Below are 53,880 nucleotides of genomic sequence, written 5' to 3' on the forward strand. Positions count from 1 at the left end.
GGCAGCACTCCTGGCAGTTTCCGCAGGGGGGTTGATGATGGTGAAACGCCAGAGCAGGCCATGTATCGAGAGCTGTATGAGGAGATAGGCCTCAAGCCCGAAGATGTGACCATCATGGCCACCAGTCGTAACTGGCTAAAGTACCGTTTACCCAAACGTCTTGTCCGCTGGGACAGTTCACCGGTCTGTATTGGCCAAAAGCAAAAATGGTTCCTGTTACAACTTGGTCCGGGCAGGGAATCGCGGATCCAGTTTGGCTGTCATGGCCATCCCGAATTTGACGATTGGCGTTGGGTCAGCTTCTGGTATCCGGTCCGTCAGGTTGTCTCGTTCAAGCGGGAGGTTTACCGCCGGGTCATGAAGGAGTTTGCCCCGCTGGCGATGCCGGCGCCGGTACCGGCAGTTCAGGTCAACAAGAAGGATGGGCGGCGCAACCGCGCCCGTTAAGGAGCACAGATTAGTTGTTAACGGAACTCAGACGTATCGTCGAGAGCATGGCCGAGGCCAATACCCTCGAGCAGGCCTTGCAGGCATTGGTCAGTCAGACCCGGTTGGCCATGATGGTGGACTGCTGTTCCGTTTATGTCTCAGAACCCGAGATGCGCCGCTACCGGCTGGCTGCGACCGATGGTCTGGCCGAGTCGGCGGTGGGCAAGGCTACCTTACCGTTCGAGCAAGGCATCGTCGGTCTGGTGGGTCAGCGGGAAGAGCTGATCAACTTGGCTGATGCCCCCGCGCACCCCAGTTTCAAATTCCTGCCCGATGTGGCCGAAGAGGCGTTTCGCTCTTTCCTCGGCGCCCCCATCATGCACCAGCGTCAGGTGGTCGGTATTCTGGTGGTGCAGCAGAAAGAGAGCCGCCGCTTCGATGAGGGGAGGAGTCCTTCATGGTCACCCTGGCGGCCCAGCTGGCGGCCCGGATCGCCCAGGCGCAGGCCAAGGGGTGGTTGCAGAAGACCGACTGGAGCAAGCCGCTGCGCGGTATTGCCGGGGCCAGCGGTATCGCCATGGCCAAAGCCTGGGTGTGGCGGCCGCGCAAGGCGCTCTCGTCCATTACCCCGCGCAAGGATGAAGACCATGCCAGCCAGTTGGAACGGCTGGAGCTGGCGGTGGAGGAGGTTCGTCACGATCTGGAGAGCTTGGCGCTGCGTTTTCGCGAGAGCTACAGCCAGGATTCGGTGGCGATCTTCGACATTTACCTCCATCTGCTGAACGATCCCGGCTACATCAAGCCCATTCGCAACAAGGTGAGCAAGGAGCACTGGACGGCGGTCTCGGCGGTCAAGCTCATCAGCGATCGCTTGATCGAGCAGTTCAAGGGGATGAAGGATCCCTATCTGCAGGAGCGCTCCACCGATGTGAAGGACATCGCCCAGCGGCTGATCAGCCGCTTGGTGCAGAACGAACCGGAACATATCGCCATCGGCGAGCCGGTGGTGCTGGTGGCCGATGAGGTGACCGCCACCATTTTGGCAGAAGTGCCCCGCGAATATCTGACCGGAGTGGTCTCGCTCAAGGGGGGGACCAACTCCCACGCCGCCATTCTAGCGCGCGCCATGGGGGTGGCCGCCATCATGGGGGTCGATCTGCCCCTTGGCGACATCGGTGGTCGCATGCTGGTGGTCGATGGCTACAGCGGCGATCTCTTCATCGAACCCAATCAGGTGATCCTGACCGAGTATCGTCAGCTGCTTAGCGAAGAGCGGGTGCTCGATACCCTGGTACGCAGCGTCGACAACCTGCCATCCGAGACGGCCGACGGCACCAAGGTCTCCCTGCTGCTCAACGCCGGGCTAAGTGCCGATACCGAGATTTCCCTCAATCAATTGGCGGACGGGGTGGGCCTCTATCGCACCGAGATCCCCTTTATGCTGCAGGAGAGCTTCCCCTCCGAGTGGGAGCAGACTGCTCGCTATCGCGGTATTCTGGAGACCTACCGCAACCGGCCGGTCTGTATGCGGACGCTGGATGTGGGCGGCGACAAACCGTTACCTTATTTCCCCATCGTCGAGGAAAACCCCTTTCTTGGCTGGCGGGGGATCCGGATCACCCTGGATCACCCCGAACTGTTTCTGGTGCAGCTCAAGGCGATGCTGCGGGCCAGTGAAGGGCTGGACAATCTGGCCATCATGCTGCCGATGATCAGCAGCGTCAGCGAAATCAAAGCCTCCCGTCGTCTGCTGGATCAGGCGTGGCGGGAAGTATCGGAAGAGGCGGCCAGCCGCGATGCGGTGATCCGCTACCCCAGCCTCGGGGTGATGATCGAGGTGCCCTCCGCCCTCTTTATCTTGCCGGAGATGGCGCCGCTCATCGACTTCTGGTCGGTGGGCAGCAATGACCTGACCCAGTACCTGCTGGCAGTGGATCGCAACAACTCCCGGGTTGCCAACATCTACGATGCCTTCCATCCTGCGGTGATCCGCGCCCTGCAACAGCTGGTTGACGCCTCCCACCGTTACCAGAAGCCGGTGTCGGTCTGTGGCGAGCTGGCCGGTGATCCGGTCGGTGTGCTGCTGCTGCTGGCCATGGGCTATCGCCGCTTCAGTATGAACACCCACAACATCGCCCGGATCAAGTACGTGCTGCGCCAATCGACCCTGAGTGAGCTGACCGAGCTGCTTGCCGACGGTCTCAAGCATGACAATCCCCATGTGCTGCGCGGCCTGTTTGCCCGCTATCTGGAGGAGCACGGTTTGGGCGGCTTGCTGCGCGCCGGCCACAAACCGAAAATCGGTTGATTGATAAACATGCCTTGTCCCTGCTGGCGAATGATCGGAAAATGCGGCTTTTCTTATGACTGGGGCCGCTTATGCAGCACGATGGATATTGGGTTTTCTCGCAGATTGATCCCGTAGCATTCAGTTTGGGACCACTATCGGTACGCTGGTATGGTCTCATGTACCTGTTTGGTTTCGCTTTTGCCATGTGGCTTGCCGGTCGTCGCGCCGATGCACCGAACAGTGGCTGGACCCGCAACGAGGTGTCGGATCTGCTGTTCTACGGTTTCCTCGGGGTGATCCTCGGTGGCCGTGTCGGTTACGTGCTGTTCTACAACTTCGATATGTTCCTCGCGGATCCCACCTACCTGTTCAAGATCTGGACCGGCGGTATGTCGTTCCACGGCGGTCTGATCGGGGTGATCACCGCGATGATCTGGTTTGCCCACAAGACCAAGCGCCACTTCTTCACCGTGGCCGACTTTGTGGCACCGCTCATTCCGTTCGGTCTCGGCGTCGGCCGCATCGGCAACTTCCTCAACGGCGAGTTGTGGGGGCGGATCACCGATGTGCCTTGGGCCATCATCTTCCCTGAGGCGGGCCCCGAGCCGCGTCACCCTTCCCAGCTCTACCAGTTCGCACTGGAAGGGGTGGTGCTGTTCATCATCCTCAACCTGTTCTGGCGCAAGAATCCGCCTCGTGGTGCCATCTCCGGCATGTTCCTGCTGTTCTACGGCCTGTTCCGCTTCCTGGTGGAGTTTGTGCGCCAGCCGGACAGCCAGCTCGGCCTCTATTTCCAGGAGATCAGCATGGGCCAGATCCTCTCCACCCCGATGATTATCGCCGGTGCGCTGATGATCTGGGCTGCTTACCAGCGCCCGCAGCTGTTCGGTAACAGCGTCAAGGAGGCAAAGTAATGCGAGCCTATCTCGACCTGATGCAGAAGATCCTCGATGAGGGCACCGTCAAGTCAGACCGTACCGGCACCGGCACCGTCTCCCTGTTCGGCCATCAGATGCGCTTCAATCTGGCAGAAGGTTTCCCGTTGGTGACCACCAAGAAGTGCCACCTGCGATCGATCATTCATGAGCTGCTCTGGTTCCTCAATGGCGATACCAATACCGCCTATCTGAAGGAAAATGGCGTCAGTATCTGGGATGAGTGGGCAGACGAGAACGGCGATCTGGGGCCGGTTTATGGCGCTCAGTGGCGCTCCTGGCCTGCGGCCGACGGGTCTGTCATCGACCAGATCCAGAAAGCGGTGGATGACATCAAGCACAACCCGGATTCGCGCCGCATCATTGTGTCTGCCTGGAACGTGGGTGAGCTGGACAAGATGGCGCTGGCTCCTTGCCACGCCTTCTTCCAGTTCTATGTGGCGGACGGCAAGCTCTCCTGCCAGCTTTACCAGCGCAGCTGTGATGTGTTCCTCGGCCTGCCGTTCAACATCGCCAGCTACGCCCTGCTGACCCATATGATGGCTCAGCAGTGCGATCTGGAAGTGGGTGACTTCGTCTGGACCGGTGGTGACGTGCACCTCTACTCCAACCACATGGAGCAGACCGCGCTGCAGCTCTCCCGCGAGCCCCGTCCGCTGCCGACCCTGGTGATCAAGCGCAAACCCGACTCCATCTTCGACTACCAGTTCGAGGATTTCGAGATCGAGGGTTATGACCCCCATCCCGGGATCAAGGCGCCCGTCGCCATCTGATCGAAAGGCGCCTCAGGGCGCCTTTTTTATGCATCTTAATAATTGAATAATCACTTTATTGACTAATTAGATGATAGTTTGAGGCGAGGTGGAAACCTGCTGACAGCAGATATGTTCTATTTTGCATTCGGTTTTTCCGTTGTGTTGAGCAGTAAGAAACGATTTTTCATTGGTTGTTGCAGGGGATAGACTCAAAATAAAGCAATTCGGTGGAAAATTTAACCATGAGTGATGTAATCAAAAAGTTTCTGAAGCTGGAGGCTGCCTCCGGAATTATTCTGATCATGGCTGCCATGCTGGCCATGATTTTAGCCAATACCGCGCTGGCTGGCGGGTATCAGGCGTTTCTCGATACGCCGGTGCAGGTGCGCATCGCAGCCCTCGACATCAACAAGCCGCTGCTGCTCTGGATCAACGATGGCTTCATGGCGATCTTCTTCCTGCTGGTTGGCCTGGAAGTAAAGCGTGAAATGCTGGAAGGGGCGCTCTCCACCCGGGTGCAGGCGACCTTCCCGGCCATCGCGGCGGTGGGTGGCATGATGGCGCCGGCCTTGATCTACGCCTTTTTCAACTATTCGGACGACGTGGCGCGCGCTGGTTGGGCGATCCCGGCTGCAACCGATATCGCCTTTGCCCTCGGGGTGATGGCGCTGCTTGGCAAGCGGGTGCCGGTGAGCCTCAAGGTATTCTTGCTGGCGCTCGCCATCATGGATGACCTGGGCGTCATCATCATCATCGCGTTGTTCTACACCCAGCAGCTGTCGCTGGCTGCGTTGACGGTTGGTATTCTGGCGACCCTGACGCTGTTCTGGATGAACCGCCGAGGTGAGGACAGGATCAGCCTCTACATGCTGGTCGGTCTGGTGCTCTGGGTTGCGGTGCTCAAGTCTGGCGTACATGCGACCCTGGCGGGAGTGGTGGTGGGCTTTATGGTTCCGCTGAATGGCAAGCGTTACGCCTCGCCGCTCAAGTATCTGGAGCATGCCCTGCACCCCTGGAGTGCCTATCTGATCCTGCCGCTGTTTGCCTTTGCCAACGCAGGGGTATCCCTTCAGGGGATTGGTCTCTCCTCCCTGCTGAGCCCGGTACCGATGGGGATCATGCTGGGGCTGTTTATCGGCAAGCCGCTCGGGGTGTTCACCATCAGCTGGCTGTCGGTCAAGCTGGGCATCGCCCAGTTGCCGCCCGGGGTCAACTTCAAGCAGATCTTTGCGGTCAGCATCCTCTGTGGCATCGGGTTTACCATGTCGATGTTTATCGCGTCGCTCGCCTTCGAGCACGGTGGGCTGGATTACGGCAGCTACTCTCGCCTCGGGATCCTGGCGGGTTCTACCATGGCGGCGGTGGTCGGTTATCTGGCCTTGCGCATGGCCCTTCCCAAGGGTGAAGGGGAACAGAGTACGGAGGGACTATGAAGCTACATACAGGGTTGTTGATGCTGTTGCTGAGCCCCGCGGCATGGGCCGGCGGGTTGGAGGATTGCAAGCAGGACGCCACCTCGGCGAACTGCTCTGCCTATCTGAATGGAGTGGTAGACAGCGCCCTGCTGCTGGGGGACAAGCAGGCCAAGGCGCGCTTTGGCGAGACCTTCTCCGAGCGGGCGCTGAGCAGCCGGGCTGGCGAGCGGGTTAAACACTCCAACAAGCGTTATTGCGCTGACCGGATGCCGGACAAGGCACGCCTCAAGGCCAGCCTGATGGAGCAGTTTGGCGCGAACAAGGTTGACTCGGTCAGCGACATGTATGACATTCTGGCGGTTGAACTCAGCTGCTACCGGAGTCCGCGCACCGCGGGAACCCCATCGGATGTCACACCTTAACTACAACCATCTCATGTACTGCTGGCAAATATAGTCGTTTAAATTCAGTCACTTTGGTGTGTTGTGCTGATTGGTGGCGGCAAAGTGGCGGCAGGGGGATCTGATGATCGGGAAAGGCGGCAGCGCGTTGGCTCTGCCGCCTTTTTGTTTTTGCCTTGGTTACTCCTCGACTTCCGGCAGGTCGGCGATGGCGACTTCCAGGCTGACGCTGTTGGTGTAGCCGCTGTTGGTCAGGCTGTGGCTGACTTTGGTCAGCACCCAGTCGGCCTCGTCGATCTGCTGTTTGAACCCCTGACGGCGGTGGGCTGTTCCGGGTAGAGCTCGGGGCGGCCGGTGGCGAGGGTGATCTCGAACTCGGCAACCCCGCGTTGCAGCCGATCCCACTCGGCGCGGGCGGCGCGCAGGGCGTTGGTTTTGTTGGCGTAGATGTGGCGCAGCACTTTGACGTTTTCACTGTCGCCAACCAGCAGTTCGCGGCCCTCCTTGTCGATGGTGGTATCACTTGGCAGCGCCGGTTCCTGCTTTGGCTTGGTCTTGCGCTTGGTGGTCGAGCCTTCGGTGGTGGCCGTCTTCGGGTCGTGCCAGTTGGCTGACACGCCGGTGTAGGCGTCGCGGTCAGCGACGGCGAAGCGGTGCTGATCGCCATCCTGGCGGGTGATGATGACAGAGGGGAGCGGTTTGCCGCTGGCGGTGAGCCCCTTGCCCTGGCCGATAAAGAGCAGCCGCCCCGATTTGATGGAGGTCAGGGCGCCGCATTGACCGGCCAAGCGGGTAATGAAGGCGGGGTCGCTCTCGTTCTGCTGGTCGATGTGGTCGATCTGCATGCCCTTGAAGCGTTCGGCGCAGGCGGGGATCAGGCTGTGGCGCTGGGCGATGGCATCGACAATGCTGCCGACTGTCTGCTGGTGATAGCTGGTCTGGCGTAGCTTGTTGAGGTTGCCGCGCAGATCGGCCGATTTGCCCCTGATGGTGAGCCTGTCCGGGGCGCCGGTGTGCTCCACCTCATCGATGGTGTAATCCCCCTTATCAACCAGCGGTTGGCCCTGCCAGCCGATCATGACGCGCATTCTGGCGCCCCGGCGCGGCATCGCCAGCCTGCCGTCGCTGTCGTCGAGTTCGATGTCGATGGTGTCGGCTTCAAACCCGCGATTGTCGGTGATGTTGAGGCTCATCAGGCGGGGGCGGATAGTGGCTGACACATCCGTGCCGTCGATCAGCAGCTGGTAAGCCGGGGCGGGGTGATCGGCACTGCTCAGCCCCGCGCCGGTACCGAGCTGGCCGATCTGGCTGGTCAGGTTGGTGGCGATGCGCCCGAGGTTCATCGGATCAGCCCTCCGATCTTGTTACCGACCGAGCCGATCAGCTTTTGCAGGCCGAGGCGGTTGGCGATGTTGCCGATCACCCGGCCCTTGATCTTGGCTTCCAGGCTGCTGCTCTCTTCATCGATGCGCTTGAGCTTCATCGAAAACTCGATTTTGCGGGCGGCACCATCGGCGAAAAACTCGGATCGGCCAACGCTGGTCGACTCGATGACGAAATAGCCGCGCACCCGGCCGGTGCCCTCGATGAGGGGGAAGGCTTGCCCGGTGTCGGCCATGGTATGCAGCAGCTCGAGCGAGACCTCGCCGCCGGTGAGCTCCGGGTAGAGGGTGCCGCTCAGGCTGATGGTCTCCTCGTCTTTGCCGGTGAACTGGTAGGCCGGTGTGGTGCCCACGCGCGGATTGCCTGGGTGGCGCCAGCTGCGCTCGTCCTGCGCCGCTTGCGGGGCGAAGGTTGAGCGCATAAACACGAAGAATCCCAGTGTCATCATCATGATGCGGCTCCTTAGTTGGTGTCACGCAGGGTCGAGCGTTGGCGGGCGGCGGCCGAGCGCTCGCGCTGTTGCAGGCGCTTATCGATTTCAGCGGCCAGATCTTGCGGCGATTGCCCCGGCTGCTGGGTGATGTTGATAGGAGCATTGACCACGGTGCTTCCTCCCCTGCCGCCCTTGCCAGTGGCTTGGGTTGGTAGAATGCGGCGCCATAACCGCTGGCGCCCGGTGCGGCCAGTCCACCGCCGCCAGCATAGGCGGGCGTTGCCGTGGTGATCTTGACGTCGCTGCCGCCTTTCATCCAATCCGGGAGATAGTCGGTGACCGCCTTTATTTTCTCCATCAGCGATGCCCATTTCGCGCTAATGCCATCAATGAGCCCCTGAATAATGGCCTTCCCTTTGGCCATTGCCCCGGCTGGCAAGGTGTCGAAGAACGCCCAGATATCATTCCAATGCGTAATCAGCATGCCTATTGGCGTCCATGAGAACAGCTCCTTAAGCAGATCCCAGAACGCACCGAGCGGGGCTTTACACTGTTCCCAGACGGCGGCCAATGCTGGGCCGATCTTGTCCCAGTTTGAGTAGACCGCATAGGCGGCTGCGGCGATGGCTGCAATAGCCATGATGATCCATCCCACCGGGGTGGTCAGCATGGCGATGCCGAGGCGCACAAACCCACCGGCCAGCATTTTTAGCACGGTGCCGAGCGGCCCGGCGGCGATCGTCATGTAGGAGATCCCCATCCGCAGCATGGCGAACGGGCCGATTAGGCCAGCAATCACCACCATCAGCGATCCCCCGACAAAGGCCGCGGCGGCGATAGCGGCTGATACTCGTACCAGCGTTGATGACAGCTCCGGGTTAGCGCGCATCCAGTCACCCACGCCCTGCACCATGCTGGTCAGGCTCTGAATTAACTGGCGCAGCGGGCCGCGCTCGGTTTGCAGCATCTGGATGCCGACGTCATCCCACGCGCTGGATAGGTTGTCGATATCCCCCAGCGCGTTGTTGGCCATGGTTCCCGCCACATTGGCGGCCTCGCCCTGGGCACCGCGCAGGGTCTGGATCAACTCCTGCAGCTTGCCGGTTCCGGCCTGTTCTGACAGCACCGCCAGCGCCGAGAAGGCCTCTTCCCCTGCGATGGCCTTGAGCAATCCGGCGCGCTTGGCGTCCCCCATCTTTGAGGTCTTTTTATAAATCTCTTCGAGGATTGCCGGCAGCTGGCGCAGGTTCCCCTTGGCGTCTGCGGTCTTGATGTTGAGCTCTTCAAGCGCATCAGCGGCCTGTTTTGGTGGTGCGGCCATGCGGCTTAAGATGGCGCGCATGGCGGTGCCGCCCATGCTGCCCTGAATACCTGCATCACCGAGCTTGCCAGCCATAGCTGAGGCGGTTTCCAGATCGACGCCGAGGCCCGCAGCAACAGGCGCCACATATTTCATGGTGTCGCCGAGCATGGCCAGATCGACGTTGGCGCGGGTGAAGGTGCCCACCATCACATCGCCCAGCTTGCCCATCTGGTCAGCTGGCAGCTTGAAGCCGGTCAGGATATTGGATCCGATATCTGAGGCTTGGGCAATCTCAACACCGCCCGCCTTGGCCAAGTCGAGTACGCCCGGCATGGCATCGCGTATCGCCTTAGGGCTGAAACCGGCCATCGCCAGAAATCCCTGGCCCTGCGCCGCTTCTCCGGCGGTAAAGGCGGTCTTTGCGCCCAGCTCACGGGCCTGCGCGGTGAGGGCGGCCAGATCGGCACTCCCTCCCTGCAGGCGAGTCAGCGCCTGTACCTTTGACATCTCCTGCTCAAAGCCCATGGCTTTACCTGCCACACCCCATCCCTTGTAAAGCGCCGCGCCGCCCATGGCAGCACCGGCGGCACCATAGCCAGCCAGCGCGCCACGGGCATTCATGGTTTTGTCATAGGTGCTGCGAGCAGCGGCATATTTTTGCTGCTGCACGGCGGCTTTGGCGAGCTGGTCACGCTGGGCCTTTAGCGCGTCATTTGCGCCAGCCAGATCGCGCTTGAGTTGGCGCTGGGTGGCGCTGAGTTGTTTGGTGCTGATGCCCGCCTGTTGCAGGGCGTTTTTGGTTTCGCCATAGCGGGCGACCAGTTGCCGTTCGGTGGTGGTGAGGTCGCGCACTTTCTGGCGCGCGGCTTCCAACTCGCGGGTCATGGCTTTGGTCGGATTGGCGGTATTGGCCAGCGCCTGCGCCATGCGCTGGGCGTTGGCCTGCGCTTGGCCGAGCTCGGTGCGGGTGGCGCCGATCTGTTTGCCGAGGGTGCGATAGCCGTCAATCTGGCCGCTCTGCTTTTCCAGCTCGCGGATGCGCGCTTTGGTATCGGCCAGATCTTTGGCAGTGGTGCGGCTTTGGCCTGATACGGCCTTGAGGGGGCGGTTAGTTTGTCCACCGCCCCGAGCAGGATTTGTAACTTGAGGTTGCTCATTGTTCGTCGGCCCCGTTGATCTGGTTGTGTCGCTCAACGAGGCGTTGGTGCCAGCCCATCAGCTCGTCGAGCTCCATGGCCGCCATTTCAGAGAGCGGCCAGTGGGCGATGATGGCGATATCTGCCATCAGGTCGTCTATGCAGTGAGGTAGGCCTCCTGCTGCGAGCCCATCAAAAAACCGACCACCACGACCCCGGCCTTGAGCAGATCAGCCGGGTCCATGTCTCCCACTTCCTTTTCGGTCAGGTCGGTGATGCGGGGCAGCAGTTTGATAAGGGTATCGACGTTCATCTGGACGATGTCCATGGTGTTGAGGCCGCGCAGGCTGGCGGCCTTTTTGGGGCTGCGAATGGTCAGGCTGGTGATGGTGGTTTCGCCGCGCTTGATGGGGGTGTCTAAGGTGATCTCTTTGTGTTCCATGGTGTTGCCCTTGTTCGGTATGCAGTAACGGGCGGCAGTGCCGCCCGAATGGGGTGGGGTGGATTAGAGGCCGATGTTTTTGCGGTGCTCGGCCATGCGGTCGACGCCATCAGGGCCGATCTCGATCAGGTTGACGGTGTCAATCTCGTGGATGACCTGGCCGTTGATGGTCTCTTTGTAGTAGGTGCAGGTCATGCTGACCTTGGTCTGGGTGTTGTCACCGTCTTTGTAGGTGCCCCGGTCGATCTCTTTGGCGCGGCCACGGCAGACGATTTCGACGGCGGTGGTTTCGCCGGTGTCATCACGCTGGATGGAGCCTGAGAAGCGGAGCAGGGTGCCGTCTACTTTCGGCTCGCCGAGCAGGCCGATCACCTCTTCGCCGTAGCCGCCCATGGTGAACTCGACATCGAGGGCGCCATCATCGAGGCCCATGTCGATGTTGGCGGCACCCGGCATGCCGCCGCCGCGATAGGCTTCAAACTTGCGGCTCAGCTTGGGCGGGGTGAACTCTTCGGCGATGCCGATCCAGTTTTCGCCGTTGCCGAACAGGTTGAACTTCTTGAGTTTGCGAGGGAGTGCCATTTTTTAGGCTCCTTATGCGGCTGCGACTTTGGCAGCGAAGTCGATTAGGTACTCGTCGGTGATCTCTTGCATCAGACCGAGGTCTTCGAGTGGCGGCACCGGGGTGTAGTTGTAACGGATGCGCAACTTACCGGCTTTGAGCGTGTCTTTGTCGTTCAGGGTGTCGTCATACCAGCAGTTCGCGCCGATGAGGTAGCCGAGGTTGACCAGTTCGCGCAGCTTGGCGTTGATGCCCTCGATGATGTCTTTGACCAGGGTGGGGGTCATGGGTTTGTCAACGGCCCACATGTGCGCCTCGGCGATGGTGTCGGCGAGGATCTGGGCGGTGCGGGTGTAGTTTTCAAACTGGAACAGCTTGTCATCGGAGCAGGTGCGGTTGCCCCAGAAGCGCATCCCTTCGCGGCGGATCAGGCAGGTGATGTCGTTTTCGTTGAGCAGGCCCGCGTCGGTGTCGGGGTTTTGCAGCTCCCAATAGACGGCTTTGGTGAGGCCTTCCACGCCCGGCACACCGACGTTGGAGAGGGTTTTATGCCAGCCGATCTCTTTGTCGATTTTGGCGCGCAGGGCCATGGCCACGGCGACGGCATCGCACGGCATCTGGGCATCGGCTGTGGTGTCCCATTTGGTGAAGTCACCGTAAATCAGCATCAGTTCGCGGTCGCTAAATCCCTCGCGATAGAGTTTGACGTCGCTGATGGTGTCGCCCACGGCGTGGGCATAGCAGAAGGCGCGCAGGGATTGCGCCACGGCGGTCAGCGCGGCGGTAACTGCCAGGCTGTCATGGCCCGGCACCCCGAGGATGCGCGGGCGCACACCGACCACGGATTCGGCGCGCTTGAGTGCTTCCAGCCCGGTTGGCACTCCATCGAGGCCAATGGTGCCGATAATGTTGGAGGTGGTGGCGGCGGTATCTACGCCTTCGTCCACGCGCACCACTACGACCGGGGTTTTCGCGATCATGTCGATGATTTGCAGGGTGCGTTTTAAGTTGCCGGTGGTGCCAGCCTTGCCGATGGCGTCGGTGAGGTTGGTAAACAGCACGGGTTTGTTGAGGGGGAACACCTCGTCGTCAGCGTCTGTACTGACCAGCACGGCACCGATGATGGCCGTGGCGATGGTGCGGATGGTGCGGGTACCGTCATTGATTTCGATGACGCGCACCCCGTGGTGGTATTGGTCGAGTGCCATGCGGCGATCTCCTGTGTCTGGGCGGAGTAAATTCGGGCATGGTCATGATGCAGGCAGGCGGGGCTGGGCTGTTAACGGTCGGTGTTGTCGGGCCGGTGCTCACAACAAGCGGCGGTGGCTGGGCAAAGAACACCCCGCACGGGGCGGGGTGGTGTCTGGCTCATAGGGTTATACGGTGGAGGGATCCCCCGGGCGCGGAGGCCACGCTGGGTTCTCAGGCCATCCAGGCTGGCTGCGAACATCCGGCAGCTCGTAGCGATAGCGCTGCCATTGCGCCAACAGCTCGACATCGGCCTCCTTGGCATATCCGCCATCCACGGCAGGGCGTAGGCGTTCAATCTCGCCTGCGGCGGCGTGATCGAGCTGGGTCAGCATCAGCTCTGCCATCTGTTGCGCTGACGGTTCCGGGCGGCCCTGCAAAACAGGATATCCATCGACTATGGCGATCTCTTGCTGGCCACTCTGGCCGTTGACCAGCCGTTCATAGTCCCCCGGCCTGAGCTCGACCGCGGTGTGTGGAATATTGTCGCCATGAATCGCCGTCAGGTAGAACCCTTTGGACTCAGGATCGTATTTGTACATGATGGTCTCCTAATATCCGATGGCGATATATCGCATGATGTAGTTGCTTCCTGATGCTGCCTTGACCCCGATTTGATAGGTCGATAACGACGGGAAACCCATGGCGGCAGTGGGATAAATGGCGCCTGCAGGGTTGTCAAAGGAACATACCCCTTGAAATGCCGCAGTTGGGAATGCGATGGGCAATGAACCGGTGGCAGTTGAGTTTGTAGTCACAGAAATACTGCCCCACTGAATGATCAGCCCCCCATCCATGTAGGAAACGCAAGATACCCAGCGTAAGAGAAGGATGCAGCAAAGCCTGCGCGCAACTTCTTTGGGGTTATTGCAACATCATCTGCTGCACCCGCATTCGTCTGCGCCTGAGTTGCTACTTTCATCAATCCAAGCACGGCTTCACTGGCTTGCTTTACCCATCCCCATAGGGTTTTCACTGTAACAACGGCATCGGCCTTTTGATTGGCTGTGACCGTTTCATTCACCTCTGCCTGGGTGGCATAGCGGGCAAATCCCTTGGCCGTTTCGCTGGCATCCGGGTGCTCTCGGCTTTGCTTGTGCGCCGCCATCACGTCATCGACATATTTGCGGGTGGCCAGCACTACTGATGGGTCAATCTTGAGTTCGACGGCGGCGGTGTTGCTGACGATAAACACCATGCGGATCACCTGGGTGCGGCCAGCGCCTGAGGTGAGCAGCGGTTTGTAGGTGTCCGGGCAGTTGGCGACGGCCATCAGGGTTCCGGCATCGTCAAACAGGCCGATTTCTCGAATCCACCAATCGCCCACGTCCTCGGGGATCACTTGTTCGGCCACCATCTGCGAGGCGCTGAGCGGGTCAACGAACAGGGTGTTGATGGCGGCGCGGCGGCGTTCCTTGACCAACGCGGTCATGGCCGGATTGGGGGTGACGGCGGCGCCATTGCCATCGCCCACGGCCATGTGGGTGAATTTTACGGTGGTGCCCAGTGCTAGCGCATTGGCCAGCTTGGCGGCACCGGCTGTGGTTAGCGTCGCAAAGTAGGTGCTCATGCTGTTGCTGTCCCCGGTCTGATGGTGAGTGTGTCGATGGTGTGGGTGATGCCGCCATGCCAGTCGCTCACCTGCGCGGTGACCGGCCCCGGCTCGTAGGGATAGATGGTGATCTCATCGCCCAGGTAGCAGGCGGCTCCGAGATAGAGCGGGCCGCGCGATTCCAGGCTGATAGCCAGCCCGGTCATGTGGCGGGTGAGCGGCTTGGCGTCATCAATCAGGCGCTCGAGCTCGGTATACATGGTGCTGGTGATTCCGGTGTCGAGTACGCCGATATCCAGCGCGAAGGTGCCGCGCACGCCCACTGGTGAGCTTTGCCACCACTCGCGCACCCGGATGAGGTAACCGAGCGGCTCGACGGCGCGGCGCAGGGCGCCGATGGTGCCCTTGTGTTGATGGACGAACGGCGAGGCTTTGATCACTTTGCGCTTGACCGATTCTGACCAGCGCTCATCCCAGCGGTCGACGCTGCGTTCGGCGGCCAGCGAGGGCAGGCGCCACGGCGGGCAGGCGTCGGCATTGTGCAGGGTGCGCAGCAGGGCCACCGGCTGATCGAGCGCCTGTTCGCAGACGTCGGCAACGCGCCGCTCGGTGGCGGTGGCGCTGGGTGGCAGCAGCTCGGCCGCGTGGCTCATGGTGCCTGCTCCACGGTGATGCCGGTGCACCATGCGGCCTGCTCATCAGTCGGGGCGATATCGGTCCAGCCGGTCAGCTCGACTTTGATCACCCCTTCCACATGCAGGGCAGCCTCGATCATGGAGCGGGCGATCAATACGCCGATGCGCTTGCGTGGATTGAGTTTGCTTTGCAGGTTGGCCTTGGCGGCGGTCAGGATCAGTTCGGCCTCGGCGCCGGTCTGGCCGATGGTCAGCGCGGCGTGCACGGCGTAGTCGATGACGGTGGCTGATTTGACGGTCAGGCGGTCAGCGACCGGGCGGCGATCTTCGTCGTTGCAGGCGGCCATGGCGGCGGCGATCAGCTCGCTGCTGGCGGCGCCGGTGCCTTCGCTGCTCAGAATAGACACCACGGCCTCGGCAGGCTGCGGGCTGATGGCTTTGGCATCGATGATGCGGCCATCGGCCGAGCGTGCCCAGTATTCATACGCGCCTTTCGGCCCGGCGGTGCTGAGGGCATCCCATGCCAGCAGGTAGCGTTCACGCAATGCCTCGTCGGTCTCGGCCACTTCCGGCACTGGCGGGTTGGCGGTCAGATCTTCGGGCTGGATGATCAGGCGCTTGACGTTGAGGTCGGCCACCAGATTGTCGAGATCGGCATCTTCTGCCCAGGCAATCATTCCGGCCACGGCGGCGCGATTGATGCGGGCGGCCAGCATGATCTGCAGATAGACGTTTTCTTGCAGCAACATGGCGACCGGGTCGGATTCCAGCGCCAGCGCGGCGGCCACCGCCGGTTGTTCGGCGGCGGGGTAGAGGGCAATCAGCGCGGCCTTGCGCGCCGCCAGGGTGGCCTCGAAGTCGATGTCCTCGACCACGGCCGGTTTGGGCAGGTTGGCAAGGTTGATGGTGCTCATACAGCATTCCCCAACGGCAGGGTGGCGGTTTGGTCGGTGCCGCTATCGATGCGGCGCCATGACAGTGTGAGTTGACGGCGGCCGTCATAGGTGGGGTCGCCCAGCTCAACCCGGGTCAATCTGACGCGCGGCTCCCACAGGGTGATGGCGTGCACGGTGGCGGCCATCAGGCGCAGGCGAGTGGCATCGTGCTGCGGCTGGTCGATGAGGTCGGCCAGTTCGCTGCCAAATTCGCGGCGCATCACGCGCGACCCGACCGGGGTGGTCAGGATGGTGTGAATGCTCTGCACGATGTGATCGGTGTCGCCCAGCTGGCGGCCGGTCTGTGCGTTCATGCCCTGCCAGTTCATTGCGGGCCTCCGGTCTGGCCGCTGCCGGTGCTGACCCCGCCGTGTTTATGGGTCGTGACCTCGATGCCGCCGATGGTGGCAGAGGGGGCGGTGACCTTGCCCCCTGCGGTGATGGTGCTGCCCGCTTCGATGGTGGTGCCCACCTTCAGCGCACGGGTGCACTCAACCAGCGGGGTGGTCAGCGTGACGCTGGTGCTGGCCGTGATGTTTGCGGTTTTGATGCCGCTGACCGTGAGGGCGCTGGTTTTTGGGTTGTATTCCAGCACGGCGCCATCGGGGTATTCGATGCGGTCGAGATCCGGGTTGTCATCGCTGGCGGCGGGTTCTGGGTGCGCGTCTTGATGGACGGCGGGCAGTACGTAGGCGGTGGCGAGATCGCCGGACATGCAGAGCAGTAACACCTGCTCGCCCAGGGTTGGACGGGCACGGCGACGGGTCGCCCCCGAGCGCGGCACCAGATAGGGGCGCCAGTCGGTTTCGATTTCGCCGGTTTTGACTCTGCAGGCCCCTGATCGCACGGCGCTGACGGTGCCGATGCGGATCATATTGGCGATGAGGCGGTGCAGATCTGCGAGTGCTGGGTTCATGGGGCCAGTGTGTTTGCCACTGCTGGCCCTGTCGATGCGCGGCTGTTGTGGAGGAGTCAGCGACAACATGCGCCGATAGTCTATGGGTGGGGTTTGGGGGCGACTCCCTGATGATGCCCGCCGATCTGCGCTTTATTCTGCGGCGCTGTCTGATGGGGTTTGCTGTGCCAGCCACTCACGCAGCAGGCCATGCCGGTGCAGGAACGCCAGCATGCTGACCGCGTTGATGGATCCCGAGGTCGGCTTGCTGGTTCCCTGCTCCCATTTGGCGTAGGTCATGACGCTGGTCAGCCCCAGCGCGCGGCACATCTCTGTTTGGCTAAGGCCAAGCGCTAACCTGGCCTGTTTAATGTCAGCTGGCGTCATCACGCCTCCATTACATGGAAGAGATACCCGCAGCTGTTCACCTGTGGTTGGTTTTTCGCCATGTTGTAATATGCCTGATACATCCCGCTGCCATTGACTGCGCCGCTATTTCGCTTTCCAAATACACTGTCACCAAACATCTTTTTTGCTGCCTTGGTTGCCGCTTCATCGTGATCTTCCGCATCAACATAAAATGGCTCAAACGCAATCCCTGACTTGTTGTTTTTAAGTGGGTCAATCATAAATGTGGCCATCGTAGTATCTCCATTTGCTTAGGTTGGCCCGATTCCGACAGGCCTTATTATCATTTACATTGCCTCGTAACGAGCCTTAACCGAGCTTCTTTTTGGGACATGTCACTCACCAGAGTTGTGAAATTTGAATGCCCGGCGGCGCGTGCTACTCTTGATATTTTCAGTGAAAAACCAAACCCACCATTCATCTTGATAACCTCCTCAGCGGTGAGCTGACTAACCACTTCCCTGATAATCATCGGCTCACGGATGTAGTTTTGATAAACATCATCGCACTCCAACTCGCCAGCATCGAACCCATCGAATACATCAGCAAGGATGGCGTTGAACCACTTGATGTGGTCTGCAACGATAGTAGCAGCCTTAGCTTGGTTCTCTTCATTTTGATAGGACTTGAATTTCATTTCTGTCATCTCCGTTTGGCTTGGCACCCTTGCCTTACCTCTTGAGATAACTATAACCTGCGCGGTTATAACCTGCAAGGTTATATTTGTGATTTATTGCACAAAATAACAACGCCCGATTTCGGGCGTTTTATTTGGTCAGGTGGTCGAGCATGGCTTGCTCGATGCGGTCGAGGTCGCCCTTGGCGAGGCCGAGCAGTTCGCGGGCGGGGTATTGGATGGTCTGGCCCTTGATGCGCTCGCGCAGGCCGAAGTGGTGGGTGGTGGCCAGCCTGTTGGCGCTGCCGACAAAGGCTAGGCTAACCTCGTTGGGGCTGGCGGTGGCCTTGAGCCAGCGGGCGCTGATGAGTTTGCCGAACATCTTGCGGCGCAACGCGCCCCGGCGGCCCTTGATGGCTTGGCGCGGTTTGCGCGGGGCCATGGGGGTGCCGTCTGGCTGGAGGTTGGCGCGGATGCGCTCGGCCTGCGTCGCGCGCAGGGTGCGGGCCAGCTCGGCGGCCAGCTTGCGGCGACCGGCCGCGCTGAGGCTGGCGGCCAGTGCCTGGGCTTCGAGGCCGAGTTGCGTCAGCTGATCTTCGGCCATGTGTCCCCCGGCGCGGGCGGCCATGGCTGAGGCTGGTCATTGATAAACAGCTCCCAGGTCATGCCGTCGTAGGGATCTTCTGGCGGCTCTTGCAGGTGCTCCCAGCGCATGCCGGTTTCGTCTTTCGTGACGCGCACCCGCTCGGTGAGCGGCACGGTGATCAGCATATCGACCAGATCCCGCGCCAGATATTCGACCTCGATGGTCACGGCGTTGTCGCGGCGATCCGGATTGGTGAACAGCTCAGGCTGGTATTGGCGCAGCCAGAGCAGCAGCGGCACCATCACGGCATCAGGATGGCCGGCGAAGTCGATGACGCCGATCTGCAATTCGTATTGCCATTCAAACGACATGCTGGCGGCGCCGGTGGCGACGGCGTTGCCCTTGTTGATGACCAGGGTCAGGCGCTCGCGGTTTTTGTTGAGCTCTGGCAGGCATTGATAGAGCACGTCGCGGATCTGCTGCGGTTTATTCATGGTTGGTTCCTGACGGCATCATAGGCGCGCTGGCAGGCGATGCCTGCGGCGATGGCTCGATCAGCCAGTGCTGCCAGTTCACCCGCTCGACGGTCAGCGCGGCCGAGCACGTCGGCGAGCAGAACGGCGGCTGGCTGGGTTGTCTGGCCGCTGGCGGCAGTGGTGGCAGTTGGGCATTGGCGACCGGCGCGGCGGGCCAGTTCGCGGGCGGTGCGCTGCAGGCGGTCAGACTCATCAGCAGCAGCAGCGGCATCAGCCAGCGCGGCATCGAGGCGTAGTTGTCCATCATGTTGGATGCTCTCCAGTTGTTCCTGATAGCGGTGTTCGATCTGGCGCTGGCGCTCGCTGGCGTCAGCCAGTGCCTGGGCGTGGCTGGCGAGTTGGCGATCCCATTTGCTTTGCCATGCGGCTTCGGTGGCGGCTGCGCCTTTTCGATAGCCATCGGCGTGCAGGCTCTTGATCATCAGCGACAGCGCCAAAGCGGCCAGCATGATGGCGAGCCACTTGCCCCAGCGGCCGGTCAGCAGGCTAATCCACATGGCTCACCTCGTCGGGATAGATGACTGCAAAGTGGCGATGGGCGGCGGCGAGGCGCTGGTCATAGCGGTTGTCGGCATAGGCCGGGCCGTTGTAGCGGCGGGCCACTTCTTTCCAATTGCCTGCCTGCAGGGCGGCCAGCAGTTTGGCATCGCGGCCGATAAACCCGACGACCGCGGCGAGTTGATCCGCCTCGCTCTGGCACATGGCGGCCCGCCATGCTTCGGCATCGGCCATGCCATTGGCCTGCCAGTGATAGCCCATCACTTGAAACATGCCCCAGCTTGCCGATTCGATGGCGGCGGCGCGGTGCAGCCCCATGGCCATGGTCAGGCGTTGCCATTCGCCAGCCCCACCGACGTAGCCACCGCGCTGCGGGTTGCACAGCTGCGGATAAGCGGCGGCCAGCGCATCGGCCTTGGCTTGGCCGAGGTGCGCGGCGATCTGGCGATGGAACACGTGGCGTTCGAACAGCACGACGGGGCGACCGGCTGAGTCAAAGCCCTCACCGGCGCTTTCAACATCGGCAAAGGCGGCCAACTTGGCAACCGATACCCCCAGCTGGGCGGCGGCCGCGCGCAGGTGGGTGATGGTGAGCTGTTTATCCGAGGCGGCGCCGAGCAGGCTGGCGAGGGTGCGCTGGCCTGCGGTGCCGGTCATGGTGATGAGGTGATCGCGCTGATAGTCGAGCAGGGCGGCGCGGGTTTTATCGCCAAACCAGCCGTCCGGGTTGGCGGGGTAGCCGGCGGCGGTGAGGCGCTGTTGCAGCAGGGTTACGTCACTGCCGACAGCGCCGAGGGTCAGGGTGCGGGTCATGGTAAATCCCTCCGGTATACATCCCAGGCGGTAGTGGTGCGCGCGCGGCCTTTGCGCTTGGGCAGCAGGCGAGCGGTACTGCCGCCTGCATCGCACAGGGCGACCAGCACCACGGCGGCGAGCAGCACGGACGAGGCATCTGGCGGCGGCAGGCTGCCCAGCAGGGCGCGCAGCGGCACCGACCCGGCGGCGACGGCCATCAGGTAGGCGAGCAGGGTGGGCAGCAGGCGGTAGCGGTCACCGCCGCGGCGGTAGGTCATCAGGCGCAGGCTGATGAGGGCCATCAGCAGGGCGTAGGCAATGAGCATGATCACCCCCTCCGGCGCAGCAGGTTGAGCAGATCATCCGGCGATTTGCGCAGGACAAACTGCAGCAGCCGGACGGTGATGGCCGAGGCAACCAGCGCCCCCACGGCGCGCGGCACGGCGAGCGATTCCGGGGTGATGGTGCCGAGCAGGGCGGCGCAGAACCCGGCGCCATGCAGCCCGACCATGAACGCCGCGACGAACAGGGCGAGACGGCGCAGGATGCCAAGCTCCTCGGTGGTGCAGATCCAGATCAGGGCGCCCGCGAAGGCGCCCATGACGACATCGGCATCGAGGCCGGGGAGCAGCGACAAGACGGCCAGCCCGGTGACGGTGCTGGCGGCGGTGCCGCTCGAGATGGGTTCAGGCAATTGATCCTCCGGTGCGTTGGCGTTGTATCAGGTCAGATTCGGTTTGGCATTCGATGCAGCGTTCGCAGCCGCGCACGGCCTCGCGGCGGGCCTGCGGGATGACGTTGTCACAGTCGATGCAGCGCAAGGGGCCGGTGCCGCTGATGCGGGCGGCGTGCACCTTGGCGGCGATGCGCAGGTCGTTGATGGCGTCTATGCGTTCGAGTTCGTCGTCAAGGCGGCTCATATCAGTCCCACAGGTTGATCTGCGTGACGGCTGCCTGGGTGGGCGCGTCTGGCAGGGTGACAAGGGTGCCGATGGGCAGCACTGGCCCCAGCTCGGCAAGGCGCGGATTCAGCGCCAGCACCTGTTCGGTGATGCCGGCGGTGTAGCCGTAATAGCGATGGAGCAACAGGTCGAGGGTGTCGCCCTGGATGGCGCGCAGCTGCATCAGATCAGCTCCACTGTCGTGTGGCTGACGCCGAGGATGTCGCGGATCGCGAAACGGGCATCGCGGTAGAGATCATCGGCCGTCAAATCTTTGGCGCTGGCATCTTTGACCGCCTCGGCGGTGGCCGCGCTGTCGAGATAGCGCTCGTACAGGCTGGCGCGGGCGTAGCTGTAGACGGCGCGCCGATACCAGAGCGCCAGAATGGACTCTTCGTCAATCAGGGTGGCTGGCACGGCATCGAGGCTGAGATAGCCGGCGGCCTGTTTGCTGGCGGCCCAGACGGCCAGATCGGCCTGTACCTGGCTGATGGCGTTGATCACGGCATGGCGCAGGCGCTCGGTGGTGACGGTGCCATCGGTGCGCATGGTGGCGCGCATGTCAGGCAGCGAGATGGGCGGCCAGAATAGCCCGGCTGTGATGACGCCCTCGTCCTGTTCTGGCGTGGGGGTGGGGATAAAACCGCTGGTCATGCTCCCTCCTGTGGTGGGCGGTGATCGGGCCGTCAGCGCTGGCGTTTTGCCTGCATCAGGCCCGAGCCGCCCGGCTGCGGGGTACGCTCGGTTAGCTGGCCTCGCCGGTGGCGGGGGCTGGCTGTTCGGTGGTTTGCTCTTGCTCTTGCTCTTGCTCTGGTTTGGGGCTGGCCTCGGCGATAGCCGGTGCCGTAACAGAGGCTGCGCTCACGTCGCTGGCGACTGGCAGTTCTGCGGCTTTCTGCTTTTTAATTTCCCGCTCCAGCACCTCCAGATCTTTTTTCAGGCCCACTTTGTCGTGGAGCTCGATGGCGCGGCGGTAGTGCTCGGCCGCTTCATCCTTGAGCCCCTCGGCATAGCAGGCGCGGCCCACCGCCTTGTGCAGCTTGGCGCGCACCTGGTCGAACATGTCCGAGTCTTTCAGCAGATTGAGGTAAGCAGAGAGCAGGCCGAGACTGGGGCCATCGCCCACGTCTTGCAGTTTGATGGCGTTCTCGGCCACCTCTTCGGCGATCAGGGTGGCGGCGCTGCGCTCGTACTGGTCCGGGGTGTTCAGACCGTGGCGGATCACGTAGTCGGCCATATTAAACGCGTCCGCCAGATCGCCGGTGTCGAGCGTCCAGAGCATGACAGTGACCAGCACGTCATCTTGACCCCCGGCATCGCCCTGCAGCACGCCCTGTATCCAGGGGTGAAGTCGTCCAGCATGGCGCGCTTGGCATCGATTTTCCGCTCGATGCTCTGGATCCCCTTGAGCGTGCGGCTGTGCTCCAGCAGCTGGATGAGCTGCATTTCGTAGGCGTTGGCGTGCTGACGGTCGAGTTGAGGTGAGGCCGCCCCGGCGAGGGCGGCCTTGATCATTTGCGTATGGCGGCGGGCTGGTGTCATCTCGCCCCCTTACGCCTTGGCTTCAAACGTGATGTTTTCGGCGATGGCGATGCAGTCGTAATCCTCGACCACATAGGCGTCGTTGCTGGACTCCCAGTTCACGATGCGGTTTTTCTTCGGCACCTCTTCGACCATGCGGCGGCGGCCTTCCAGCTGGTAGTAGATCGACAGGTTGGAGAGTTTGGTCACGATGAGGGTGCCGTCCGGCACGAACGGGACGCGGATGGCCTTGAGGCCGCCGATCTGCTTCTGGCTGACCAGCACCTGACCGGCGAGCGCGTTCTGATTGTCTGCGGCATCGCTGATGATGGGGAAGTATTTGTCGGAGAGCAGCTTGCGGCCAACCAGCACCACCAGATCGGTGTCGTCGGCGTACCAGGGCGCGATCTTCTCGCTGACCAGGTCGTAAACCAGCGCGTCGAGGTTTTTATAGTCCCCTTTGGTGGCGTTGACGTGGATCTTGCCGCTGGCGGCGGTGACTTCGCTGATCACTTGGGCCGGGGCGTCGGTCTTGGTGAGCTTAACCCAACCGATGTTGACATCCTGCAGCAGCGGGTTGGTGGTGCGGTTGGTGGTGGCGGCGGCGCTGACGCCGTTGAAGCCGATCATGATGCGGTCGAGGCCCTGACGGGTCAGGATGGCATCACGTACCCGGATCTGGAAGTCGGGGAATTTGGCCCAGGCGTCCAGCGTGCCGTAGGTGATGTAGGTGTCAAAATTTGTCTGGTGACACTCGTATTTGTGATTTTGCAGCGCGGTCGGGTTGGACGGGTCGCGCTCTTTGTCTGCGCTGGTGTCGGTGCGCCCGGCGATGGTGCCGCTGATGCCGATGCCGACTTTTTCGCCCTTGAGCTCATCGACCGGGATCAGGTTGATCATGCCGAGGAACGCGACAGAGTCTTGCATCTTGGTTTCCAGCGTTTGCTGGACGGATGGCTCGACGGTGAACATCTGCACGGCCGAGGCCACGGCGGAGAGTTGGGCCACCTGGGCGGTGTAGGCATTGAATTTTTCGCGGGTTTGAGTACGCATTTTGAGTCCTTAGCAGTCGGTCAGGGCGGTGACGGCACCGCCGGCGGCGGGCGGGAGCTGTTCGTGGGTCAGGTTTTCAGTGGATTCGAGCTCGGCGCGCAGGTCGCTGAGTTTTTGCGCCTGCTGGGCCAGCGCGGCTTTTTGCTCATCGAGCAGGCCTTCGAGCTTGGCAACGCTGGCGGCGAACTGCTCGCCCTGGCTGGCGACTTCACCGGCGATGTGTTCAACGGCTTGGTGTACTTCGGTGAAGCTGGCGCCGGTGGCGGCTTTGTCTTTTTTGAACATGGCTTTGACGCGCTCGAGCAGGCCTGGCTGGTCTGCTTCGGTCAGTTCGATCTCGGTTTCGATGGCCGAGCTGAACAGGTTTTCCGGGCGCTGCTTGCGGCTGGCCAGCGGGTTGGCGTCACCTTGACCGGCGGCGAACTTGAGCATTTCGGTGCCAAGACTGGCTGGGCTATCGGTGACGGCGAGGCCGACCAGGTACGCCTGACCGCTGCCGGCGAAGTCCAGATCCAGCTCGATGGAGGTGTAGACCTTTTGCCCGGCCTTATTGAGGGCGAGCAGGTCAGCGTTGGGGGCGATATCGGCCAGCAACACCACCTTCTCTTGCCCATCCATGGTGATGGTTTCGGTGGAGAGGGCCAGCACGTCGCCGTAGGCGCGGAACGGGCCATCGGGGACGATGCCGCGATAGTGTTCGAGATTGACGCGGGCGCCATATTTCTCGGGGTTGTAGTTGGCGGCGGCCTGCAGCAGCCAGTCCGCGCTGATGTTGCGCCCGTCCGTGGTTTGCCCGGACATGGCGACTCGTTTCATTTTTGCCTTCGCTGCCATCATGAGCCCTCTGGGTGTTGGCGGTTTTTTCGGCCTCCATGGTCTGGTTTGTTGGTTAGATCCTTCAACTTGTCTGTGTTGTCGGTGTGTTGCTCACAACAAGCGGGGCGCGCGGGGGATTGCGCGGGTGCCGCAAAATGCGGGCATGACGACACCATTACTGTTTCCCCACCTCGATCCCCGCCGACAGGCCATGCACCTGTATTTTCAGGGGTACAAAATCCGCGCAATTGCGGAGCTTATCGACACCCCAGAAGGCACGGTTGGCGCGTGGAAGGCGCGCGACGGCTGGGACGATATCAAGCCGATCGACCGGGTCGATATGGCGCTCGAGTCGCGGCTGTGCCAGCTGCTTGGCAAGGAGCTCAAGTCAGGCGCGGATTACAAGGAGATCGATCTGTTGTTTCGGCAGCAGGAGCGCATGGCGCGGATCGGTCGCTATACCGCTGGCGGCAATGAGACCGACCTCAACCCGAGGGTGGCGAACCGCAACTCCGGCCCCAAAAAATCTGCGGTGCGCAATGCGTTTGATGATGAGCAGCAGGCCAAGCTGATCACGCTGCTCAATGAGTCGATGTTTGACTATCAGCGGGTGTGGTATGAGGCCGGGCTGCAGCATCGCACCCGGGATATCCTCAAGTCGCGCCAGATCGGGGCGACCTTCTTTTTGCGCGCGAGGCGCTGGTCGATGCGCTGGTGACCGGGCGCAACCAGATCTTTCTGTCGGCCAGCAAGGCGCAGGCCCATGTGTTCAAGCAGTACATCACCGCGTTTGCGCTGGAGGTGGGGGTCGAGCTTAAAGGCGACCCGATGACGCTGAGCAACGGGGCGATCCTCTATTTCCTCGGTACGAACTCGCGCACCGCGCAGTCGTACCACGGCAATCTGTACCTCGATGAGTATTTTTGGATCCCGAAGTTTCAGGAGCTGCGCAAGGTCGCCAGCGGCATGGCGATGCATAAGAAGTGGCGGCTTACCTATTTTTCTACGCCGTCCAGCCTGTCGCACGATGCCTATCCGTTCTGGAGCGGGGCGCTGTTTAACCGCGGCCGCGCCAAAGTCGATCATATCAAGTTGGATGTGAGCCCCGAGGCGCTGCGAGCGGGGCGGCTGTGTGAGGATGGGCAGTGGCGGCAGGTGGTGACAGTCGAGGATGCCATCGAGGGCGGCTGCAATCTTTTTGACCTTAATCAGCTGCGGCTGGATTACTCGGCCGATGAGTATGCGCAGCTGCTGATGTGCCAGTTTGCCGATGATACGTCGAGCGTGTTTCCGCTGGCGACGCTGCAGCGCTGTATGGTCGACAGCTGGGAGCAGTGGACGGATTACAAGCCGTTTGCCGATCGCCCGCTGGGTCAGCGCCCGGTGTGGATCGGGTATGACCCGGCCAAGGGCGGGGATGGCGACAGCGCCGGATGCGTGGTGCTGGCGCCCCCGGCGGTGGCGGGCGGCAAGTTTCGGGTGCTGGAGCGCCATCGCTGGAAGGGGATGGACTTTGCGGCGCAGGCCGAGGCGGTGCGCCAGATGACGCTGCGTTACAACGTGACCTACATCGGGGTCGATTCGACCGGTATCGGTGAGGGGTGCTGCAGCTGGTGCGGCAGTTTTACCCGGCGGTGACGGACATCCCCTATAACCCGAGCATCAAGATCCGCATGGTGATGAAGGCACAGGATGTGATGGGCAAGGGGCGGCTGGAGTTTGACGCGGGCTGGACCGATCTGGCGCAGGCGTTTATGTCCATCCGCCGCGGGGTGACAGCCGGGGGAAAATGCCGACTTTCGAGGCGGGGCGGTCGGTCGAGACCAGCCACGCCGATATCGCCTGGGCGCTGATGCAGGCTCTGCTGCATGAGCCGCTGGAAGGCACGACGACAACTAATCAATCCATGATGGAGATCTGCTGATGAGCCGCAAGCGCCGCTATCGTTCTAACCCTCCGGCCGCTGTGCCGGCTGCTGCGCCTGCGCCAATGCAGGCGTTTACCTTCGGGGATCCGCTGCCGGTGCTCAGCCAGCGCGAGGTGTTTGATTATCTGGAGGCGATGCACAACGGCAAATGGTATGAGCCGCCGCTGTCGCTCAGTGGGCTGGCGCGGGTGTATCGCGGGGCGGTGCATCATGCGGCGGCCATCCAGCTCAAGCGCAACATCCTGCGCTCTGGGTTTATCCCGCATCCCAAGCTGAGCCTGGCGGATTTCACCGGGCTGGCGCTGGATTATCTGGTGTTTGGCAATGGCTATCTGCGGCGGGTGAATAACCGGCTGGGTCAGGCGATGCGCTATGAGCGGATGCATGCCAAGTACACCCGGCGCGGGTATGACGACCTGAGCCGCTATTGGTGGATCGCCGAGCCAGCGCGGGAGGTTGAGCTGGCGCGCGGCGAGGTGCTGCATGTGTATGAGGACGATATCAATCAGGGGGTGTATGGCATCCCGGATTATGTGGCGGTGCTCAATTCGGCGCTGCTCAATGAGTCGGCGACGTTGTTCCGGCGCAAATACTATGAGAACGGCAGCCATGCCGGGTTCATCCTCTACATGACCGACTCGCTGCATAATGAGAGCGATATCAGCAATCTTCGGCAGGCGATGCGCGACAGCAAAGGGCCGGGCAACTTCCGAAATTTGTTTATGTACGCGCCGAACGGGAAGAAGGATGGCTTGCAGCTGATCCCGGTCAGCGAAGTGGCCGCCAAGGATGACTTTTTCAACATCAAATCGGCGACCCGGGATGACCAGCTTGCGGCGCATCGGGTGCCGCCCACGCTGCTGGGGGTGGTGCCGCAAAACGCGGGCGGGTTTGGTGATGCCATCAAGGCCGCCCAGGTGCTGGACGCCAACGAACTGGACAGCCTGCGGCGGTCGCTCGAATCGCTCAATCAGCTGGCCGGGGAGGAGATCATCCGGTTTGACCCGTACAAGCTGGCCCTGGAGGCGATGGCCAGCTGATCGCAATGAGATTGCCACGCCGCCGCCGATGACTTAACATCCGCTCAACACACCCGCCATGCCTCTCAACGATGCACACTCTGGCGGGTTTTTTTCGCCCCTCGCATAAGCGCCTGTGTGCGCGTCTCTGATGCCTCGCTTCACGCCCGAACCCCTCCACTAAATCCCGCCGAAACGCTGGGAGGCGTCCTGCTGCGCCCACAGGATCGCACGGACGTCAGCACCAACGGCGCGCCGTCGAACCCCCGCCCCGCCTGCGCGCTTTTTGTAGCGCTTTTGTTGCAGGTGCAGGGCTCCCGCCGCCTTGGGTCGCTGCGCGCCAGCACTGGCCGCGCCCGTTGTTACAGATCCTTTGCGCGATCCTACAAAATCAAACAGATCCTTGCGGTTTCACCCTGTTCGACCTTCCCCAGCCGCAACCATTCCGCATCCATTGATCGCAGCCTGCATCCGCTGATAGATGGCGCTGACGTAGCGGGCTTGGTGCTTGGCATCGTCCAGCGCGCGATGGGCCACGCCCTCGAATGGCATGTCTCTTTTCGGGTCAAATCCCAGCAGGGTGCGCCCGAGATCAACGATGGTGCGCACGTCACGGTCGTTCCAATACCCCCAGCCGCAGGGGGCTTTCGCGGCATTGCAGGCGTGACGCAGGATCACGTTGTCAAAGCTGGCCCCGTTGCCCCAAACCTGCAACCCCGGCTTGCTTCCTTGATCTCCGCCATGCATCCATTCGAACAGATCCAGCAGCGACTCTCTCAACGAGCTGTGCTTCGTAGATGGCATGATGGCCGCGCGGGCTTCATCACTCTGCCCCAGCCACCACAGCACGGTGTCTGGCTCCATCACGCCATATTTGGCGCTGTCGGTCAGAGCGATATGCGCCTCGAACTCGGCGCCCAGTTCACCGGTCAGCGGGTCAAAGAACACGGCCCCGATGGTGACGATGGCCGCGTCTGGCCCGCTGCCCATGGTTTCCAGATCCAGCATTACGTTATTCATGGCTACTCTCCTGCTTCAATTTGACGGTGATCGGCCACAACCTGGTGCAGGGCGGGCTGATAGGTTTGGTTGAGTCGGTCGGCGGCGCCCGGGTTGGCGCGGTCGATTGGGCTGCCGGGGGCGATAAACAGCGTCCGTCCGGTAGCGGCACAGCGAATGGTGCCGTTCTGGTCGATGGCCACGGGGGTGAGCCCCGGCACGACATGGCGGCGGCCAACGGTGCGGCCATCGGCCGAGCGCAGCGGCACGGTTTGGCGGCTGGGGCTGGTCTGATACGGGTTCGGAGCTGGGGGCGCGATGTCCGGCAGGCCCAGCGATGCGGGGCGCGGATGGCGGCGGCGCAGGATGGCGCAGGCTACCGCCTGCTGTTTGCCCTGCAGCATCCCCACCCATTGGCTGATCTCGCTGGCGGGCCAGCGCTGCTGCAGGATGCAGGTCACCCGATTATCCAGGCGGCGGTACGCTTCGCGGCTGACCGCCTGCGGGTTGTTTATGCCCATGCCCATTCCTCCTCCTCTTGGTAGTCGTTCTGTTCTTGCAGCCACTCCGGGGTGTCCAGCTGCTCCAGTTCGGCCCACATGTGTGACTGATAGGGCTCCGGCAGCATCTCGATCCAGCTGTGCGTACCGGCGTGGCCCTGTGCCCGGTAAACCTTGCCGCACAGCTCGACCAGCATTGGCCAGTCTTCGTCCCCCTGCGGCAGGGCGTATTCGTCCGGCTGGCCCTGTTCGGCTGGCCGCTGGCCCGCTGGCTGCCAGTCCGGCTCGCTCGGCACAGCGCGTGCCGCCTGCAACTGGCCGTTTTCCAGCCAGAGGGTGAAACCGTCCACGCTGACGTTCGAGCCAGAGCGTAATCGGTCGATAGAGAGGGGGGATAAACCCCATTGCTCTACCATTAACTGATCCGCGTAGGCCTCTGGATCCGGCCGCGTACAGTTATTGTCAGAGCTCCAAGGGGCCGGGCTGTCGCCCGTCTCAACCCCAACACCCCCAACCGCACCACCGGCGGCCTTGGTGGCCTCATAGGTGCCCGCTGGCACCACTTCCCACCCCTGCAGTCTGGTCTTGATACCCAAGCGAGCGGAGTGCAACCCCATCAGGCGCTTGATGTCCTCGCCGTAGCAGTTGGCCTGCTCCTCGATGAGGTGGGCCAGCTTGATGGGGTGCTCGGCACGGGTCGCCAGTGCGCCGCCCATGGCCTCCAGATAGCAGCGGAAAATAGCGTTATCCGCGGCAAAGCGGGCCGCCTCAAAGCAGGGGTCTTGCAATATCGGCTTGGGTGGCCCCACCAGATCGCCATGCTTCTTGGCGTTGCTGATGCGGCGCAGCTCGCGCCAGACCCCGACCGGGGCGCCGCCGATCTGCTGAAAAGTGCGGATCCCCCACCAACTGGCCCACGCGCACGAATGCAACGCGCCCTGAGCTGCGGGGGTGTTGGCCTCCTCATCGTCACCGACATAGGCGCCATCGATATTTTTTGCGATGTATTTGGCCAGATAGCCGGTGGCATCGCCCTTGGTCGGGTCGATCAGCTTCCAATCGAAGCGGGGCGTGATATCGGTAAAGGTGGGCGCGGCGATGGGGTTGCGCACCAGCTCGGCGCGGTCATCGGTCAGGGCGTAGCGCTGCAGGGTGCTGATCACCTTGTTGCGATCGCTCGGGCGCATAAACAGCAGCATGTGCCAGTGCGGCGTCCCGTCGTGATGCGGTTCGCAGACCCGAAAGCCATACACCGGGGTGTTGTTGCGCTTGAGCGCGGCGCGGGTCAGGCTCCACAGCTTGGCAAGGTATGAGCACGTTTCGCGCGGTGTCGCGCCCTGGTACTTGTCATTTTCGATGGTCTTGCCGTTGCTGGCGGTCTTCCAGGCGTGGAACTGGCTCGGGGCCGTCCAGGTGAAAAATACCCCCACATGGCCCTGCTGCTCGGCGTAATCCTCAAAGCCGCGCATGCGGGTCATCATCTCGTTGCGGCGGTTGACCGGGTTGGCAATGCTGGCCTCCCAGCAATCCTTCATCGAGATCACCAGATCATGCTGGGCGTTCATCACCTCTGACTCAGCCAGCCAGCGCAGCATGGCCCGCTTGCGCTCGCGCACCACCTTCATTGAGGCGTTTGAGACGTAGGCAGAGACCCCCTTGCGCACATAGCCGAGCAGGATGGCAATGTGCTCCTGCAGCCGATCCCAGCAGCGGTTCACCCGCCGTTCCCACCACTTGGCAGAGAGCAGGCGCACCATCACGCTCAGGATCCAGTTATCCCGCGCCTCAATGGTCTGAAAATCCGGCATCTTGCCGACAAACCCCCACTGATCGGCGGGCTGGCGGATGGCCTCCCAAGCCGTCATCAGATCCAGCTCGGCGGCGGGGGTGCTCTGCTCGATGTTTTTCCAAATCGCGGCGGTCTGATTGGCGAACTGGTGGGCGACCCGCTTTCGGCCGTCATCATCGCGCAGCTGCTGCGCATCGACCGGGATCGCCACCACCAACGACCTGACCCACTTCACCCGCTCGCGCAGCCAGATGTTGGCGCTGCGGCAATGTCGTGATGTGCCATCTTTGCGGCGGCGTACGTACTGCTTGAACAACGCCTGAGTGAACTGCGGCGAGAGGCCATCGAGCAGCTGCACCGCCCACACCAGATCATACTCACCGGGGCCGCCGATAAAGGCCGCCGCCAGCGGGGTGTCTGGCATCGCGTTGGCGAGCGCATCGATGCGGGCCTTGAGCGTCCGCCGCGACAGTGGCAGCTGGCCGCGCTTCGGCGTGGGCATGAGAGAGATGGCAAAACCGAACTGGCCAGCCTCGCAGGCTGGCGCGTTATTATGTTGATACGTCACTGGTGATGGCTACCCGACAGCTCTCTGATGTTATTTCGGCAAGATGCCAGCGCGCGGCGGGCATGGTTCATCATCTTCCGGGCGGCGGCGCACTGGCGCAGGGTCAGGGCGATGCTGTTATGCGGCCGCGGTGAGTGGCGGCGCATCTCCTTCAGGTTGCGCTGGTAGTAGCGCAGGCGGGCGGCATCATCGAGCATGGTTTCGCGCCAGCTATCGACGCGGGCGTGCAGCTCGGAGATCAGGCGGTGGCTCATGTGATCACCTCCCCCAGACCGTGCAGCGGTGCCACATCTGCCCACCAGTCACCGATGGTGCGCGCCAGCGCAACCTCACCAACCGCCAACGCCAGCCAATACAACCCCCTGATCGCCCCCAACGACAGCAACTCCTCCCGGCTGCCATCAACGCTGTGGCCATAAACCTGCGTCTCAAGCTGAAACGCCCTGGCCAGCGAACTCACCGGCTCAGGCGCCCGCAGGTGAGCGGGGCCAGCCTCGGTTTCAGCCAGCTCGTCAACGGGCGGCTCCAGTTCAAACAGGTCGCTCATACCTCATCCCCCATCACTGAATCGTCATCGAGCAGATCGGCCGGGCGGCTGGTCACGACCAGTTGCACCTGGATGTACTCATCCCCCGCGTAGAGGTCGCCCAGGGCGATCCGGTTCTCCTGTTCGCCACTGGCCAACAGCTCAGTGAGCAGCGGCAGCACCGCCTGTTCGGCGCGCTGGGCGATATGGATTGCATCGATGCTCATACTTCGCCCCTCCGGTTCATGGCGCGAAACAGCTGATGCCAGCGCAACTGACGGCGGGCCAGCTCACGCAGGGCGCGCCCCTCGGGGCCGAGCTTGCCAGAGGATGCCAGCACCGAAACCCGGCGCGGCAGATCGACCAAATGATCCACCGCGGCTTGCAGGGTGATGGGATAAAACTGCTCGCTCATGCGACCCCCTCAATCACCTGCACCGCCCCGCTGGGCAGCAACTCCAAACGGGCGTACTCGCGCGGGCCGCGCAGCCAGGCCGTCCCGACACAGATAAACCCCACGCGCACCAGATAGGCATTCGCGGCTGACAGGTTCGGCAGCTTGGTGGTAGTGATAACGGCGCTCATGACTGTGCCCCCTGCTGTTGGTCGGCCGCGATGCCGGTCATCAGCCACTGGGCATACGATCCCAGGATGGAGTGATTGGCGATCAGCAAAAACAGGCTGCCGCCGATCTCGCGGTATCCCAGCTCGTAGTTTTTGAGCGTTAACGGCGACATCCCCAACAGGGCGGCAAACTGCGGGCGGCTCAGGTTCAGCTGCTCCCGCAACTGGCGCAGGCGCTTGGCGGCGCGGTGGTTCAACACATTGATCGTGGCAGTCATCTCAAGCTCCATGTGACGGGGCGCGGCGGCCGATGCGGCTAAACAGGGTGGCCCATGCCATCGCGGCAGGGCGTTCGCACGCGGCGATCAGCTCAGTGGTGCCGTGATAACGCTGGCCACAGCGGGCCAGCTTCTTGTTTTGCAGCCGCAGGTTGCGCAGCGCGTAGTTAATGGCTAAAGTTCGCATGTCAATTTTCCTAGTTGATGATTGAAGGCCCGCTTGGAGTTACCGCTCCGTTAAGCGGGCTTTTTATTGCCCGATTGCGCGCGGGCCTGATTGGCTCATCGCGATGCCCGCCGCAATGGCGCGCCGTTGTTGCAGCCGTGCTGCCCGTTCCCGCTTTAATCTGTCGATATCTCCGGTTGGAGTGGTCACCGGTGCCGGATGCCACACCGCACTGTCACAGCCGCAGCTAAACGCCCCCTGATACTCCAGCGCCATCACCGCCAGGCGGATCGCCTCGCGCTGTGCATGGGGCAGGGCCGACAGCGTGGCGGTCATCAGCTGACCGCGCGGCAGGCGAGCGATAGCGCAGATAGCGGCGCGCTTGGCATCGCTGATGGCCAACCAATCCACATCCAGCCGGCTGCGCGTCTTACCGAACATCTCGCGCAGCAGCATGCAGCCCGCGGTGTTCATGGCGACCTGCTCCTCTGGCGTCAGCCCCGCCAGATTGCGCTCCGAGTGGTTAATGCGTTGTTGTTGTTGCATGGGTTCCCCCTTACATCGTCGTATGACATCCGTGACACAATGGCCCGCTGGCGCGGGCCGCCTGCACCCGACTACCGGGCGCGCCCCTTGGCAGACCGCCGCAGGGTCTCGACTGCCGCAAACTTCCGCGGCACCGAATTGATCCCCTCCAATCCCCCTTGGTATGACACCGGCAGCACCACTGCCGGGTTACGAAACACTGAAGGCTGATACTCGAGCACAAACCCCGCTACCAACTTCGCCCTGAACCGGCAGTCTTCATTGCGGCAAACCATTACCGCTTCAAAGGTGATCCCCGACAGCCAGCGTGAGGTACGGGTGCGCATGACGGCCTTGCAATGCGGGCACTTAACGTTCAAAAAAATCCCCTTACGCGCCAAAGCCGGCGCGGAAAATGTCGGCGGCGATCGTCGCCCCCGGAACGGTGTGATATTTCTCTTCCACCTCGGTGGCGAGCAGCACCATCTGCTCGATGCCAGCCAGCAACCCGCCCATCAGCGCATTGCGATGCAACTTGGTGACACGGCCACCGCTCAGCACCTGGGTGGCCTGCGCCGTGACGCCCATGATCTGGGCACTGACATTGAGCGCCTGCTGGGCGCGCGCCTCGGGCCGGATCGCCGCCCCTGACTCAGGCAGCCGAACGGCGGTGAGGCCACAATCCAGCAACAACCCATCAAACAGCAGGTCATCGCCGGTGGCGTGGTAGAGGGCGATCAGATCGAAAGCGGATAACTTGTGCTTCTCACTGGCCGGATTGAATTTGTTGTGCAGCGTCCCCTTGGGCAGGCCAAACTCGCGCTCCAGCTCGCTGATGTTGTGCGCCCCCTTGAAGGCGTCGCAGGCGGCGGCAAAGTGACGGTGTGACGGCGGTTGCTTGTTTAACACTCTGATTTCCCTCCAAAGGTCGCTATGGTTGGCTGACTGACTGACCGGCTGGTTGCAAGGCAACTCAACGCGACACCAGCGCCTCTTTTTGACACTGCAGGCGCAACGCCTCGAGATTGATCAGCACCTTCTGGCGGCTGCCTGGCTTGGTCAGGGTGGGCAAACGGCCACCATCAAGCAGGGTTTGGACGTAGTCCTCGCTGAACCCGGCCAGCTCGGCGAACTTCTCCTTGGAGCAAACCGGAAAGGTGTAAACAGTGATGGTTGGCGTCATGGCGTAGCCCTTACTGCGCGGGGTTATCAGGGGTGAGCTTGATAGGGTCGGCCTTCAACTTGCCGCCGGTCAGCACTTCAATCTGGTAGGCGCGGCCCTGGGGGATGGTTTCGCCCCATTTACTCACTGCGACATGAGTAATTCCCAGAGCTTTGGCGGCCTTATCAACACCGCCAAAGTAACTTAAGACATCACTTTTCTTCATTCTGGGCCACCTAAGGTTCCTTTGATGTCGCCAATGTAACCTAGGTTTTCACATGCTGCAAGCAAATAAAGAAACTTTAGTGTCCCTCTCTTGCTGTAACCTAGGTTTCATGACGATAAACGATCGAATCCTATCTAGGCGCAAACTCCTCAAGCTATCCCAGTTAGAGCTAGCCAATCGCATCGGCATTACTCGGGTATCTGTTGGCAAATGGGAGTCAGGACTAAACCAGCCAAAAGGCCGCTATCTCAACGATTTAGCGGCGGCGCTTGGTGTGACTGTCGATTGGTTGCTGACCGGGAAAGAAGAGAGCGCAACTGGCGTGATGGAGTCCTCGTTCCCTGGTTACCGCAACGTCGAACCGGCGACCATCCCACAGGGTGGCAGGGTGCCGATCCTCAGCTATGTGCAGGCAGGTAACTGGCGGGAGATCTGCGAACAGGCCAGCGGCTTCGATGGCAATGTCGAGTATGTGACAGCCAGCGTGGACATCGGCCCGTGCGGCTTTGGCCTCTGGCTACGTGGTAACTCGATGGCCCCGCAGTTCAATGAGGGGGATCTGGTGATCGTTGACCCGGACGAACAGCCTCGCCCAGGGGATTTCGTGGTGGCAAAGAATGGCAGCAATGAGGCCACCTTCAAGAAGTACCGCCCCCGCGGCATCGATGAGCACGGGCAAGAGGTGTTTGAACTGGTGCCCCTCAACGACGATTACCCGCCCATGTACTCCGACCGGCAGCAGATCGAGATCATCGGGGTGATGGTCGAACATCGAATTTTCAGAAAACGATAGGGCGCGGATGCGCCCTTTTACTGTCCGTCAGATGGCACAATAAGGAGGTGGAATGAAAAAAACGCTTGCCTTGTTGATGCTGGCCTCTATGCCAGCGTTATCAGCAAATGGCATCAGTGAGTTCTGCGCTGGTGAGTGGCCCGACGATGACGAGATGTATCAGCACTGCTACCAGGAGCAGTATTCTGCCAAGTCTGACTTCTCTGAATTATCCGGTGAGATCAAGCAACGATGCGCCAACGAATGGTTGCCTGATTACGTGATGGGACTTTATTGCTACAACGAGCAGACTAAAGCACGCCGGAAAGTCGGTAATGAACCCGATGATGAAATAACTCGGTACTGCACCAGTGAATGGCAAGACGATCATGAAATGCAAGAGCATTGCATTAAAAGCCAACGCGCAGCCAAGCGCAGTATAGAGATAAATTATTCAGGCAGCGCAGTATCTAAATGCAAAAGAGAGTGGGGCCTTGACTACGAAATGGTAGAGCACTGCCTCAGCGAACAATAACAACATTTACACCGGATGTTTATTATGGGATTCGATTTTAAAAACGCATCAGCAGCTGAGCGCAAGGCCGAATGCAAAAGAATCGCCGCCGAGGTTGGCGATGATATGTTTTTCACCAAGAAAGAGCTCAATCATTTACCAGAGATCCTTCTTGATGGTGAACGAGTAATATCATTTACATCCGGCCTCATGGATGGCAATACATGGTTAATAACACTGACGGACAAACGAGTCATTTTTTTAGACAAGGGCATTCTCTTCGGTCTAAAACAGGCCATCATCGACCTCGATAAGGTAAATGCTGTATCTGGTGAAACTGGCCTGCTATTGGGGAGCATCAGCATTCAGGATGGGGCCAATACTCGCACGATAAAAAATGTTCAGAAAAAAACAGTCGTCAACTTCACAAATAAAATCCGTGATGCCATAGAGACAAGAAAAAATCATGGCACTACTCAACCACATACCTCGAAACAATCAGATAACAATGATTTAATTTCTCAGCTTGAACGGCTCGCATCTCTTAAGGATAAAGGCGTGTTGACTCAAGATGAGTTCGAGCAACAAAAATCCAGATTACTTAATGCGTAGATTTGGCGGCATGCATTTGGTGTTTGTATGACCGTCCGCAAACTTGACGATGGCAAGCCAAAACTATGGCTGGCCGAAGTCTATCCTCAGGGGCGTGACGGCCCCCGCAAGCGCCGTCGCTTTGCCACCAAGGGCGAGGCGTTGGCGTGGGAGCGCTTCACCCTGGATGAGCATCAGGCCAAGCCGTGGCTGGGGCAAGAGGCGAAAGAGCAGCGCACCCTGCAAGACCTGATCGATCTCTGGTTCCGGCTGCATGGCCAGACCCTGAAGCGCCAGCATGTCAGGCTGGCCAAGCTGCAGATCATCTGCAGCGGCATGGGAAACCCGAAGGCGATCGATGTCACCCCCAAAATGTGGGCACATTACCGCGCCAAACGCATGGCGGGGGAGATCGACAACGGCTGGAATGTCGGAGCCAAAAAGGCCATCACCGCGCGCACGGTCAATCAGGAGCTGGCATTCATCAAGGCCGTGTTCGGGGAGCTGATCCGGCTGGGTGAGTGGCAGCACCCGCATCCATTGCAGACCGCCACCGCAGTAAAGACCCCCGATCCCGAGATGACCTTTCTGCAACAGTGGCAGATCGCCGATCTGCTCTCGGCGGCGCAGCGATATCCCAACCCTGATTTGGCGCTCATTATCAAAATCTGCCTGGCGACCGGCGCCCGCTGGCGTGAGGCCGAGGCGCTCACCACCTCGCAGGTCACCCCGTACCGCATCACCTATACCAACACCAAGGGCAACAAAAACCGGACGGTGCCGATCAGCAAAGCGCTTTACGATGAGCTGATGACGGGTAGCAAAAGCGGCCCGCTGTTCCAGCCTTGCTATCTGGATTTCGGCAGAGCGCTGAAAACAACCGGCATTGAACTGCCTGACGGTCAGCTGACCCACGTTCTGCGCCACACCTTCGCCAGCCACTTTATGATGAACGGCGGGAATATCCTGGTGCTACAAAAAATCCTTGGCCATGCGAACATTCGTGACACTATGCGCTATGCCCATTTTGCACCAGACCACCTGGAAGATGCCGCACGGTTAAATCCACTGGAGGCGTGGCGACAAAATGGCGGCACAGGTTAGGATTATTCACTTTTATTTCCCCCTATTCCCAACAGAGCACCTGAATATCAAGGGATCGAGCCGTCATGTCACACCTTAACTACAACCATCTCTACTATTTCTGGATGACTCAGAAGAAGGGCTCCGTTACCCAGGCAGCGGAAGCCCTTTTTTTGACCCCGCAAACGGTCACCGGCCAGATCAAGCTGCTGGAGCAGCGCCTCGGCGGCAAGCTGCTCAAGCGAAAGGGGCGCGCCCTCGAGGCGACCGAGCTGGGCCAGCTGGTGTTTCGTTATGCTGACAAGATGTTCAGCCTCTCCTACGAGATGCTCGATATCGTCAACTACCGCAAGGAGAGCCAGATCCTGTTCGATGTCGGCATCGCCGATGCCCTCTCCAAGCGCCTTGCCAGCCGCGTGCTGCTTTCTGTTATTCCGAATGATGGCTCCATCCACCTGCGCTGCTTCGAATCGACCCACGAACTGTTGCTGGAGCAACTGAGCGAACACAAGCTCGACATGATTCTTTCCGACTGTCCGGTGGACTCCAGCCAGCACGCGGGGCTACTCTCCAAACGGCTGGGCGGCTGTGGCGTCAGCTTCTTCTGCAAGGCGCCGCGGCCCGAAAAGCCTTTTCCTGCCTGTCTGGAGGAGCGCAAGTTGTTGATCCCTGGTCGCCGTACCGCCATGGGGCGCCAGCTGACTCAGTGGTTCGAGCAGCAAGGGGTCTCCCCCAGCATCCTCGGCGAGTTTGACGATGCCGCTCTGATGAAGGCGTTTGGCTTCTTCAATCAGGGGATTTTCATGGCCCCCACCATCTATCGGGAGGAGCTCCTCGAGGGGGAGGGGGTGATGCTGATCGGGGAGACCCAGGATTTGATGGAGGAGTATTACGTCATCTTTGCCGAGCGGATGATCCAGCATCCGGCGGTGAAGCGGGTCTGCGAGAGCGATTTTACCTTCCTCTTTTCCGGGCAGGAGAACTTCTCTGCCATTCAGCCTGCCACCCTGTCGTTTTAAAACAACCCGTCACCACGTATCATCGGCGATGAGTGGCAGAGGAGAGATGTGATGCAACTTGAAGAGATGGAAGCCAACGCGAGTCAAGCCGTGGCCTTGCTCAAGGTGCTGGCCAACGAACGGCGGCTGTTTATTCTGTGCCAGTTGCTGGAGCGGGAGCTGTCGGTGGGGGAGCTCAACGAGCGGCTGGGATTGAGTCAGTCGGCGTTGTCACAACATCTGGCGTTGCTGCGGCGGGATGAGTTGGTGACGACGCGCAAAGAGGCCCAGACGGTCTACTATTCGCTGCGCAGCCATGAGGTGCGTGAAATGATAAGTTTGCTGCATCGACTTTATTGCAGCACAGATAAATAAAAAACCGGCACTAAGGCCGGTTTTTTCAGCTTTGATCAGCAGACGCTGATTAAGCCATAGCTTTGATCTGGGCAGACAGGCGGCTCTTGTGACGAGCAGCTTTGTTCTTGTGGATCAGGCCTTTGGTCGCCATACGATCCATGATCGGCTGAGCAACAGCGAAAGCGGCAGTCGCGGCAGCTTTGTCGCCAGAGGCGATAGCAGCGATGACTTTCTTCAGGTAGGTACGGGTCATGGAACGACGGCTGGCGTTGTGCTGACGGCGTTTTTCTGACTGAAGAGCGCGCTTCTTAGCAGATTTGATGTTAGCCAAGGTAAAACTCCTAAAACTGTCTTAGCGAGTGTATTGAAAAGGCCCGGAAATATGCCCTTTCAACCACATATTGTCAAATGATTTGTGCAAATAAACACCGCCTCCAGGTGGTGTGTCAGTAGGGAGGCGGTTAAACTGTCGGCCGATTCTAGCAGCATTCTTTTCATTCTGACAGTTCCAGAGGCCTCGTCTTGAGTAAGAAATTGATCAAATCCGGCATGATAGTGTCCGGAATGACGCTGGTGTCCCGCGTGATGGGCTTGGTTCGCGATGTGGTTATCGCCAATCTGCTCGGTGCCGGGGTGGCCGCAGACGTCTTCTTTTTTGCCAATCGTATTCCGAACTTTCTGCGTCGTCTGTTTGCCGAAGGTGCCTTCAACCAGGCCTTTGTTCCCGTAATGACGGAGTACAAGAAAAATGGCGATGAGGGGGAAGTGCGTGAATTGCTGGCCGCGGTGGCGGGTACGCTGGGGGGCATAGTGACGGTGGTCACCCTGCTCGGGGTGCTCGGTTCGGGTGTGCTGACCGCGCTGTTTGGCTGGGGCTGGTTCTGGGACTGGCTGCACGGCGGCCCTGCGGCCGAGAAGTTCGAGCTCGCCAGTCTGATGCTCAAAATCACCTTCCCCTACCTCTGGTTCATCACCTTTACCGCCATGGCGGGGGCCATCCTCAACACCTTCGGCCGCTTTGCCGTCTCGTCGTTCACGCCGGTGTTTCTCAACATCACCATGATTGCGGCGGCCTGGTGGATTGCGCCGCTGATGGACAAACCGGAACTCTCGCTGGCGATTGGTGTGTTTTTAGGCGGTTTGGTGCAGTTTTTGTTCCAGTACCCCTTTTTGCGCCAAATCAACATGCTGGTGTGGCCCAAGTGGGGATGGCATCACCCGGGAGTAGTGAAGATCCGCACCCTGATGATCCCGGCCCTGTTCGGGGTCTCGGTCAGCCAGATCAACCTGCTGGTCAACACCATGCTCGCCTCCTTCCTGGCGACTGGTGCCATCAGTTACCTCTACTACTCGGATCGCCTGCTGGAGTTCCCCCTCGGGCTGTTTGCGGTAGCCATCAGTACCGTGATCCTGCCGGCGCTGGCGAAAAAACATGTGGATGCAGACCCGGCCGACTTCTCCCGCACCATGGACTGGGGGGTGCGGATGGTGATGTTGCTCGGCCTGCCGGCCATGATAGGTATTGCGGTGATGCGCGAACCCATTTTGCGGGTGTTGTTCATGCGTGGCGAGTTCGGGTTGCACGAGGTGAGCATGTCCAGCGCCAGCTTGCTGGCGTCCACCACAGGTCTGCTCTCCCTGATGCTGATCAAGGTGTTGGCGCCCGGTTACTACGCGCGGCAGGACACCAGGACGCCGGTGCGGATCGGGGTGATGTCGATGATTGCCAACATGGCCTGCAACCTCATCTTCATCTATCCGCTTGGTTACGTGGGGCTGGCGCTCTCGACCGCTTGCTCGGGCACCCTGAATGCGGCCTTGCTGTTCAAGGGGTTATACCAGCAGAGCGTCTATCGTCCCTCCCGTCATACCGGGGTGTTCTGCCTCAAGCTGCTGGTCGCCAGCGTGCTGATGGGGGGCGTGCTCGCCTACCTGTCACCGGATCTGGCCCAGTGGGGCGCATGGAGCATGGGCAAGGCCAGTTTGCAGCTGACCATGTTGCTGTCGCTGGGCGCCGGGGTCTATGCCGTGGTGTTGCTGCTGCTGGGCATTCGACCACGTCATCTTAAATCGGGGCAGCAGTAGCCGTGATCCTGCGACGTCATGAGGATAGTGCCTCATGGCGCCGCGGGGGACAGGATTGGGCCCGGATAGTTGAAATCAGGCTATGAGGGCTGACCCTGCCTGCTGCCTGATATATAATCCGCCGATTTCCATGGCAGCAACGCACAAGGCACTGATGGAGCTTATTCGCGGCATTCACAATCTCAAGCCCCGTCACCGGGGATGTGTATTAACCATTGGCAACTTTGATGGGGTTCATCAGGGTCACCATGCGGTATTGACACGTCTCAAGGATAAAGCGGCCCAACTGGGATTGCCTGCCTGCGTCATGTTGTTCGAACCGCAGCCGCTGGAGCTGTTTGCCGGCACGGCGGCGCCCGCCCGGTTGAGCCGGTTGCGGGAGAAGTACGAAGCGCTCAAGGGACTGCATATCGATCGCATGCTCTGCGTGCGCTTCAGCCAGCGCTTTGCCGAGCAAGCGGCCTCGACCTTCATCGAGCAGTTGCTGGTGGAGAAGCTCGGGGTGCGCTATCTGGTGGTTGGTGACGATTTCCGCTTCGGCAAGGGGCGGCAAGGGGACTTCCACCTGCTGGAGGAGGCGGGCCATCGCTTCGGGTTCGAGGTGATCAGTACCCAGAGCTTCCAGCTCGAACGGCAGCGGGTCAGCAGCACCCTGGTGCGTGAGGCCCTCAAGGCGGGGCGGATGGCGGAGGTGGAGCTGATGCTTGGCCGCCCCTACACCATCAGTGGCCGGGTGGCCCACGGCGACAAGCTGGGTCGCACCATAGGTTTTCCCACCGCCAATTTGTCTCTCAAGCGCCAGGTGATCCCGGTCGGTGGCGTGTTTGCGGTGGAAGTGATATGTTCCGGCAAGACCTTCCTCGGTGTAGCCAATGTGGGTGTACGGCCGACCTTGAGTGGTACACAAGCCAGATTGGAAGTGCATCTATTTGATTTTTATGGCGACCTTTACGGTCAGCAGGTCAAGGTGCTGCTTCGTCACAAGCTGCGCGAAGAGCAGAAATTTGCCTCTTTCACTGCCTTGAAAGAGCAGATCGAACGAGATGCCCTGGCGGCCCGAGCCTGGTTCGGGCTGCCACTATTCAATTTACCCAGCACTCTTTTAGAAACGAAGGGAACCCAGGACTGATGAGCGACTATAAACACACCCTGAATCTTCCGGAAACCGAGTTTCCGATGCGTGGCGATCTGGCCAAGCGCGAACCCAACATGCTGAAACGTTGGTACGATCAGGATCTCTATGGCGCGATTCGCCGCGCCAAAGCGGGCAAGCCTTCTTTCATTCTGCACGATGGCCCCCCCTATGCTAACGGCAACATTCACATTGGTCACTCGGTCAACAAGATCCTCAAAGACATCATCATCAAGTCCAAGGGACTCTCCGGTTTCGATTCCCCCTATGTGCCGGGCTGGGATTGCCACGGTCTGCCTATCGAGCTGAAAGTGGAAGGCATGGTCGGCAAGCCGGGCGAGAAGGTTTCCGCCGCCGAATTCCGCGCCGAGTGCCGCAAATACGCCAAGACCCAGATCGAAGCGCAGAAGACCGACTTCATCCGGCTGGGCGTGCTGGGTGACTGGGAACACCCCTATCTGACCATGGATTTCGGCACCGAAGCCAACATCATCCGCTCCATGGCCAAGATCGTTGAAAACGGTCACCTGCACAAAGGCTCCAAGCCGGTGCACTGGTGTACCGACTGTGGCTCCGCGCTGGCCGAAGCCGAAGTGGAGTACTACGACAAGAACTCCCCCTCCATCGACGTGCGCTTCAAGGCCATTGATGAGGCGACCGTCGCTGCCAAGTTTGACTGCCCTGAAGGCCACCCCGGCAAGGGCCCGATCTCTGCGGTGATCTGGACCACCACTCCGTGGACCCTGCCCGCCAACCGCGCCATCGCCATGCACGCCGATCTGGACTATGCGCTGGTGCAGGTCGAAGGCGAGCATCCAGAGCGTCTGATCCTGGCCGCCGAGCTGGTCAAGGACGTGATGGACCGCGCCGGTATCGAGCAGTTCCACAATCTGGGCTACGCCAAGGGCGCCGCACTCGAGCTGCTGCGGTTCAACCACCCTTTCTACAGCTTCGATGTGCCGGTGGTGCTGGGTGACCACGTCACCCTGGATGCCGGTACCGGTGCCGTACACACCGCTCCTGGTCATGGTCAGGAAGACTTTGTGGTCGGTCAGAAGTACGGTCTGGAAGTGGCCAACCCGGTTGGCAGCAACGGCGTGTACCTGCCGGATACCGAACTGTTTGCCGGCCAGCACGTATTCAAGGCCAACGCCTCCGTGGTCGAAGTGCTGACCGAGCGCGCTGCCCTGCTGCATCACAAGGTGTTCAACCACTCCTACCCGCACTGCTGGCGTCACAAAACCCCGATCATCTTCCGTGCCACCCCGCAGTGGTTCATCAGCATGGAGCAGAAGGGTCTGCGCAAGCGTGCACTGGAAGAGATCGAGCGCATCGAGCAAGACGGCATCAAACAGCATGGCCAGAGCGGCTGGGTACCGGCTTGGGGTAAAAACCGCATTCAGGCGATGGTCGAGAACCGTCCTGACTGGTGTATCTCTCGTCAGCGTACCTGGGGCGTGCCCATCTCCCTGTTCGTCCATAAAGAGACCCAGGAGCTGCACCCGGAATCAGTGCGCCTGATGCACGAAGTTGCCAAACGGGTCGAGCAGTCCGGCATCCAGGCCTGGTGGGATCTGGACAAAGCCGAGCTGCTGGGTGCTGATGCCGACATGTACGACAAAGTGCCTGACACCCTGGATGTCTGGTTCGACTCGGGTTCAACCCACTCCTCCGTGGTCGATGCCCGTCCCGAGTTCAACGGCAATCCGGCCGATATGTATCTGGAAGGCTCTGACCAGCACCGCGGCTGGTTCATGTCCTCCCTGATGATCGGCGTGGCGATGAAAGGCAAGGCTCCTTACAACCAGGTACTGACTCACGGCTTCACCGTGGATGGTCAGGGTCGCAAGATGTCCAAGTCCATCGGCAACGTGGTCAGCCCGCAGGACGTGATGAACAAACTGGGCGCCGACATCCTGCGTCTGTGGGTCGCGAGCACTGATTACACCGGCGAGATGACTGTCTCCGACGAGATCCTCAAGCGCTCTGCCGACGCCTATCGTCGCATCCGCAACACCGCCCGCTTCCTGCTGGCCAACCTGAACGGCTTCAATCCGGCGACCGACATGGTGGCGCCTGCCGACATGGTGGTGGTGGATCGCTGGGCTGTCGGTCGTGCCAAAGCGGTACAGGCCGAGATCATGGCGGCGTTCGACGAGTACAACTTCCACGGTGTGACCCAGAAGCTGATGCAGTTCTGCTCCATCGAGATGGGTTCCTTCTACTTGGACGTCATCAAGGATCGTCAGTACACCGCCAAGGCTGACAGCCTGGCCCGTCGCTCCTGCCAGACCGCTCTCTATCACATCGCCGAGGCCATGGTGCGCTGGATGGCGCCGATCATGAGCTTCACTGCCGATGAGATCTGGGCACTGCTGCCGGGTGAGCGCGGCGAGTTCGTCTTCACCGAAGAGTGGTACGACGGCCTGTTCGGGCTGGAAGCCGGTGAAACCCTCAACGACGATTTCTGGGCCGAGATCCTTACCGTGCGCGGTGAAGTGAACAAGGCGCTGGAAGTGGCCCGTGGCGAGAAGCGTATCGGCGGTTCCTTGCAGGCCGAACTGACCCTGTTCGCCAAGCCGGAGCTGGCTGCGCGCCTGAACGCGCTGGCCGATGAGCTGCGCTTCGTGCTGCTCACCTCCAAGGCCAAGGTGGTTGTGGCTGACACTGCACCGGAAGGCTCTGTGGCGACCGAGCGCGATGACCTGTGGCTGAGTGTGGCCCAGTCTGCTGCCGCCAAGTGCGACCGCTGCTGGCACCATGTGGAAGACGTGGGCACCATCGCGGGTCATGAAGAGATCTGTGGTCGCTGTGTGACTAACGTTGAGGGTGACGGCGAAACGCGTCAATTTGCCTGATGAACATGACTCAACATAAAAGTGGCCTGCGTTGGCTGTGGCTGGCAGTGTTGGCCTTTGTACTGGACCAGGCGAGCAAGCTCGCCGTGGTCAAGTTGCTGCCATTTGGTTACCCGGGGGTGGAGATCACCCCCTTCTTCAATCTGGTTCACGTCTACAACAAGGGCGCCGCATTCAGCTTCCTGGCTGATCAGGGGGGCTGGCAGCGCTGGTTCTTCGCGGTGCTGGCTTTTGCCATCTGTGGATTGTTGATCAACTGGCTGCGCAAGCAGTCGGTGACCCAGCGTTGGAGCGGTATCGCCTATTCGCTGATCATCGGTGGCGCCCTTGGCAATGTCTTTGATCGACTGGTGCTGGGCCATGTGGTCGATTTCCTCGACTTCTACTGGCAGCGTGCCCACTGGCCGGCATTCAATCTGGCCGACAGCTTTATCTTTATCGGGGCCGCCATGATTGTGCTGGACGGTTTCCGTGGTGAGAAAAAGGAGCAGGCATGAGCCAGCAGATCACCGCTAACAGCAGCGTGTTGTTCCACTTCTCCATCAAGCTGGAAGATGGCTCGGTTGCCGACAGCACGGCGCTGCACGGCAAACCAGCCCGCCTGCGGATGGGCGATGGCAGCCTGACCCCCACCTTCGAGCAGTGCCTGTTGGGGCTGAGCGAAGGGGAGCGCAAGAGTTTTACTCTGGCGCCGGAAGAGGCCTTTGGTCTCTCCAATCCCGACAACATCTACCATCTCGACCGTGCCAAGTTTGGCGCCGATGTGGAGCCAAAAGTCGGCACCATCATCCTGTTCGATCAGCCCAATGGCAGCGAGCTGCCGGGCATCATCCGGGCAGTAGCCGGGATGTCGGTCACGGTCGATTTTAACCACCCGCTGGCCGGTCATACCGTCACCTTCGAGGTGGAGATCCTGGGCGTTGATGATGAGGAGAAGGTGCACTAATGGATATTCTGCTCGCTAACCCTCGCGGTTTTTGCGCCGGTGTCGATCGCGCCATCAGCATTGTCGAGAGCGCGCTGGAGAAGTTCGGGGCCCCCATCTATGTCCGTCACGAAGTGGTGCATAACCGCTATGTGGTGAACAAGCTGAAAGAGGCGGGCGCTGTCTTCGTCGAGGAGCTCGACGAGGTGCCGGATGACAGCATTGTCATCTTCTCCGCCCACGGCGTGGCCAAGACGGTGCGCGAGATGGCAAAGTCCCGCGCCCTCAAGGTATTCGATGCCACCTGTCCGTTGGTGACCAAGGTGCACATGGAGGTGCATCGCGCCAGCCGCAAGGGCTCCGAGGCTGTGCTCATTGGTCACGCCGGCCACCCCGAGGTGATCGGCACCATGGGGCAGTACGAGAATCGCGAAGGCGGCATGTATCTGGTGGAGACACCGGAAGATGTCGCCAAGCTCAAGGTGAAAAATCCGGATGACCTCTGCTTCGTCACCCAGACCACCCTGAGCGTGGATGAGACCTCTGACGTGATCGATGCCCTGCGCAAGCACTTCCCCAAGATCCAGGGGCCGCGCAAGGATGACATCTGCTACGCCACCCAGAACCGTCAGGATGCGGTGCGGGAGATGGCGGGACTGGTGGACGCCATGCTGGTGGTGGGGTCTCGCAACTCCTCCAACTCTAACCGTCTGCGCGAGCTGGCCGAGAAGGTGGGTGCCAGAGCCTATCTTATCGACGATGCGTCGATGATTGAGGCAAGCTGGCTGGAAGGGGTGAAGGCGATCGGTGTCACTGCTGGCGCATCCGCCCCCGAGGTGCTGGTGCAAAACGTGATTGCCCGCCTGCGGGAGCTGGGAGGCAAGGTCGTCGCCGAGCACCCCGGCCGGGAAGAGAACGTGGTGTTTGAGGTACCTGCGGAGTTGAGGATTATCTGATTCGGCTTGATTGCAGTAGATAAAGGGGGTGTGCAAAAAAGAAGCTTGTGCTGATTTTCTGAGCTGTTACTGTAAAAGGTCATTGACGATGTCGTTAGTGGATTTGCTTTTGCCGGTCGGAATCTTGCCTTAAAGCAAGATAAACTATCGTTAATGTAGCCTTCAGATCACTACTCGGATGCCTTCAACCATGGACAGGAAGTGCATAGGGCAAGCGGTATATCACTTGCCAACTGGTTTCACCCTCATTGAGCTGATGGTCACCATCGCGCTCACGGCGCTGTTGTTGACCGTTGGCATCCCTTCCTTTAACTCGCTGCTTGGCAGTATGAATATGGTCTCTCAGAGCAACGAATTTGTGCAGGCTCTGCAGCTTGCTCGCACTGAGGCCGTCAGACGTAACCAGACCGTAAGGCTGTCGGCCCTGCCGACCAATGTGAATTCCACTCGTTGGGAGGCCGGTTGGCAGGTCTGGGTAGATGCAAATGCCAATGATCAGCCGGAAGAGCAGGAGCTTATTCGGGTATTTTCTGCCAACGACAAATTAAAGATGACCAGTCAACAAGCGGGGATGCTGATGTTTGCTGGCAATGGTGCTTTTGCTGGGCGCGATACCCAAAGCCGGGAATTTAACCTTCAGACAGTCCCTTGTAACGGAGCAATGGCACGAAAAATTACGGTGTCGGCTATGGGGCAACCATCAGTACAGGAGGTCCCATGTTCATAGGCCGTTACAGAGGTTTTTCATTGCTGGAGGTGATGATTGCAGTATTGATCCTGGGCGTGGGTCTGCTCGGGATGGCAACGTTGCAATTGCAGGCCTTACGCAGTGGTCAGGCGGCACTCAACAGTACCGAAGTCACGCAGGCGGCCAATCTGGTGGTCGATTTGATGCGAGCCAATCGGGGTGCCGCACTTTCCGGTCAGTATGATCTCACGCTAGGGGAGCAGCCGGCAGGTAGTTCGCAGGCCGCAGATGACTTGCGCTATTGGCGACAAATGCTGACCAATTTACCCAGTGGAGATGGCTCAATATTGGTCGTTCAAGGCAGGGTCACGGTGACCATACAGTGGTCGCCGCGCCCTGTCGCCGGTGAAGAGGATTTGCGCAGCTTCGAGTTGAGGGCAGATTTATGACACGAGCAATAATGCGCCGACAAGCCGGTGTTGGCCTGATTGAGGTGATGATTAGCCTGGTGTTGGGGCTATTTATTGCGGGAGTCATCATTCAGGTTTTTTTAGGTAATCACCGCACTTATTTGGTGTCAGAAACCCTGGCCAGAGTGCAGGAAAACAGCCGTTTTGCCACCGGGCTGCTAGAGCGAGAGTTGCGCCCTGCGACTTATATGGGGTGTCTGAGCAAACAAGGGGTGCCAATATTCAACACCCTGAACAGCACCGCGCTCCCCTACGACTTTTCGGTCGGTTTGCGGGGTGGTGATAATATTTCGGCGGTGCCAACGTTTGCCGCCAGTTTGTTTAATGGTAGTGAGCCAACCCCCAAAATCAATACTGATGTTCTGCTTGTTCAGGGGACCGTTGGTAATGGTGTTCCAGTAGTTAAAAATAACAATGGTGCCCAGCTTTTTGCCCAGTTGCTATCTACCAGACCCAATTATTGTGTGCCAGGCCAATCAGGCTACAGTGATCTGTGCGAAGGTGATGTTGTGATGGTATCTGATTGTCAAAAGGCTCGGGTATTTCAAATCACTAATCTGACTACGGCAGGCGGTGAACTTAACGTGGTGCACTCCGCAGATAAAAAATATACCCCAGGTAATAAAATTAATAATTGGGGGGGGGCTTCTGGTAATGGTGGTAGTACACCGGCAGAGGAGATATTTGGTGCGGGAGCCATGATCCATCGTCTGGAAACCAAAATGTATTATATTGCCCGCGCCAATAACACCCAGGATTGGGGACTCTATCGAAAAATCAATGCACAACCGGGTGAGTTGCTAATAAAGGGGGTGATGGATTTACAGCTCACCTATGGTGAGGATCTGAATCAGGATCGTGCAGTCGATCGTTATGTAGCAGCCAATAATGTGACAGATTGGAGTGATGTGGTCGGGATAGGTTTTGCATTGCTGCTACGCAGTGAGCAAGGTGGTGTGGTCACCAAGCCGCAAGCCATCAGTTTTGCGGGTGCCACTTTTCAGAGTAGTGACCTGCACTGGTATCGCAGCGTTGAGTCAACCGTTGCCCTGCGCAACCGATTACCATAGGGAAGAGAGGCGATGAAACAAAGGGGAATGGTGCTGATCCTTAGCCTGATTTTCCTGGTGGTGATCAGTCTGCTAGCGATGGCCGGGATGCGTGGTGGCCTATTACAGGAAAAAATGGTCGGAAATTACAAAGAGACCCAACTGGCGTTACAGGCGGCTGAAGCCGCATTGCGTGAAGCGGAGCGTTATCTCGATGGGGGTGATCCGGGACCTTTTGACAACAGTGCGGGGCTCTATGATTTATTGACCACCGCAGTGGACCCCCACGCCAATACCACCACTTGGCGCAGCTATACCAATGCCGGTAGCGCGGGCCCCTTACCTCAGTATTACATCGAACGACTCCCTTTTGCGCAGGCGCAAAATGACAGCCTGGCCGCCGATGAAGCACAGGGAGAGCGCCGCCTTTATCGTATCACCGCCCGTGGATTTGGCTTGTCAGCGGACAGCCAGGTACTGCTGCAAACCACTTTCAGTCGATAGGAGCCTTATCATGCACGGTAAATTATGGGTGTCGGTGTTGTTGGCCAGTATGACCTTGCCTGTCACTGCGATAGACCTGGCGCAAGTGCCGCTTTATCTTGCGGTGCGCGCCGAACCCAATATTATGTTTACCCTGGATGACTCGGGTTCCATGCATTTCGAAATTATGCCGGAATCATTGATAGAAAATAATGCGCGTTATGTCTACCCAAGGGCTAATAAAATATATGGCAATGCTGATTATGATAACTACACGATAACTTTTGATAGTAATAACGATCGCAATGCCTATACCCGTTCTAACTATAATAATAAGTTATATTATAATCCGCTGGTCACGTATCGACCTTGGGTAAAGGCGGATGGATCCTTGATGCCTCCGGCACCGATCACCCGTGCGCCTCACAATCCATTTCATACCAGCAATAACCTTGATGCGTGCTGTCGTAATCTGACAGTAGACAATAAAGAGTATGCTAATGCTGATAATGCATTATTCTATAAAGAATTTTCCTCTGACAGTAGAAATGGAACAGAAACATTCTGGCCAGCTGTCTACTTTGACTATAAGGGAAGCGGTGATGTTAAAAATTATAAGAGCTACAATCGGGTAGAAATTCGCCCTGGTAACACTTACCCTAATCGCCCCGCTCGCAGCGATTGTGCCAGTAAACCGGTCTGTAGCTATGAGGAAGAAATTCAAAACTTTGCGAACTGGTACACCTATTATCGTTCCAGAATTTTAGCGGCACGTGCCGGAGTGGGACGTGCTTTTGCCACCCAAAGCGACGGTATTCGGGTGGGGTTTGCGACCATTAATGCTAATCCCACCATAGTGAAGGATGTGTTGGCGTTCAAAGATGCCGCCCGTACCGATTTTTTCACATCACTCTACGAGCGTAATATCCCTGCCGCTGGGACACCATTACGCACCGCCCTCAAAGATGTCGGCGAATACTTTAAGAGCAAAAGCAATAATGGCCCTTGGGCAACAACACCCGGTAGTGCGTTACCACACCTGACCTGTCGTCAGAGTTATAACATTTTGATGACCGATGGCTATTGGAATGGAGACTCGCCGGGGGTCGGTGATACTGATGGAGATAAATACAGTAATACGCTGGCGGATGTCGCTTATAAGTATTGGAAAGAGGACCTGCGCCCTGATTTGGCTAACAAGGTGCCAACCAGCAGTGCTGATAATGCCAACTGGCAACATCTGGTCAATTTTACGGTCGGCTTTGGGGTTAACGGCACCAAGGATCCTGCCAATGGTATACCCACATCCTGGCCAAATCCAGCCAGCGGTAATGCCGAGAAAATCGATGATCTGTGGCATGCGGCAGTCAACAGCCGGGGGGATTTTTTTAGTGCCACCGATCCCGATGAATTTGCCACGGCGCTCAGTAGCACCTTAAGTCAGATTGCCGCCCGTAACAGCTCAGCCAGCTCGGTCACCGCCAATGCGACGCGACTCAATGATGGCAGCCAAATTTACCAAGCACGTTTTAACAGTGGCGATTGGTCTGGGCAGTTGCTTGCTATTGCCTTGGCGAAAGATGGTTCATTGGGCAGCACCCTGTGGGATGCGGCGCAAAAAATACCACAGCCTGCAGTGCGAAAGGTGTTTACCTGGCAAGCTGGAGCCGGGGTTGAGTTTACATGGAATGCCCTGAATGATGCTAATAAAGCCTTGCTCGCCATTAATAATGACGGGCTTGGTCAGGCGCGGCTGGACTATTTGCGTGGCGAACGAAGTCAAGAGCAGGCGCAGGGGGGGGGAATGCGCAATCGCAGTGGCATCCTCGGTGATATCGTTAACTCGGATCCCCTGTTTGTCGGCAAAAAAGATTATGGTTACGCCAGCGCATCCGGGTTGATCGACAGCGAACGCGATGCCTATCGCCTTTTCCAGAATGCCAATTTACAAACTCAACGGGTGCCAATGATCTATGTCGGCGCCAATGATGGGATGTTACACGGTTTTCGGGCGACGGATGGGGTCGAGCAAATGGCCTATTTGCCTGCGGACTTGTTGGGTCATGTCAGCGCGCTGACTCAGCCCGCTTATAACCATCGCTACTTTGTGGATGGCTCTCCCCGAGTAGGGGACGCCTATATCAACAATGGGTGGAAAACCGTATTGCTTGGTCACACCGGTGCCGGGGGCAGCGCTGTTTTTGCACTCGATGTGACCAACCCAACCAATATGGCCGCCAATAAGGTGCTGTGGGAGTTTAGTCGTGCCAGCAAAGATGGCGGCGAGATGGGAGTGGCACTGGCCACATCGACGCTAGTCAGGGTCAAGGCAGACAATAAATGGGTTGCGTTGGTGGCCAATGGTTATAACAGCATTAGCCACACCGCTCGCCTGTTTGTGCTGGATCTGGCGACCGGTGCCGTGTTGAAGGAGCTCGATACCAAAATGGGCAATGCCACAGCGCCTAATGGATTATCCAGCCCGCTGCCAGTGGATGCTGATGGTGATCGGGTGGTGGATTATGTCTATGCAGGAGATCTGCAAGGTAATTTGTGGAAGTTTGATCTTAGCGGCAACATTGCCCAGTGGGATGTGGCGATAAAACAAGGTAAACCGTTATTCACTGCGTGTGATGGCAGCTGTAGTGCGACGACTCGTCAGCCAGTGACCATTCGCCCCGTTGCGATTCGGCATCCTCAAGGGGGGGTTATGGTGTTATTTGGTACCGGCAGTTACATCGCCAATAGCGATAAAGTGGTGCCCGCCCAACCTCGCCTCGACGCGGTATATGGCATTTGGGACAAAGATAACACCGAGGTCGGGGCCGGGTTGCTGACTACGCAATCTATTACTCATGAATTTGTCGCCGATGGTATTAATCGAATGTTTGATACCAGGGTGGTCTCTAATATCAACGTTGATTACCAGACCAAGCGTGGTTGGTTGCTGAAGTTGAAATCGCCCGGTGCCAGCACCGGAGTCGGTGAGCGAGTTGTGAGCGAGATGATTTATCGTAATAATCGGCTGATCTTTAATACCTTGATCCCGTCGTTGGATGCGTGTGATTTTGGTGGGCGCTCCTGGTTAATGGAGATCGACCCCCTTTCTGGCGCTCGGCTTAATTACTCTGTATTCGATGTTAATGGTGACGGAGCGATTAATGACAAGGATTATGTGACTATTGATGATGGTAATGGCGGCCAAATCAGGGTACCGGTCAGTGGTAAGCTGTTTGATGAACTGACCACGACCCCCAGTGTCGTTGAAGATGGTGAGTTAGAGCGAAAATATATGAGTGGTTCGAGTGGCAATGTCACTGTGACCCTTGAGCAGGGCGCAGGCGAACAGGGAGGAAGACAATCTTGGCTGCAACTCCAGTAATGCGTTCTGGCGGTTTTTCCCTGATGGAGCTGATGATTGTCGTGGCTGTCATCGCCATTCTGGCCGCGATCGCCTATCCCAGTTACAACAGCTACATGGCAACTGCCAAGCGAGCCGAAGCCAAGGCGGCCCTGCTGGAAGCGGCGCAATATCTGGAGCGGGAGTTTACCGCCAATGGCAATTACGACGCTGGTAACCTGGTCTCTGCCGGCTTGGCGACCCTGCCGAGGGGGGGGCTGCTTATTACCATGTCGCGCTCAATGCCAGCGGGGCCCGTTATACCCTGACTGCGATTCCGACCGGTGTGATGAATGGAGACCCCTGCGGCTTGCTGACTCTGGATCAGGGGGGGCAGCAGGGGGTATCGATGGCCAGTATGACGGCAGCCGAGTGCTGGTAGTCAGTTACCAGCACTCCGCGGGGGTCTTGATGTCAGCTTTGTTGATGGTCAGGGTATCACAGGCTGTATTGCCAGCCTTGTCACCAACTTGAGCCCCTTTGGTGGTGGCTACCAGAGTGTAGGCGGTGGCGCTGGCGCCAGAAATGGTAAAGGTGTAGTAATCACTGGTCGGATTGCCCACACTGGCTACGGCACTGCTGTAACTGGCATTGGAGATGCGAAACTCTTCCTGTTTGAGCTGCATGGTCAGCAAGCCCTTGATGGCATCGGCCCGGCGAGATTTACGCAGGCCGTCGGTAAAGCTCGGGTAGGCGACGGCGGCAATGATGGCCACGATGGCAACGACTACCATCAATTCCAGCAGTGTGA

General features: G+C 59.7%; 65 protein-coding genes and 6 pseudogenes (2 of these 71 cut by a window edge). 26 read left to right on the forward strand and 45 right to left on the reverse strand.

From position 1 onward, the window contains the following. The 6 genes and pseudogenes from rppH to NMD14_02845 form a co-directional block, all read left to right on the forward strand. Nucleotides 1–447: pseudogene (rppH, locus tag NMD14_02820) on the forward strand (RNA pyrophosphohydrolase); it begins 85 nt to the left of the window's first position. A 14-nt stretch (nt 448–461) separates the two neighbouring features. Then, a pseudogene (gene ptsP / locus NMD14_02825) lies at nt 462–2,737 on the forward strand (phosphoenolpyruvate--protein phosphotransferase). A gap of 71 nt (nt 2,738–2,808) precedes the next feature. After that, nucleotides 2,809–3,633, forward strand: a complete 825-nt coding sequence (gene lgt / locus NMD14_02830; protein ID XEI33396.1) for a prolipoprotein diacylglyceryl transferase — start codon at nt 2,809–2,811, stop codon at nt 3,631–3,633. Further along, entirely contained in the window at nt 3,633–4,427 is a 795-nt protein-coding gene (gene thyA, locus NMD14_02835) for a thymidylate synthase (protein XEI33397.1), read from the forward strand. Before lgt ends, thyA begins: the two co-directional genes overlap by 1 nt. Before the next feature lie 224 nt (nt 4,428–4,651). Further along, nucleotides 4,652–5,842 (forward strand): Na+/H+ antiporter NhaA, encoded by a 1,191-nt coding sequence (gene nhaA / locus NMD14_02840; protein ID XEI33398.1) that lies wholly within the window; start codon nt 4,652–4,654, stop codon nt 5,840–5,842. Continuing rightward, on the forward strand, nt 5,839–6,246 hold the full coding sequence (locus NMD14_02845; GenBank protein ID XEI33399.1) for a hypothetical protein: 408 nt from the start codon (nt 5,839–5,841) through the stop codon (nt 6,244–6,246). The genes nhaA and NMD14_02845 overlap by 4 nt, the downstream gene beginning before the upstream one ends. A gap of 251 nt (nt 6,247–6,497) precedes the next feature. On the opposite strand, the gene NMD14_02850 is transcribed toward NMD14_02845, so the two are convergent. From NMD14_02850 to NMD14_02990, 29 genes and pseudogenes are all read right to left on the reverse strand, one after another. Further along, entirely contained in the window at nt 6,498–7,568 is a 1,071-nt protein-coding gene (locus NMD14_02850; GenBank protein ID XEI33400.1) for a phage late control D family protein, read from the reverse strand. Further along, complete coding sequence (locus NMD14_02855; protein XEI34812.1) at nt 7,565–7,708, reverse strand: hypothetical protein; 144 nt, start codon at nt 7,706–7,708, stop codon at nt 7,565–7,567. Before NMD14_02855 ends, NMD14_02850 begins: the two co-directional genes overlap by 4 nt. Before the next feature lie 36 nt (nt 7,709–7,744). Next, a pseudogene (locus NMD14_02860) lies at nt 7,745–8,029 on the reverse strand (phage tail protein). Between the two features lie 898 nt (nt 8,030–8,927). After that, nucleotides 8,928–9,851, reverse strand: a pseudogene (locus NMD14_02865) (phage tail tape measure protein). A gap of 646 nt (nt 9,852–10,497) precedes the next feature. Then, nucleotides 10,498–10,629: a GpE family phage tail protein gene (locus NMD14_02870; GenBank protein XEI33401.1), complete on the reverse strand. Its 132-nt coding sequence runs from the start codon at nt 10,627–10,629 to the stop codon at nt 10,498–10,500. 8 nt (nt 10,630–10,637) lie between these two features. Further along, the gene (locus NMD14_02875) at nt 10,638–10,922 is read right to left on the reverse strand and encodes a phage tail assembly protein (GenBank protein ID XEI33402.1); all 285 of its coding nucleotides are present in this window, start codon (nt 10,920–10,922) and stop codon (nt 10,638–10,640) included. A gap of 63 nt (nt 10,923–10,985) precedes the next feature. Then, nucleotides 10,986–11,504, reverse strand: a complete 519-nt coding sequence (locus NMD14_02880; GenBank protein ID XEI33403.1) for a phage major tail tube protein — start codon at nt 11,502–11,504, stop codon at nt 10,986–10,988. Nucleotides 11,505–11,516: 12 nt separating this feature from the next. Beyond that, entirely contained in the window at nt 11,517–12,692 is a 1,176-nt protein-coding gene (locus NMD14_02885) for a phage tail sheath protein (protein ID XEI33404.1), read from the reverse strand. Between the two features lie 168 nt (nt 12,693–12,860). Further along, nucleotides 12,861–13,274 carry a tail fiber assembly protein gene (locus tag NMD14_02890; protein XEI33405.1) on the reverse strand — a complete coding sequence of 138 codons (414 nt, stop codon included), beginning with the start codon at nt 13,272–13,274 and terminating at the stop codon, nt 12,861–12,863. A gap of 239 nt (nt 13,275–13,513) precedes the next feature. Next, on the reverse strand, nt 13,514–14,302 hold the full coding sequence (locus NMD14_02895; GenBank protein ID XEI33406.1) for a phage tail protein: 789 nt from the start codon (nt 14,300–14,302) through the stop codon (nt 13,514–13,516). Continuing rightward, nucleotides 14,299–14,937, reverse strand: coding sequence for a phage tail protein I (locus NMD14_02900; protein XEI33407.1), 639 nt, complete (start codon nt 14,935–14,937; stop codon nt 14,299–14,301). The genes NMD14_02895 and NMD14_02900 overlap by 4 nt, the downstream gene beginning before the upstream one ends. Next, nucleotides 14,934–15,833 (reverse strand): baseplate J/gp47 family protein, encoded by a 900-nt coding sequence (locus tag NMD14_02905; GenBank protein ID XEI33408.1) that lies wholly within the window; start codon nt 15,831–15,833, stop codon nt 14,934–14,936. Before NMD14_02905 ends, NMD14_02900 begins: the two co-directional genes overlap by 4 nt. After that, on the reverse strand, nt 15,830–16,168 hold the full coding sequence (locus tag NMD14_02910) for a GPW/gp25 family protein (protein XEI33409.1): 339 nt from the start codon (nt 16,166–16,168) through the stop codon (nt 15,830–15,832). The genes NMD14_02905 and NMD14_02910 overlap by 4 nt, the downstream gene beginning before the upstream one ends. Nucleotides 16,169–16,179: 11 nt before the next feature. Then, nucleotides 16,180–16,770 carry a phage baseplate assembly protein V gene (locus NMD14_02915; GenBank protein XEI33410.1) on the reverse strand — a complete coding sequence of 197 codons (591 nt, stop codon included), beginning with the start codon at nt 16,768–16,770 and terminating at the stop codon, nt 16,180–16,182. A gap of 132 nt (nt 16,771–16,902) precedes the next feature. Beyond that, nucleotides 16,903–17,136, reverse strand: a complete 234-nt coding sequence (locus tag NMD14_02920) for a helix-turn-helix domain-containing protein (GenBank protein XEI33411.1) — start codon at nt 17,134–17,136, stop codon at nt 16,903–16,905. Next, nucleotides 17,136–17,390, reverse strand: a complete 255-nt coding sequence (locus NMD14_02925) for a hypothetical protein (protein XEI33412.1) — start codon at nt 17,388–17,390, stop codon at nt 17,136–17,138. The genes NMD14_02920 and NMD14_02925 overlap by 1 nt, the downstream gene beginning before the upstream one ends. Before the next feature lie 50 nt (nt 17,391–17,440). Beyond that, a complete protein-coding gene (locus NMD14_02930; GenBank protein XEI33413.1) occupies nt 17,441–17,794 on the reverse strand; it encodes a hypothetical protein in 354 nt (117 codons plus the stop codon). Between the two features lie 130 nt (nt 17,795–17,924). Next, entirely contained in the window at nt 17,925–18,377 is a 453-nt protein-coding gene (locus NMD14_02935) for a phage virion morphogenesis protein (GenBank protein XEI33414.1), read from the reverse strand. Next, on the reverse strand, nt 18,359–18,853 hold the full coding sequence (locus NMD14_02940) for a phage tail protein (GenBank protein ID XEI33415.1): 495 nt from the start codon (nt 18,851–18,853) through the stop codon (nt 18,359–18,361). Before NMD14_02940 ends, NMD14_02935 begins: the two co-directional genes overlap by 19 nt. Further along, nucleotides 18,850–19,392, reverse strand: a complete 543-nt coding sequence (locus NMD14_02945) for a DUF2514 domain-containing protein (GenBank protein XEI33416.1) — start codon at nt 19,390–19,392, stop codon at nt 18,850–18,852. Before NMD14_02945 ends, NMD14_02940 begins: the two co-directional genes overlap by 4 nt. Further along, complete coding sequence (locus tag NMD14_02950) at nt 19,382–20,206, reverse strand: N-acetylmuramidase family protein (protein XEI33417.1); 825 nt, start codon at nt 20,204–20,206, stop codon at nt 19,382–19,384. The genes NMD14_02945 and NMD14_02950 overlap by 11 nt, the downstream gene beginning before the upstream one ends. Beyond that, on the reverse strand, nt 20,203–20,514 hold the full coding sequence (locus NMD14_02955) for a phage holin family protein (protein ID XEI33418.1): 312 nt from the start codon (nt 20,512–20,514) through the stop codon (nt 20,203–20,205). Before NMD14_02955 ends, NMD14_02950 begins: the two co-directional genes overlap by 4 nt. Nucleotides 20,515–20,516: 2 nt before the next feature. After that, on the reverse strand, nt 20,517–20,882 hold the full coding sequence (locus tag NMD14_02960; GenBank protein ID XEI33419.1) for a phage holin family protein: 366 nt from the start codon (nt 20,880–20,882) through the stop codon (nt 20,517–20,519). Then, entirely contained in the window at nt 20,875–21,108 is a 234-nt protein-coding gene (locus NMD14_02965; GenBank protein ID XEI33420.1) for a TraR/DksA C4-type zinc finger protein, read from the reverse strand. The genes NMD14_02960 and NMD14_02965 overlap by 8 nt, the downstream gene beginning before the upstream one ends. 1 nt (nt 21,109) lies before the next feature. Beyond that, nucleotides 21,110–21,313: a tail protein X gene (locus NMD14_02970; GenBank protein XEI33421.1), complete on the reverse strand. Its 204-nt coding sequence runs from the start codon at nt 21,311–21,313 to the stop codon at nt 21,110–21,112. Next, nucleotides 21,313–21,783, reverse strand: a complete 471-nt coding sequence (locus NMD14_02975) for a head completion/stabilization protein (GenBank protein ID XEI33422.1) — start codon at nt 21,781–21,783, stop codon at nt 21,313–21,315. The genes NMD14_02970 and NMD14_02975 overlap by 1 nt, the downstream gene beginning before the upstream one ends. Nucleotides 21,784–21,874: 91 nt before the next feature. Beyond that, a complete protein-coding gene (gene gpM, locus NMD14_02980; protein XEI33423.1) occupies nt 21,875–22,459 on the reverse strand; it encodes a phage terminase small subunit in 585 nt (194 codons plus the stop codon). Between the two features lie 221 nt (nt 22,460–22,680). Then, nucleotides 22,681–23,703 carry a phage major capsid protein, P2 family gene (locus tag NMD14_02985; protein ID XEI33424.1) on the reverse strand — a complete coding sequence of 341 codons (1,023 nt, stop codon included), beginning with the start codon at nt 23,701–23,703 and terminating at the stop codon, nt 22,681–22,683. Between the two features lie 9 nt (nt 23,704–23,712). Continuing rightward, nucleotides 23,713–24,504 carry a GPO family capsid scaffolding protein gene (locus NMD14_02990; GenBank protein XEI33425.1) on the reverse strand — a complete coding sequence of 264 codons (792 nt, stop codon included), beginning with the start codon at nt 24,502–24,504 and terminating at the stop codon, nt 23,713–23,715. A gap of 178 nt (nt 24,505–24,682) precedes the next feature. Here NMD14_02990 and NMD14_02995 point away from each other — a divergent pair. Both NMD14_02995 and NMD14_03000 read left to right on the forward strand, forming a co-directional pair. Then, nucleotides 24,683–26,443: pseudogene (locus NMD14_02995) on the forward strand (terminase ATPase subunit family protein). Then, nucleotides 26,443–27,486, forward strand: a complete 1,044-nt coding sequence (locus NMD14_03000; GenBank protein XEI33426.1) for a phage portal protein — start codon at nt 26,443–26,445, stop codon at nt 27,484–27,486. Before NMD14_02995 ends, NMD14_03000 begins: the two are co-directional and overlap by 1 nt. Before the next feature lie 390 nt (nt 27,487–27,876). Here NMD14_03000 and NMD14_03005 read toward each other — a convergent pair whose 3' ends face one another. The 14 genes from NMD14_03005 to NMD14_03070 all read right to left on the reverse strand — a co-directional run bounded on the left by NMD14_03005 (nt 27,877) and on the right by NMD14_03070 (nt 34,768). Continuing rightward, entirely contained in the window at nt 27,877–28,485 is a 609-nt protein-coding gene (locus tag NMD14_03005) for a 3'-5' exoribonuclease (GenBank protein XEI33427.1), read from the reverse strand. Between the two features lie 2 nt (nt 28,486–28,487). Next, nucleotides 28,488–28,985: a hypothetical protein gene (locus tag NMD14_03010; protein XEI33428.1), complete on the reverse strand. Its 498-nt coding sequence runs from the start codon at nt 28,983–28,985 to the stop codon at nt 28,488–28,490. Then, nucleotides 28,976–31,177, reverse strand: a complete 2,202-nt coding sequence (locus tag NMD14_03015; GenBank protein XEI34701.1) for a replication endonuclease — start codon at nt 31,175–31,177, stop codon at nt 28,976–28,978. Before NMD14_03015 ends, NMD14_03010 begins: the two co-directional genes overlap by 10 nt. 140 nt (nt 31,178–31,317) lie before the next feature. Next, on the reverse strand, nt 31,318–31,575 hold the full coding sequence (locus tag NMD14_03020; protein XEI33429.1) for a hypothetical protein: 258 nt from the start codon (nt 31,573–31,575) through the stop codon (nt 31,318–31,320). Then, nucleotides 31,572–31,868, reverse strand: coding sequence for a hypothetical protein (locus tag NMD14_03025; GenBank protein ID XEI33430.1), 297 nt, complete (start codon nt 31,866–31,868; stop codon nt 31,572–31,574). The genes NMD14_03020 and NMD14_03025 overlap by 4 nt, the downstream gene beginning before the upstream one ends. Continuing rightward, a complete protein-coding gene (locus NMD14_03030) occupies nt 31,865–32,074 on the reverse strand; it encodes a hypothetical protein (GenBank protein XEI33431.1) in 210 nt (69 codons plus the stop codon). Before NMD14_03030 ends, NMD14_03025 begins: the two co-directional genes overlap by 4 nt. Then, nucleotides 32,071–32,262 (reverse strand): hypothetical protein, encoded by a 192-nt coding sequence (locus NMD14_03035; protein XEI33432.1) that lies wholly within the window; start codon nt 32,260–32,262, stop codon nt 32,071–32,073. Before NMD14_03035 ends, NMD14_03030 begins: the two co-directional genes overlap by 4 nt. Next, entirely contained in the window at nt 32,259–32,432 is a 174-nt protein-coding gene (locus NMD14_03040; GenBank protein ID XEI33433.1) for a hypothetical protein, read from the reverse strand. Before NMD14_03040 ends, NMD14_03035 begins: the two co-directional genes overlap by 4 nt. After that, a complete protein-coding gene (locus NMD14_03045) occupies nt 32,429–32,689 on the reverse strand; it encodes a helix-turn-helix domain-containing protein (protein XEI33434.1) in 261 nt (86 codons plus the stop codon). The genes NMD14_03040 and NMD14_03045 overlap by 4 nt, the downstream gene beginning before the upstream one ends. Nucleotide 32,690: 1 nt before the next feature. After that, nucleotides 32,691–32,876 carry a hypothetical protein gene (locus tag NMD14_03050; protein ID XEI33435.1) on the reverse strand — a complete coding sequence of 62 codons (186 nt, stop codon included), beginning with the start codon at nt 32,874–32,876 and terminating at the stop codon, nt 32,691–32,693. 63 nt (nt 32,877–32,939) lie between these two features. After that, on the reverse strand, nt 32,940–33,401 hold the full coding sequence (locus NMD14_03055) for a hypothetical protein (protein ID XEI33436.1): 462 nt from the start codon (nt 33,399–33,401) through the stop codon (nt 32,940–32,942). A gap of 369 nt (nt 33,402–33,770) precedes the next feature. Then, a complete protein-coding gene (locus NMD14_03060) occupies nt 33,771–34,289 on the reverse strand; it encodes a phage regulatory CII family protein (GenBank protein XEI33437.1) in 519 nt (172 codons plus the stop codon). Between the two features lie 64 nt (nt 34,290–34,353). Beyond that, complete coding sequence (locus tag NMD14_03065; GenBank protein XEI33438.1) at nt 34,354–34,563, reverse strand: Cro/Cl family transcriptional regulator; 210 nt, start codon at nt 34,561–34,563, stop codon at nt 34,354–34,356. Between the two features lie 10 nt (nt 34,564–34,573). Further along, the gene (locus NMD14_03070) at nt 34,574–34,768 is read right to left on the reverse strand and encodes a Cro/CI family transcriptional regulator (protein XEI33439.1); all 195 of its coding nucleotides are present in this window, start codon (nt 34,766–34,768) and stop codon (nt 34,574–34,576) included. A gap of 109 nt (nt 34,769–34,877) precedes the next feature. On the opposite strand from NMD14_03070, the gene NMD14_03075 reads away from it, so the two are divergent. The 6 genes from NMD14_03075 to NMD14_03100 all read left to right on the forward strand — a co-directional run bounded on the left by NMD14_03075 (nt 34,878) and on the right by NMD14_03100 (nt 39,101). After that, nucleotides 34,878–35,561 carry a helix-turn-helix domain-containing protein gene (locus NMD14_03075; GenBank protein ID XEI34702.1) on the forward strand — a complete coding sequence of 228 codons (684 nt, stop codon included), beginning with the start codon at nt 34,878–34,880 and terminating at the stop codon, nt 35,559–35,561. A 52-nt stretch (nt 35,562–35,613) separates the two neighbouring features. Further along, nucleotides 35,614–36,075 (forward strand): hypothetical protein, encoded by a 462-nt coding sequence (locus NMD14_03080; protein XEI33440.1) that lies wholly within the window; start codon nt 35,614–35,616, stop codon nt 36,073–36,075. Between the two features lie 24 nt (nt 36,076–36,099). After that, the gene (locus NMD14_03085) at nt 36,100–36,666 is read left to right on the forward strand and encodes a PH domain-containing protein (GenBank protein ID XEI33441.1); all 567 of its coding nucleotides are present in this window, start codon (nt 36,100–36,102) and stop codon (nt 36,664–36,666) included. A gap of 27 nt (nt 36,667–36,693) precedes the next feature. Beyond that, the gene (locus tag NMD14_03090; protein ID XEI33442.1) at nt 36,694–37,749 is read left to right on the forward strand and encodes a tyrosine-type recombinase/integrase; all 1,056 of its coding nucleotides are present in this window, start codon (nt 36,694–36,696) and stop codon (nt 37,747–37,749) included. A gap of 65 nt (nt 37,750–37,814) precedes the next feature. After that, nucleotides 37,815–38,747: a transcriptional activator NhaR gene (gene nhaR / locus NMD14_03095; protein XEI33443.1), complete on the forward strand. Its 933-nt coding sequence runs from the start codon at nt 37,815–37,817 to the stop codon at nt 38,745–38,747. Between the two features lie 51 nt (nt 38,748–38,798). Then, nucleotides 38,799–39,101, forward strand: a complete 303-nt coding sequence (locus NMD14_03100) for a metalloregulator ArsR/SmtB family transcription factor (GenBank protein ID XEI33444.1) — start codon at nt 38,799–38,801, stop codon at nt 39,099–39,101. Nucleotides 39,102–39,150: 49 nt separating this feature from the next. Here the strand turns inward: NMD14_03100 and rpsT are convergent, their stop codons facing one another. Then, nucleotides 39,151–39,414 carry a 30S ribosomal protein S20 gene (rpsT, locus tag NMD14_03105; protein XEI33445.1) on the reverse strand — a complete coding sequence of 88 codons (264 nt, stop codon included), beginning with the start codon at nt 39,412–39,414 and terminating at the stop codon, nt 39,151–39,153. Nucleotides 39,415–39,605: 191 nt separating this feature from the next. Between rpsT and murJ the strand changes: the two genes are divergently transcribed. The 12 genes and pseudogenes from murJ (at nt 39,606) to tppA (ending at nt 53,511) form a co-directional block, all read left to right on the forward strand. Next, nucleotides 39,606–41,168, forward strand: coding sequence for a murein biosynthesis integral membrane protein MurJ (murJ, locus tag NMD14_03110; protein ID XEI33446.1), 1,563 nt, complete (start codon nt 39,606–39,608; stop codon nt 41,166–41,168). Between the two features lie 154 nt (nt 41,169–41,322). Further along, on the forward strand, nt 41,323–42,297 hold the full coding sequence (gene ribF, locus NMD14_03115; protein ID XEI34703.1) for a bifunctional riboflavin kinase/FAD synthetase: 975 nt from the start codon (nt 41,323–41,325) through the stop codon (nt 42,295–42,297). After that, entirely contained in the window at nt 42,297–45,158 is a 2,862-nt protein-coding gene (ileS, locus tag NMD14_03120; protein ID XEI33447.1) for an isoleucine--tRNA ligase, read from the forward strand. The genes ribF and ileS overlap by 1 nt, the downstream gene beginning before the upstream one ends. Continuing rightward, nucleotides 45,158–45,655, forward strand: a complete 498-nt coding sequence (gene lspA / locus NMD14_03125; GenBank protein ID XEI33448.1) for a signal peptidase II — start codon at nt 45,158–45,160, stop codon at nt 45,653–45,655. Before ileS ends, lspA begins: the two co-directional genes overlap by 1 nt. Beyond that, nucleotides 45,652–46,104 carry an FKBP-type peptidyl-prolyl cis-trans isomerase gene (fkpB, locus tag NMD14_03130; protein XEI33449.1) on the forward strand — a complete coding sequence of 151 codons (453 nt, stop codon included), beginning with the start codon at nt 45,652–45,654 and terminating at the stop codon, nt 46,102–46,104. Before lspA ends, fkpB begins: the two co-directional genes overlap by 4 nt. Continuing rightward, on the forward strand, nt 46,104–47,039 hold the full coding sequence (gene ispH, locus NMD14_03135; protein XEI33450.1) for a 4-hydroxy-3-methylbut-2-enyl diphosphate reductase: 936 nt from the start codon (nt 46,104–46,106) through the stop codon (nt 47,037–47,039). The genes fkpB and ispH overlap by 1 nt, the downstream gene beginning before the upstream one ends. A 190-nt stretch (nt 47,040–47,229) precedes the next feature. Beyond that, nucleotides 47,230–47,766 (forward strand): GspH/FimT family pseudopilin, encoded by a 537-nt coding sequence (locus NMD14_03140; protein XEI33451.1) that lies wholly within the window; start codon nt 47,230–47,232, stop codon nt 47,764–47,766. After that, the gene (gene pilV, locus NMD14_03145) at nt 47,763–48,176 is read left to right on the forward strand and encodes a type IV pilus modification protein PilV (protein ID XEI34704.1); all 414 of its coding nucleotides are present in this window, start codon (nt 47,763–47,765) and stop codon (nt 48,174–48,176) included. Before NMD14_03140 ends, pilV begins: the two co-directional genes overlap by 4 nt. Nucleotides 48,177–48,187: 11 nt before the next feature. Continuing rightward, the gene (locus NMD14_03150; protein ID XEI33452.1) at nt 48,188–49,267 is read left to right on the forward strand and encodes a PilW family protein; all 1,080 of its coding nucleotides are present in this window, start codon (nt 48,188–48,190) and stop codon (nt 49,265–49,267) included. A 12-nt stretch (nt 49,268–49,279) separates the two neighbouring features. Then, complete coding sequence (locus NMD14_03155) at nt 49,280–49,750, forward strand: pilus assembly protein (protein XEI33453.1); 471 nt, start codon at nt 49,280–49,282, stop codon at nt 49,748–49,750. A gap of 10 nt (nt 49,751–49,760) precedes the next feature. Beyond that, on the forward strand, nt 49,761–53,111 hold the full coding sequence (locus NMD14_03160; protein ID XEI33454.1) for a PilC/PilY family type IV pilus protein: 3,351 nt from the start codon (nt 49,761–49,763) through the stop codon (nt 53,109–53,111). Then, nucleotides 53,111–53,511 (forward strand): annotated as a pseudogene (gene tppA, locus NMD14_03165) (type IVa pilus pseudopilin TppA). The gene NMD14_03160 and the pseudogene tppA overlap by 1 nt, the downstream one beginning before the upstream one ends. A gap of 4 nt (nt 53,512–53,515) precedes the next feature. On the opposite strand, the gene NMD14_03170 reads toward tppA, so the two are convergent. Beyond that, nucleotides 53,516–53,880, reverse strand: partial view of a type IV pilin protein gene (locus NMD14_03170; protein ID XEI33455.1) — the 3' portion only. Its footprint extends 22 nt past the window's final position; only the last 365 of its 387 coding nucleotides appear in the window; its start codon lies beyond the right edge, outside the window; it ends in the stop codon at nt 53,516–53,518.

It is taken from the genome of Aeromonas veronii (genome assembly GCA_041319085.1).
In the GTDB taxonomy this organism is placed as follows: Bacteria; Pseudomonadota; Gammaproteobacteria; order Enterobacterales; family Aeromonadaceae; genus Aeromonas; species Aeromonas veronii_F.

Bases quoted from the DNA above. Each gene is read 5' to 3' on its own strand.
- lgt (XEI33396.1), top strand. From the start codon at position 2,809: ATGCAGCACGATGGATATTGGGTTTTCTCGCAGATTGATCCCGTAGCA.
- thyA (XEI33397.1), top strand. From the start codon at position 3,633: ATGCGAGCCTATCTCGACCTGATGCAGAAGATCCTCGATGAGGGCACC.
- nhaA (XEI33398.1), top strand. From the start codon at position 4,652: ATGAGTGATGTAATCAAAAAGTTTCTGAAGCTGGAGGCTGCCTCCGGA.
- NMD14_02845 (XEI33399.1), top strand. From the start codon at position 5,839: ATGAAGCTACATACAGGGTTGTTGATGCTGTTGCTGAGCCCCGCGGCA.
- NMD14_02850 (XEI33400.1), bottom strand. From the start codon at position 7,568: ATGAACCTCGGGCGCATCGCCACCAACCTGACCAGCCAGATCGGCCAG.
- NMD14_02855 (XEI34812.1), bottom strand. From the start codon at position 7,708: ATGAAGCTCAAGCGCATCGATGAAGAGAGCAGCAGCCTGGAAGCCAAG.
- NMD14_02870 (XEI33401.1), bottom strand. From the start codon at position 10,629: ATGGCAGATATCGCCATCATCGCCCACTGGCCGCTCTCTGAAATGGCG.
- NMD14_02875 (XEI33402.1), bottom strand. From the start codon at position 10,922: ATGGAACACAAAGAGATCACCTTAGACACCCCCATCAAGCGCGGCGAA.
- NMD14_02880 (XEI33403.1), bottom strand. From the start codon at position 11,504: ATGGCACTCCCTCGCAAACTCAAGAAGTTCAACCTGTTCGGCAACGGC.
- NMD14_02885 (XEI33404.1), bottom strand. From the start codon at position 12,692: ATGGCACTCGACCAATACCACCACGGGGTGCGCGTCATCGAAATCAAT.
- NMD14_02890 (XEI33405.1), bottom strand. From the start codon at position 13,274: ATGTACAAATACGATCCTGAGTCCAAAGGGTTCTACCTGACGGCGATT.
- NMD14_02895 (XEI33406.1), bottom strand. From the start codon at position 14,302: ATGAGCACCTACTTTGCGACGCTAACCACAGCCGGTGCCGCCAAGCTG.
- NMD14_02900 (XEI33407.1), bottom strand. From the start codon at position 14,937: ATGAGCCACGCGGCCGAGCTGCTGCCACCCAGCGCCACCGCCACCGAG.
- NMD14_02905 (XEI33408.1), bottom strand. From the start codon at position 15,833: ATGAGCACCATCAACCTTGCCAACCTGCCCAAACCGGCCGTGGTCGAG.
- NMD14_02910 (XEI33409.1), bottom strand. From the start codon at position 16,168: ATGAACGCACAGACCGGCCGCCAGCTGGGCGACACCGATCACATCGTG.
- NMD14_02915 (XEI33410.1), bottom strand. From the start codon at position 16,770: ATGAACCCAGCACTCGCAGATCTGCACCGCCTCATCGCCAATATGATC.
- NMD14_02920 (XEI33411.1), bottom strand. From the start codon at position 17,136: ATGACGCCAGCTGACATTAAACAGGCCAGGTTAGCGCTTGGCCTTAGC.
- NMD14_02925 (XEI33412.1), bottom strand. From the start codon at position 17,390: ATGGCCACATTTATGATTGACCCACTTAAAAACAACAAGTCAGGGATT.
- NMD14_02930 (XEI33413.1), bottom strand. From the start codon at position 17,794: ATGAAATTCAAGTCCTATCAAAATGAAGAGAACCAAGCTAAGGCTGCT.
- NMD14_02935 (XEI33414.1), bottom strand. From the start codon at position 18,377: ATGGCCGAAGATCAGCTGACGCAACTCGGCCTCGAAGCCCAGGCACTG.
- NMD14_02940 (XEI33415.1), bottom strand. From the start codon at position 18,853: ATGAATAAACCGCAGCAGATCCGCGACGTGCTCTATCAATGCCTGCCA.
- NMD14_02945 (XEI33416.1), bottom strand. From the start codon at position 19,392: ATGTGGATTAGCCTGCTGACCGGCCGCTGGGGCAAGTGGCTCGCCATC.
- NMD14_02950 (XEI33417.1), bottom strand. From the start codon at position 20,206: ATGACCCGCACCCTGACCCTCGGCGCTGTCGGCAGTGACGTAACCCTG.
- NMD14_02955 (XEI33418.1), bottom strand. From the start codon at position 20,514: ATGCTCATTGCCTACGCCCTGCTGATGGCCCTCATCAGCCTGCGCCTG.
- NMD14_02965 (XEI33420.1), bottom strand. From the start codon at position 21,108: ATGAGCCGCCTTGACGACGAACTCGAACGCATAGACGCCATCAACGAC.
- NMD14_02970 (XEI33421.1), bottom strand. From the start codon at position 21,313: ATGCAGCTGCGCGCCATCCAGGGCGACACCCTCGACCTGTTGCTCCAT.
- NMD14_02975 (XEI33422.1), bottom strand. From the start codon at position 21,783: ATGACCAGCGGTTTTATCCCCACCCCCACGCCAGAACAGGACGAGGGC.
- NMD14_02985 (XEI33424.1), bottom strand. From the start codon at position 23,703: ATGCGTACTCAAACCCGCGAAAAATTCAATGCCTACACCGCCCAGGTG.
- NMD14_02990 (XEI33425.1), bottom strand. From the start codon at position 24,504: ATGTCCGGGCAAACCACGGACGGGCGCAACATCAGCGCGGACTGGCTG.
- NMD14_03000 (XEI33426.1), top strand. From the start codon at position 26,443: ATGAGCCGCAAGCGCCGCTATCGTTCTAACCCTCCGGCCGCTGTGCCG.
- NMD14_03005 (XEI33427.1), bottom strand. From the start codon at position 28,485: ATGAATAACGTAATGCTGGATCTGGAAACCATGGGCAGCGGGCCAGAC.
- NMD14_03010 (XEI33428.1), bottom strand. From the start codon at position 28,985: ATGGGCATAAACAACCCGCAGGCGGTCAGCCGCGAAGCGTACCGCCGC.
- NMD14_03015 (XEI34701.1), bottom strand. From the start codon at position 31,177: ATGCCAGACACCCCGCTGGCGGCGGCCTTTATCGGCGGCCCCGGTGAG.
- NMD14_03020 (XEI33429.1), bottom strand. From the start codon at position 31,575: ATGAGCCACCGCCTGATCTCCGAGCTGCACGCCCGCGTCGATAGCTGG.
- NMD14_03025 (XEI33430.1), bottom strand. From the start codon at position 31,868: ATGAGCGACCTGTTTGAACTGGAGCCGCCCGTTGACGAGCTGGCTGAA.
- NMD14_03030 (XEI33431.1), bottom strand. From the start codon at position 32,074: ATGAGCATCGATGCAATCCATATCGCCCAGCGCGCCGAACAGGCGGTG.
- NMD14_03035 (XEI33432.1), bottom strand. From the start codon at position 32,262: ATGAGCGAGCAGTTTTATCCCATCACCCTGCAAGCCGCGGTGGATCAT.
- NMD14_03040 (XEI33433.1), bottom strand. From the start codon at position 32,432: ATGAGCGCCGTTATCACTACCACCAAGCTGCCGAACCTGTCAGCCGCG.
- NMD14_03045 (XEI33434.1), bottom strand. From the start codon at position 32,689: ATGACTGCCACGATCAATGTGTTGAACCACCGCGCCGCCAAGCGCCTG.
- NMD14_03050 (XEI33435.1), bottom strand. From the start codon at position 32,876: ATGCGAACTTTAGCCATTAACTACGCGCTGCGCAACCTGCGGCTGCAA.
- NMD14_03055 (XEI33436.1), bottom strand. From the start codon at position 33,401: ATGCAACAACAACAACGCATTAACCACTCGGAGCGCAATCTGGCGGGG.
- NMD14_03065 (XEI33438.1), bottom strand. From the start codon at position 34,563: ATGACGCCAACCATCACTGTTTACACCTTTCCGGTTTGCTCCAAGGAG.
- NMD14_03070 (XEI33439.1), bottom strand. From the start codon at position 34,768: ATGAAGAAAAGTGATGTCTTAAGTTACTTTGGCGGTGTTGATAAGGCC.
- NMD14_03075 (XEI34702.1), top strand. From the start codon at position 34,878: ATGACGATAAACGATCGAATCCTATCTAGGCGCAAACTCCTCAAGCTA.
- NMD14_03080 (XEI33440.1), top strand. From the start codon at position 35,614: ATGAAAAAAACGCTTGCCTTGTTGATGCTGGCCTCTATGCCAGCGTTA.
- NMD14_03085 (XEI33441.1), top strand. From the start codon at position 36,100: ATGGGATTCGATTTTAAAAACGCATCAGCAGCTGAGCGCAAGGCCGAA.
- NMD14_03090 (XEI33442.1), top strand. From the start codon at position 36,694: ATGACCGTCCGCAAACTTGACGATGGCAAGCCAAAACTATGGCTGGCC.
- nhaR (XEI33443.1), top strand. From the start codon at position 37,815: ATGTCACACCTTAACTACAACCATCTCTACTATTTCTGGATGACTCAG.
- NMD14_03100 (XEI33444.1), top strand. From the start codon at position 38,799: ATGCAACTTGAAGAGATGGAAGCCAACGCGAGTCAAGCCGTGGCCTTG.
- ribF (XEI34703.1), top strand. From the start codon at position 41,323: ATGGAGCTTATTCGCGGCATTCACAATCTCAAGCCCCGTCACCGGGGA.
- ileS (XEI33447.1), top strand. From the start codon at position 42,297: ATGAGCGACTATAAACACACCCTGAATCTTCCGGAAACCGAGTTTCCG.
- lspA (XEI33448.1), top strand. From the start codon at position 45,158: ATGAACATGACTCAACATAAAAGTGGCCTGCGTTGGCTGTGGCTGGCA.
- fkpB (XEI33449.1), top strand. From the start codon at position 45,652: ATGAGCCAGCAGATCACCGCTAACAGCAGCGTGTTGTTCCACTTCTCC.
- ispH (XEI33450.1), top strand. From the start codon at position 46,104: ATGGATATTCTGCTCGCTAACCCTCGCGGTTTTTGCGCCGGTGTCGAT.
- NMD14_03140 (XEI33451.1), top strand. From the start codon at position 47,230: ATGGACAGGAAGTGCATAGGGCAAGCGGTATATCACTTGCCAACTGGT.
- NMD14_03150 (XEI33452.1), top strand. From the start codon at position 48,188: ATGCGCCGACAAGCCGGTGTTGGCCTGATTGAGGTGATGATTAGCCTG.
- NMD14_03155 (XEI33453.1), top strand. From the start codon at position 49,280: ATGAAACAAAGGGGAATGGTGCTGATCCTTAGCCTGATTTTCCTGGTG.
- NMD14_03160 (XEI33454.1), top strand. From the start codon at position 49,761: ATGCACGGTAAATTATGGGTGTCGGTGTTGTTGGCCAGTATGACCTTG.